This is a genomic window from uncultured Methanobrevibacter sp. (genome assembly GCF_947166415.1).
Lineage (GTDB): Archaea > Methanobacteriota > Methanobacteria > Methanobacteriales > Methanobacteriaceae > Methanocatella.
In genome coordinates, this window is the sequence record NZ_CAMVEE010000002.1 from 1 (window position 1) to 57,671 (window position 57,671).

General features: G+C 36.5%; 41 protein-coding genes and 1 tRNA gene (1 of these 42 running past the window's edge). 8 read left to right on the top strand and 34 right to left on the bottom strand.

What is annotated here, in order from left to right; translation table 11 throughout:
- Nucleotides 1-378: orotidine 5'-phosphate decarboxylase / HUMPS family protein (locus Q0W25_RS00405; RefSeq protein ID WP_298517487.1), on the top strand; the 378-nt coding region annotated here is incomplete at its 5' end.
- An 85-nt stretch (nucleotides 379-463) separates the two neighbouring features.
- Nucleotides 464-706 (top strand): DUF5654 family protein, encoded by a 243-nt coding sequence (locus Q0W25_RS00410; RefSeq protein ID WP_298517490.1) that lies wholly within the window; start codon nucleotides 464-466, stop codon nucleotides 704-706.
- A gap of 48 nt (nucleotides 707-754) precedes the next feature.
- Here Q0W25_RS00410 and Q0W25_RS00415 read toward each other — a convergent pair whose 3' ends face one another.
- From Q0W25_RS00415 to Q0W25_RS00495, 17 genes are all read right to left on the bottom strand, one after another.
- Nucleotides 755-1,282 carry a hypothetical protein gene (locus Q0W25_RS00415; protein ID WP_298517493.1) on the bottom strand — a complete coding sequence of 176 codons (528 nt, stop codon included), beginning with the start codon at nucleotides 1,280-1,282 and terminating at the stop codon, nucleotides 755-757.
- The gene (locus Q0W25_RS00420; protein ID WP_298517496.1) at nucleotides 1,283-2,206 is read right to left on the bottom strand and encodes a deoxyhypusine synthase; all 924 of its coding nucleotides are present in this window, start codon (nucleotides 2,204-2,206) and stop codon (nucleotides 1,283-1,285) included.
- Between the two features lie 20 nt (nucleotides 2,207-2,226).
- Nucleotides 2,227-3,129, bottom strand: a complete 903-nt coding sequence (locus tag Q0W25_RS00425; protein ID WP_298517499.1) for a CBS domain-containing protein — start codon at nucleotides 3,127-3,129, stop codon at nucleotides 2,227-2,229.
- A 105-nt stretch (nucleotides 3,130-3,234) separates the two neighbouring features.
- On the bottom strand, nucleotides 3,235-4,224 hold the full coding sequence (locus Q0W25_RS00430) for an ATP phosphoribosyltransferase (protein WP_297825565.1): 990 nt from the start codon (nucleotides 4,222-4,224) through the stop codon (nucleotides 3,235-3,237).
- Nucleotides 4,225-4,304: 80 nt separating this feature from the next.
- The gene (locus Q0W25_RS00435; protein ID WP_298517502.1) at nucleotides 4,305-6,353 is read right to left on the bottom strand and encodes a cation-translocating P-type ATPase; all 2,049 of its coding nucleotides are present in this window, start codon (nucleotides 6,351-6,353) and stop codon (nucleotides 4,305-4,307) included.
- A 389-nt stretch (nucleotides 6,354-6,742) separates the two neighbouring features.
- Nucleotides 6,743-6,868: a hypothetical protein gene (locus Q0W25_RS00440; protein ID WP_297825560.1), complete on the bottom strand. Its 126-nt coding sequence runs from the start codon at nucleotides 6,866-6,868 to the stop codon at nucleotides 6,743-6,745.
- 15 nt (nucleotides 6,869-6,883) lie between these two features.
- Nucleotides 6,884-8,011 (bottom strand): TIGR04083 family peptide-modifying radical SAM enzyme, encoded by a 1,128-nt coding sequence (locus tag Q0W25_RS00445; protein ID WP_298517506.1) that lies wholly within the window; start codon nucleotides 8,009-8,011, stop codon nucleotides 6,884-6,886.
- Nucleotide 8,012: 1 nt separating this feature from the next.
- The gene (locus tag Q0W25_RS00450) at nucleotides 8,013-8,222 is read right to left on the bottom strand and encodes a TIGR04165 family Cys-rich peptide (protein WP_297825554.1); all 210 of its coding nucleotides are present in this window, start codon (nucleotides 8,220-8,222) and stop codon (nucleotides 8,013-8,015) included.
- Between the two features lie 45 nt (nucleotides 8,223-8,267).
- A complete protein-coding gene (locus tag Q0W25_RS00455) occupies nucleotides 8,268-9,491 on the bottom strand; it encodes an aldo/keto reductase (protein ID WP_298517509.1) in 1,224 nt (407 codons plus the stop codon).
- 46 nt (nucleotides 9,492-9,537) lie between these two features.
- Nucleotides 9,538-10,392, bottom strand: coding sequence for a UTP--glucose-1-phosphate uridylyltransferase GalU (gene galU, locus Q0W25_RS00460; protein ID WP_298517512.1), 855 nt, complete (start codon nucleotides 10,390-10,392; stop codon nucleotides 9,538-9,540).
- Nucleotides 10,393-10,493: 101 nt separating this feature from the next.
- A complete protein-coding gene (locus tag Q0W25_RS00465; protein ID WP_298517515.1) occupies nucleotides 10,494-12,338 on the bottom strand; it encodes a hypothetical protein in 1,845 nt (614 codons plus the stop codon).
- 55 nt (nucleotides 12,339-12,393) lie between these two features.
- A tRNA-Leu gene (locus tag Q0W25_RS00470) sits at nucleotides 12,394-12,477 on the bottom strand.
- A gap of 54 nt (nucleotides 12,478-12,531) precedes the next feature.
- Entirely contained in the window at nucleotides 12,532-12,951 is a 420-nt protein-coding gene (locus tag Q0W25_RS00475) for a DUF371 domain-containing protein (protein WP_298517518.1), read from the bottom strand.
- Nucleotides 12,952-13,153: 202 nt separating this feature from the next.
- Nucleotides 13,154-18,364: an Ig-like domain repeat protein gene (locus Q0W25_RS00480; RefSeq protein ID WP_298517521.1), complete on the bottom strand. Its 5,211-nt coding sequence runs from the start codon at nucleotides 18,362-18,364 to the stop codon at nucleotides 13,154-13,156.
- 14 nt (nucleotides 18,365-18,378) lie between these two features.
- Nucleotides 18,379-20,604 (bottom strand): hypothetical protein, encoded by a 2,226-nt coding sequence (locus Q0W25_RS00485; protein ID WP_298517524.1) that lies wholly within the window; start codon nucleotides 20,602-20,604, stop codon nucleotides 18,379-18,381.
- 146 nt (nucleotides 20,605-20,750) lie between these two features.
- Nucleotides 20,751-25,007: an Ig-like domain-containing protein gene (locus Q0W25_RS00490; RefSeq protein ID WP_298517527.1), complete on the bottom strand. Its 4,257-nt coding sequence runs from the start codon at nucleotides 25,005-25,007 to the stop codon at nucleotides 20,751-20,753.
- Nucleotides 25,008-25,237: 230 nt separating this feature from the next.
- Nucleotides 25,238-29,491, bottom strand: coding sequence for an Ig-like domain-containing protein (locus Q0W25_RS00495; RefSeq protein WP_298517530.1), 4,254 nt, complete (start codon nucleotides 29,489-29,491; stop codon nucleotides 25,238-25,240).
- Between the two features lie 221 nt (nucleotides 29,492-29,712).
- Between Q0W25_RS00495 and Q0W25_RS00500 the strand changes: the two genes are divergently transcribed.
- Nucleotides 29,713-30,138, top strand: coding sequence for a DUF123 domain-containing protein (locus Q0W25_RS00500; RefSeq protein WP_298517533.1), 426 nt, complete (start codon nucleotides 29,713-29,715; stop codon nucleotides 30,136-30,138).
- Here the strand turns inward: Q0W25_RS00500 and Q0W25_RS00505 are convergent.
- From Q0W25_RS00505 to Q0W25_RS00550, 10 genes are all read right to left on the bottom strand, one after another.
- Nucleotides 30,128-30,619 carry a hypothetical protein gene (locus Q0W25_RS00505; protein WP_298517536.1) on the bottom strand — a complete coding sequence of 164 codons (492 nt, stop codon included), beginning with the start codon at nucleotides 30,617-30,619 and terminating at the stop codon, nucleotides 30,128-30,130. The two genes, Q0W25_RS00500 and Q0W25_RS00505, sit on opposite strands and share 11 nt — an antisense overlap.
- 9 nt (nucleotides 30,620-30,628) lie before the next feature.
- Nucleotides 30,629-32,224: a helicase HerA-like domain-containing protein gene (locus tag Q0W25_RS00510; RefSeq protein ID WP_298517539.1), complete on the bottom strand. Its 1,596-nt coding sequence runs from the start codon at nucleotides 32,222-32,224 to the stop codon at nucleotides 30,629-30,631.
- Nucleotides 32,225-32,228: 4 nt separating this feature from the next.
- Nucleotides 32,229-34,820, bottom strand: coding sequence for a DEAD/DEAH box helicase (locus Q0W25_RS00515; RefSeq protein WP_298517542.1), 2,592 nt, complete (start codon nucleotides 34,818-34,820; stop codon nucleotides 32,229-32,231).
- A gap of 56 nt (nucleotides 34,821-34,876) precedes the next feature.
- Complete coding sequence (locus tag Q0W25_RS00520) at nucleotides 34,877-35,695, bottom strand: DUF368 domain-containing protein (RefSeq protein WP_298517677.1); 819 nt, start codon at nucleotides 35,693-35,695, stop codon at nucleotides 34,877-34,879.
- A 136-nt stretch (nucleotides 35,696-35,831) separates the two neighbouring features.
- A complete protein-coding gene (locus Q0W25_RS00525) occupies nucleotides 35,832-36,605 on the bottom strand; it encodes an MIP/aquaporin family protein (protein WP_298517545.1) in 774 nt (257 codons plus the stop codon).
- A gap of 10 nt (nucleotides 36,606-36,615) precedes the next feature.
- Nucleotides 36,616-38,115, bottom strand: a complete 1,500-nt coding sequence (locus Q0W25_RS00530) for a DUF2193 domain-containing protein (RefSeq protein WP_298517548.1) — start codon at nucleotides 38,113-38,115, stop codon at nucleotides 36,616-36,618.
- Nucleotides 38,116-38,343: 228 nt separating this feature from the next.
- The gene (gene uvrA / locus Q0W25_RS00535; protein ID WP_298517550.1) at nucleotides 38,344-41,232 is read right to left on the bottom strand and encodes an excinuclease ABC subunit UvrA; all 2,889 of its coding nucleotides are present in this window, start codon (nucleotides 41,230-41,232) and stop codon (nucleotides 38,344-38,346) included.
- A 104-nt stretch (nucleotides 41,233-41,336) separates the two neighbouring features.
- Nucleotides 41,337-43,301 carry an excinuclease ABC subunit UvrB gene (uvrB, locus tag Q0W25_RS00540; protein ID WP_298517553.1) on the bottom strand — a complete coding sequence of 655 codons (1,965 nt, stop codon included), beginning with the start codon at nucleotides 43,299-43,301 and terminating at the stop codon, nucleotides 41,337-41,339.
- A 5-nt stretch (nucleotides 43,302-43,306) separates the two neighbouring features.
- Nucleotides 43,307-43,597, bottom strand: coding sequence for a hypothetical protein (locus Q0W25_RS00545; RefSeq protein ID WP_297827424.1), 291 nt, complete (start codon nucleotides 43,595-43,597; stop codon nucleotides 43,307-43,309).
- A 1-nt stretch (nucleotide 43,598) separates the two neighbouring features.
- The gene (locus Q0W25_RS00550) at nucleotides 43,599-44,513 is read right to left on the bottom strand and encodes a ribose-phosphate diphosphokinase (protein ID WP_297827427.1); all 915 of its coding nucleotides are present in this window, start codon (nucleotides 44,511-44,513) and stop codon (nucleotides 43,599-43,601) included.
- Nucleotides 44,514-44,607: 94 nt separating this feature from the next.
- Between Q0W25_RS00550 and Q0W25_RS00555 the strand changes: the two genes are divergently transcribed.
- Nucleotides 44,608-45,120 (top strand): hypothetical protein, encoded by a 513-nt coding sequence (locus Q0W25_RS00555; RefSeq protein WP_298517557.1) that lies wholly within the window; start codon nucleotides 44,608-44,610, stop codon nucleotides 45,118-45,120.
- A gap of 18 nt (nucleotides 45,121-45,138) precedes the next feature.
- On the opposite strand, the gene Q0W25_RS00560 is transcribed toward Q0W25_RS00555, so the two are convergent.
- The 5 genes from Q0W25_RS00560 to Q0W25_RS00580 form a co-directional block, all read right to left on the bottom strand.
- A complete protein-coding gene (locus Q0W25_RS00560; RefSeq protein ID WP_298517560.1) occupies nucleotides 45,139-45,507 on the bottom strand; it encodes a zinc ribbon domain-containing protein in 369 nt (122 codons plus the stop codon).
- Nucleotides 45,508-45,536: 29 nt separating this feature from the next.
- On the bottom strand, nucleotides 45,537-46,046 hold the full coding sequence (locus Q0W25_RS00565; protein ID WP_367270513.1) for a GNAT family N-acetyltransferase: 510 nt from the start codon (nucleotides 46,044-46,046) through the stop codon (nucleotides 45,537-45,539).
- Nucleotides 46,047-46,077: 31 nt separating this feature from the next.
- Nucleotides 46,078-47,076: a GGGtGRT protein gene (locus Q0W25_RS00570; RefSeq protein WP_297827438.1), complete on the bottom strand. Its 999-nt coding sequence runs from the start codon at nucleotides 47,074-47,076 to the stop codon at nucleotides 46,078-46,080.
- Between the two features lie 4 nt (nucleotides 47,077-47,080).
- Nucleotides 47,081-47,773 (bottom strand): iron-sulfur cluster assembly scaffold protein, encoded by a 693-nt coding sequence (locus Q0W25_RS00575; protein WP_298517566.1) that lies wholly within the window; start codon nucleotides 47,771-47,773, stop codon nucleotides 47,081-47,083.
- 98 nt (nucleotides 47,774-47,871) lie between these two features.
- A complete protein-coding gene (locus Q0W25_RS00580; protein WP_298517569.1) occupies nucleotides 47,872-49,344 on the bottom strand; it encodes a DUF6020 family protein in 1,473 nt (490 codons plus the stop codon).
- 100 nt (nucleotides 49,345-49,444) lie between these two features.
- Between Q0W25_RS00580 and Q0W25_RS00585 the strand changes: the two genes are divergently transcribed.
- Together Q0W25_RS00585 and Q0W25_RS00590 are read left to right on the top strand one after the other, a co-directional pair.
- Nucleotides 49,445-50,356: an ADP-ribosylglycohydrolase family protein gene (locus Q0W25_RS00585; protein ID WP_298517572.1), complete on the top strand. Its 912-nt coding sequence runs from the start codon at nucleotides 49,445-49,447 to the stop codon at nucleotides 50,354-50,356.
- Nucleotides 50,346-50,828 carry a hypothetical protein gene (locus Q0W25_RS00590; protein ID WP_298517575.1) on the top strand — a complete coding sequence of 161 codons (483 nt, stop codon included), beginning with the start codon at nucleotides 50,346-50,348 and terminating at the stop codon, nucleotides 50,826-50,828. The genes Q0W25_RS00585 and Q0W25_RS00590 overlap by 11 nt, the downstream gene beginning before the upstream one ends.
- On the opposite strand, the gene Q0W25_RS00595 is transcribed toward Q0W25_RS00590, so the two are convergent.
- Both Q0W25_RS00595 and lonB read right to left on the bottom strand, forming a co-directional pair.
- On the bottom strand, nucleotides 50,818-52,242 hold the full coding sequence (locus Q0W25_RS00595) for a Mur ligase family protein (protein ID WP_298517578.1): 1,425 nt from the start codon (nucleotides 52,240-52,242) through the stop codon (nucleotides 50,818-50,820). The two genes, Q0W25_RS00590 and Q0W25_RS00595, sit on opposite strands and share 11 nt — an antisense overlap.
- A gap of 95 nt (nucleotides 52,243-52,337) precedes the next feature.
- The gene (lonB, locus tag Q0W25_RS00600; RefSeq protein WP_297827452.1) at nucleotides 52,338-54,218 is read right to left on the bottom strand and encodes an ATP-dependent protease LonB; all 1,881 of its coding nucleotides are present in this window, start codon (nucleotides 54,216-54,218) and stop codon (nucleotides 52,338-52,340) included.
- A gap of 665 nt (nucleotides 54,219-54,883) precedes the next feature.
- Between lonB and cobQ the strand changes: the two genes are divergently transcribed.
- Together cobQ and Q0W25_RS00610 are read left to right on the top strand one after the other, a co-directional pair.
- Nucleotides 54,884-56,416 carry a cobyric acid synthase CobQ gene (gene cobQ, locus Q0W25_RS00605; RefSeq protein ID WP_298517581.1) on the top strand — a complete coding sequence of 511 codons (1,533 nt, stop codon included), beginning with the start codon at nucleotides 54,884-54,886 and terminating at the stop codon, nucleotides 56,414-56,416.
- A 49-nt stretch (nucleotides 56,417-56,465) separates the two neighbouring features.
- Nucleotides 56,466-57,671 carry the 5' portion of a carbon starvation protein A gene (locus Q0W25_RS00610; protein WP_298517584.1) on the top strand. Its footprint extends 207 nt past the window's final position, so the window shows 1,206 of its 1,413 coding nt (coding positions 1-1,206); it begins with the start codon at nucleotides 56,466-56,468; its stop codon lies off the right edge, out of view.

A 57,671-nucleotide genomic window follows, 5' to 3' on the forward strand; every position in this document is an offset into this window, starting at 1 on the left:
GGATTTGTCGGATCAGACAGCGTCCAGGCATGTTTAGACATGGCAAACAAACATGGAAAAGAATTGTTTTTACTTACAGAAATGTCACATCCTGGAGCTAAAATGTTCCTGCAAAAGAATGCAGATGAAATAGCCCAAATGGGTGTTGATATGGGAATAACAAACTATGTTGCACCAGCCACCAGACTTGACAGGCTATCCGATATAAGAAATATTGTCGGAAAAGAGGCTTATATCATATCCCCTGGCGTTGGAAAGCAAGGTGGAGACGGCAAAAAAACTCTTGAATACTCCAATGCGATTATTGTCGGAAGAAGTATTTATGAATCAGAAAATCCTAAAATCGCTTGTCAGAATTTGATTGAATCATTGAAATAAACCTAAACTATTTTAATTAAAAGAAATAAATATATTATTGTTCTTATTATTTTGAACAGAACAATAAAAAATAGGGTGAAAAAATATGGCAAACGAAGTAACAAAAATGATTATGGAAACTATTTTAGCATTAATTACAACTGCATTCGCATTTGTAGCAGGTGAAGCATGGAACAGCGCGATTCAAAAATTAATTGAATCCTTCGTAGGTACTGGAGACGCTATTCCTAGTTTATTAACTTACGCTATAATTGTTACTGTAATTGCAGTAATCGTTACCGTACTCATTGCTAGAATCGCGGGTAAAATGGGTGTAGAAACCGAATAAACAGACAAATAAAAAAGGAATTACAATTCCTTTTTAACTTCTTTTTTTTTAATTTAACTTTTCAAAAACAATTCCCGCAGTTTCATAAGCTATTTCAAATGAAATGAAACATACAAAAATCCAAATACTGAAAACACCACAAACGGCCAATAACAATATAACTATTTTCATTACAAACCTATACTCAAAAAACAGGTTTAAAAATTGATTGTCAGTGATTTTGGATATCAATTCATGACCTATCTCATCGGCAAGTGCTGATATGATACAAATCAGCAGAACAACAAAACTCAAGTGTGGAATTCCACAGACTAAACAGATTAATACAAATATGACCAATGTAACAACATGATGAATTCCATCTACTTTTAAAGCCAACAGATTGCCTATTAAGATAGCTATAAAAATATAAGCTGCGCCAACATCATAAATGGTTGCTAAAGCTGATGCTACAGCGCACAAAACACCGAAGACACTGGCTGTTTTCACATCATTTTTGACATCAAACAAATCATCTGAAAATTTCATGAAAAATCCAGACAATATGAATAATGTTGCTAAAAGAATAAATTTCATTTAATCACTTTTGATTTTATCCAATGCCCCTACATAAATCAACGGCATGATTACAGTTACATCACCAACGACACTTACCAGATTAGATCCACATCTTGCTTTTGCCCAAGATTTTGCTTCTTCAAGCGGTGCGCCGCCTAAACTACCCGCTTCAGGTCTGTCCATAGTAACTTGAATGGCTGCATCAAGCCCCCCTTTAATTACGTTGGAAGCTAAAGTGTAATGCTTTGTAAGCCCCCCACCTAAAAGAATTGCACCTACCTTTTCTGATTCGAATACAATATCTGACAATAACGGCATGTCCCCCACGGCGCTTATTGTAAAATCATGGTCCTGGGTAAAAATCCACAACTGCAATCCCATCATTGAATCAATAAGGCCCGGAGCGAAAATAGGCACGTCATTTCTTGCAGCGGTTGCCACGAATGAATTCTCATCTTCCACCAATAAGCCTATTTCAAAAAGAAGTTCCTGAATTGAAACAACCTTTTTCTCTTTTGAGATTTTCTCAAATATATTTATTATTTCAGTTTCAAATATGGTGAAATCGTCAGATCCTACATTGATATCTGCGATTCTGCCAATTCCTTCCTCATTCAGTTCCTCATCATCTTTTCCTTCATGGCGATAATGAGCCCCTCCAAAGGCTTCAACCAAATCATGAGTGATATTGGCCCCACTGGCTACAATCAAATCGACATGACCCTCTTTTATCATTTTGGACACTATATTTCTCATCCCCCCTGGGATTAAAGGACCTCCCAGACTCATGAACACACTCATGTCCTCATCCTGAATCATATCCGCCAAAAGGTTGCAGGCCCTTCCAACTCTACCCGCACCCAAAACGCCTGAGTCATCAAACTGTTCGATTAAATCGGATACCTTCATATCACTAAATACATCAATCTGGTTTACTTTCATAAAAATCACTTAAATTAAAATTAGTTTGTAATGATTGGGAACTGGTCTAGATTAGTTATAATATTCAGCAAATCAGTCCTTGTTACAATTCCAAGCAGATTATGGTCGTTGTCTGCAATGATTAATCTGGAAATTGACTTTTTGAGCATTACTTCAATAGCATTCGCTATCTTTAAATCCTCATTAACAATGACAACGTTTGTAGACATCAATTCTCCAACAGTCAATCCCTCTTTACCGTCTGCAATAGCCTGAACCAAGTCAGTTACAGTAAATACTCCGATTATTTTTCCATTTTTCATTACAGGAGCACCATCAATCACATTTGAAGCCAATTGCTTTGCTGCCTCCTTGACAGAGCAATCCTCTTTAAATGAAATAACGTCACGACTTGCAATCTCTCCGACAGTCTGTTTTGGAATGCTTCTAATGGTCTTTGTATCAACCAGGAGAATGTTGTCCATGTCATCCCTGCCTACAATTGTACCTAGAATTCCCAAATTGTTTACAGGTGTAGGTCCTATGCTTACTGTGTCTCCTAAATTCAAGTCTTTAATGCTTCCCAAAACTTTAATTGCAGCTTCACATTCACTAGGTTGAGGCACACTGGTAAATTCAATTCTTGCAACTGAAATATCCTCAATCCTATTGCCGTTCTTATAAATTGGAACTTTAGAATCCTTATCTGAAACTGATATGTTTAATGAATGGTAAGCCTCAATGGTTGGTTTATATCCTCCTCTAGGGCCCGGTACCCCTTTCACTAAACCTAAACTTCTTAAAGATTGCATCTGGTTACGTATTGTACCTGGATTTCTTCCCATAACCTCAGCAATGTCTTCCCCTTTAATAGATTTACCGTTGGAAGATTGGTATAAATTAATTAAAGTTTGTAAAATTTCCTTCTGAACAGATGTTAACATGTTTAATCCCCATCTAATAAACTAATATAATTATTTATGTCCAGTATACTTTATAAATATTAATGATTTATCATGATATTTAAAAAAAAAGAGAAATTGAAATGATTATTCAACTAACTGTTTCAAATCATTTCTAATGATGGAAGTTGCATCAAATCCTTTAATTGCATCAACCATTTCAGGGAATTTGGATTTAGGAATTAAAACATTGATTTGTGAAAAATCAGAACCCTGAGTGATGGTAGGTTCATCAGCACAAAGCTTATTGTCAATTAAATAATTGGAAACCTCTTCAATTTTGGAATTTGCAATGTTGAATTTAACATCAAAATATTTTTTAGCTGTGATCGCTCCCAATAGCTGCTCATAAATCATTTTCGCCTTATCGAGCTTTTCGCCTGTGCAGCTTACTCCCGCATAAAGTCCTGCTGAGGAATGCAAAATTGTTTCAATCTCTTTTAAGCCCGCTTTTCTTAAGCTGCTTCCTGTTTGAGTATTGTCAACGATTAGATCTGCACCCTTTGCAATGTAAACTTCAGTAGCACCGTCGGAGTTGATGACTTGTACCATTTCATTGTCCCCGTCAGTCAAACCTCTAACCTGTACAAACGGTACCGCATCACCGTAAATTTCCTGATATGCATCATTTTCCATGATGAATTTTCTGGTTAAATTAGGATACTCAGTGAAACATAAAATTGGAGTTTTCCTGTCCTTATTTGCCCTGAACAAATCAGAAAGATTATCATATGGAGAATCTTTAGGAACTGCAACTATCAATCTTGTTTTTCCGTAATCCAAATCTCCAATCTTGACTGTGTTATTTTCTCTTAAAACAGACTCTTCCTTAATCCAATCTTCACCAACAATGGCAATGTCGATTATTCCCCTGTTCAATTCTACAGGAGTAGATTGTGGGCGAGTGAGAAAAGCAATAATGTCATCATCGTTTAAAATTTCAATTTCGTAAGCTTCATCACCAGGCTCATACCCTTTGACTTCATAACCTGCATCAACAAACAACTGGTGAGTATTTCCTCTTTTCACATTATTTAAACTTCCCTTAGGAAGTCCTAAAATTATTTTTTCATTCATATTAATACCTAAAATAACTATTATTTTTTAAATTATATAATGGTTTAGATTAAAATCATTAAAAAAAAAGAAAAAAAAAGTTAGCTGTGATAAGCTTCACAGCTTTGCCTATCCAATGCATGCTTGTGAACATGCATGTGCTTAATTCCATTATCTGTTTGGATTTCATCAACAATTTCAACACCTTCATGAGAATGTGTGTGTTCGCTATCATTGTGGAAATGATAATGGGAATGCTCTACATTTTCAGTGTCTATCTTTTTAATAGAATCATCAAATTTTCTGTCATAGAGCAATGCAGCATTTAAAACAACCAGGCATGATCCTGCATTGTGAACAATCGCTCCTGTAACAGGGTTTAACAAACCTAAAACAGAACAGATTATAGCTACTGCATTTATTGTCATTGAAATCGCAATATTTGCTTTGATTGTAAATAAAGTGGAATTTGAAAGCTTTTTAAGATATGGAATCTTACCGATATCATCACCTAAAAGCGCAATGTCAGCCGCTTCAATAGCTACGTCACTTCCAACGGAACCCATTGCTACGCTTACATCAGCTGTTTTAAGTGCTGGAGCGTCATTAACACCATCACCAATCATACATACCTTTTTGCCTTCATTTTTGAGTTTTTCAATCCATGAAAGCTTTTCTTCAGGAAGCAGATTGCCATAAACTTTACCAATTCCAACTTTAGATGCAAAATAATTAGCAGTTTCTGTGTTATCTCCTGTAAGCAGTATAGTCTCGGTGCCCAAATCATGCAGACTGTCAATCATCTTTTTAGAATCTTCACGAATCACGTCAGATAAACCAATCAGTCCAATGACTTCATCGTTTAATGCTACAATGATTGAAGCTTTCCCCTCATGTTTCAATTTGTCCAAGTAATCATCAATATTAACATCAATATTGTTTTCTGATAGAAATTTGGAGTTTCCTGCATATACTTTACCATAAGAATTTATACATGTAACCCCTTTTCCAGGATACATCTTAAAGTCTTGCGGTTCTTCAATGTCAATTTCTGCTTCACGAGCATTGTTGACAATGGCTTTTGCCAATGGATGTTCACTCAGTTTTTCACATGAGGCTACAATCTTGAGCAAATCAAGATTATTCATATCCTCTTTCAAGGAAATAACGTCAGAAACTTCTAAATTACCATAAGTTAATGTACCAGTTTTATCGAATACTAAAGTATTTAAAGCGCCCAAAGTCTCTAAGGCCTCACCAGATTTAATTAACACACCATACTTTGTGGCCTGACCAATAGCTGCCATGATGGCAGTCGGTGTTGCTAAAATTAATGCGCAAGGACAGAATACTACCAAAACTGTAACACCCCTTTCAATGTTACCTGTAATCAGCCATGCTGCAATTGCAATTATCAGTGCAACAGGAACAAGCCATGTAGCCCACTTATCAGCGATTCTTTGTGTAGGCGCTTGTTTTTCATCGGCAGCCTTTACAAGATCAATCAGTTTTTGAAGTGATGAATTATCACCTAAGCTTGTGGCTTTAATGTCAATTGCACCATACATATTCATTGTTCCGCAGAATACCTCATCACCCACTTCCTTATCAATAGGCAAGGACTCTCCAGTCATGATTGATTGGTCAAGAGATGAAGTACCGTTAATAATTTCACCATCTACAGGTACGCTTTCACCTGGAAGAATTCTTAAAGTGTCACCTATCTTAATTTCATCAACGGAAATCATCTCTTCTTTTCCGTCAACAATTCTCCTTCCGGTTTGCGGTGTTAAATTGATTAAATTTCTTAAACCTTTTTTAGCCCTTTCAACAGTCCAGTCTTCAAGAAGGGCACCTAATGCCATAATCCATGCAACTTCACCTGCAGCGAATATTTCACCAATCAGAAGTGATGCTACCATAGCGATTGCGATTAACAGTGCAGATGAAATCCATTTTTCACGAATTAACCTGGTCAAAGCAAGGAGCAACATAGGAATACCGCTGATTATTACTGCTCCCCAAGCAGGGTTTAAGTAAATTGGTGTATCAATTCCTAAAATCATGAAAATGATTGCAATGACTAAAAATATTGCTGAGACAATTGTCATTTTCAATCCAAATAGGAAATCTATTATTTCATCGATCATAAATATTACCTCAAAGTATTACTTTTTTCAATTTTATTTAAATACCCAGTATTACTCAAAAATTTTTTAATGGTTATGCCTTGAGTTTGAGGCAACATTAAAAAAATTAAATTTCGTAAGTACCAAACAGCCAAAAAGTATTACTTTTTTTGAGTTCTTTTAAATACTCAGTATTACTGATAGTAATTATGTCATAAGAAATATATAAAAGTATTACATTTTTTGACTTCATTTAAATACTCAGTATTACATGAAGTAAATTGCTGTAAAAAAATAGTAAGAACATTAATAAATCAAAATCACAACAGGAAAATCCCATGTCGATTTATTTTAAAAAAAATATAATTAAGGGAATTGAATTAATCCCTCTTTTTTTAAAAATGTTAAACCTATTCCTCTTCTTTAGGTTTAAAATTTTGGCATTCTTTAACATCCAACAATTGATGTTCAGTGATTTTACAAATAATCTTATACTTATTTCTAAATTCCAAATGTTCACAGTCATCGCAAATCATATTATCAACACCAAATCAAGGTTTCATTGCCAAATCCATTATGCTGAATGCTTCACCCTCTTTTCTAGGAGCCGGTGCCCCCATTCCAAAGGCGGATTTTGCAAATTCCTTATTCATCCTTTTTGAAACTTCCCCGAATATAATCTTATATGCTGTGCATTGAGGGTCAACAGCCTGTGGAGTTTGATATGCAACAATCGCATTGTAAGGACATCCCCCCTCACAATACTTGATGTATCTGCATTTTTTGCAGTTCTCATCAACATAATCCCTGAATTCCATTAGCTTTGCCCATGCATCAGATTCTTTCAAGTCATCAAAGCTAGGATTTGTAGCTACATTTCCCAGAACATACTCAGGCATGCCGACAAATCTGTAGCATGGATAAATTGAGCCTTCAGATCCTACAGCCAAGGTTGTGCCGATACAGTCGGCAAAGGTACAGAGGGTCCCCCTTCTTCTTAGTGCGCTTTTGCAGATATGGTCAAGGTCCATTACTGTAAACTTATCCAAATCATAAAGGTACTTGTCCAACCAATCGACCAAAAGATTTCCATGTGCTTCCTGGTCAAGCGCCCAAGGGTCTGCATTGTCCCCCCTTAAGGAAGGCAAAGCCGCGTGAATCTTCAAGTTCATCCTTTCGCTTTTGAAGAATTCATACAATTCATCTGAGAAGTCCTTGGAGTAATCAGTTACTGTTAAAACGAAGTTAATGATTAATCCTTTTTCCTTGGCCAACCTGAATTTGGACATTGTTTTGTCAAAGTATCCTTCTCCCCTTTGATAATCATTGATTTCCTTCGGACCGTCAATGCTTGTGCTTACTACAACATTATACTTGATGAACAAATCAATGAGTTCCTCTGTCAAAAGCCAGATATTGCTTTGAAGGGAAAAACCTTCCAAATTAGGCAATTCTGATAATTTTTCCAATGCATATTCATAAAAGTCGTAACCTGCAAGAAGAGGTTCTCCGCCGTGGAAAGTGAAGTGAACCTTGTCATCCCTGAAATCGCCTAGCCAATTGATAATCTGGTCAATGATTTCAGTGCCCATCATTTCCTTTTTATTTTCAGAACCCCAACAGTATTTGCAGTTTGATGGACAATTAAGGGTAGGAATAATCATTACATGAAATGTCATTTTAACCGTAGACCTTATTTAATTCATTCAATAGCTGTTTTTTCTCATCAGGATCCATATTTTCATTTACGAAAAATATGTAACCGCAATCCTCACATTTTACAGTGCTCATTTCTGCATGTGCATGGTGGTTATCAAGCATTTTTCTATGAGCTATTTTATCTTTTGAACCACACTTTGGACATGGTGCTAACAATTCTTCAAGCTTCATTTTTTCACCTAAATTAATATTTGTTTTTGAGATATATAATTTATATTAATGATTGATCAGTTTAACCAAATACCTGTAAATCGGAAATCCGACATGCTCCACAAAAAATAAGGCGTATTTGGAACCCGGAATTTCAAATTCCTTTTTAACTTTTTTTAATTCTTCAATGATATTCAATTTCTGCGGACATTTCCTTAAACACTTGCCGCAAGCGTTGCATTTACCTGCATTTCCTGAATTGCCCATAATCCCTCCAACATATTGATAATAATTCATGAAAGACTGGTTAATGAAACCCTTATGGTTAAACAGATACTTTTCATTGTAGATTTTCAGGCACTCGGGAATATTGACTCCCTGAGGGCACGGCATGCAATAGCCGCAAGTGGAGCAGTTGATTTTCAGGGAGTTTCTCATGACCCTTTTGACAAGCTCAACTGTTTCCATGTCCTCAAAGCTCATGGATAAAGGGGTTATCCTGTCAGCTACAGCCAGATTTTCATTTAATTGTTCCAAGCTGTTCATTCCAGAAAAGACACATGTGACATTTCTATTATTCAAGACCCATTCCAAAGCCCATTCAGCAGTGTTCTTATTGGGATTTGCCTTTTTGAATATCTCTTCCGCATCTTTAGGCATTTTGCCTGCAAGAATACCTCCCTTCAACGGCTCCATCACAAAAATGCCCATTCCTTTTGATGCGGCATATTCAATGCCTTCCATACTGGCCTGGACATTCTCATCGAAGTAATTGTACTGTACCATCACCACATCCCAGTCAAATGCATCTACCAATAATGGAAAATCTTCCTTAGGGCCGTGATATGAAAAGCCAACATGCTTTATTTTGCCTTCGCTTTTGGCTTTGGCGATGAATTTAAGCAAATCCTTTTTGAATAGTCTGTTCAGTGATTTCAAGTCAACAGCATGCATAAGATAATAATCTATGCAATCCCTTTGAAGCCTATTGAGCTGCTCATCCAAAATCTCCTCCATATCCTCATACTTTCTTATATTTATTGTTGGAAGTTTGGTGGAGATTCTTACCTTGTCCTTATATTCGCCCTGAAGAACTTCGCCTAAGAATTTCTCGCTGTCCCCATAAAGATAAGCAGTATCAATCAAATTGACACCATTGTCAATAGCATAATAAATCAGTTTGGAGGCCTCTTGCCTATCGATTTTGCCATTTTTCAACGGCAATCTCATAGCTCCAAATCCCAATGGAGAAATCTCATCACCGGTCTTTTTAATTAACCGATATTGCATAGTATCACTTAAAAAAAAAGTTAAAAAAAATAAGCTAGTAAATAGCCTATTCGTTTTCATTGATTATTTCCTTCATGTAATCTATCAATGGCTGTTTGGATTCATCATCATCCATTGCAAATTCTATTGAAGTTTTAAGCCATTCGAAACGGTTCCCGATATCATAGGTTTTTCCTTCGAATGTAACCCCATATATTGCGTCCAATTTTGACAATGCGTCAGTCAATTGGATTTCGCCACCGACACCAGGTTCTGTCTCATCGATTTTGTCAAATATGTCCGGTGTCAATACATAACGTCCCATGATAGCCAAATTGGAAGGTGCCTGATGAGCCAATGGCTTTTCAACAAGCTTTTCAATGTTGTAAACATTAGTTTCAACTTCTGTTCCTTTGATTATACCATACCTTTCAACTTTTTCTTTTGGAACTGCTTCAAGGGAAATTGCAGAAGCGCCATACTTTTCATAAACATCAATCAACTGTTTGGTGCATGGAACTGGACCTTTGGTGATGGAATCACCTAAAAGCACAGCAAACGGTTCGCCTCCAACATGCTTTTTAGCGCAGTATATTGCATCTCCAAGGCCTTTCTGTTCTTTTTGCCTTACATAGCAGATGTCTGCCAAATCAGTGATTGCACGAACTTGCCTTAAACGGTCATCCTTGCCTGCACTTTGCAAAGTCTGTTCAAGTTCGAATGACTTGTCGAAATGGTCTTCGATTGACCTTTTATTCCTACCTGTAACGATTAGGATATCATCAATACCGGAAGCGACAGCTTCCTCAATAACATATTGGATTGTAGGTTTATCATAAACTGGCAACATTTCCTTAGGTTGCGCTTTAGTAGCAGGTAAAAATCTTGTTCCAAAACCTGCTGCCGGAATAACAGCTTTCATATTTATCACCCTTATTAAATATTTAATATAATCTTTAGTTCAATTATTATAAATAGATATATTATTTAAATTAAAATTAAAATAAAAAAAGAAAATTATAGCTATTTTTTAACTATAATCTTATTTGTATTTGACAAATCATCGCAAGTGGTTCTGATGGAATATTTACCCACTTTCAAAGTTTTCGGTATTGCAAAAGCGGCAATGCCTTTAGAATTGGTCTTGACATTATAAATCTTTCCTAAAAACTTAATCTGGACTGTTTTTTTAGGATAAACCTTGCCTGTGTTTTTTAAGACCTTCACATAGAATCTGGCTGAAGACTTGATTTTTTTGGAAATGTCTTTAGTAATCAAAGTTGATTTTACAACAATGTTGTTTTTAACTTTAACCTTGCCATATTGGGTAGTGATTGAATATTTTCCAGGCTTGAGGTTGATATTTAAAGTTGCATATCCATTTTTATCTGTTCTTGCATGGTAAGTCTTTTTGTTTATTGTGAGATTGACTATTTTGCCGACAACAACATTTCCATCATCTGCGAAAACGCGGACCTTGAATTGCTTGGAAGATCTGTAAAGTTTTGTCAAATCATTGCTTTTGATTTTAGATAATGACTTGATATTGATTTTGGCCTTGCCGTTGCTAATGGAAATTCCATTTATAAGTCCTGTTGAATCTGCCCTGAATTTATATTGGCCAGTACCATTCACCAACTTGATGACGTCACCATTAGCTAAATACAAATTGAAATCAAGCATGTCCGATGCGTATTCTGTAGATATTCCTGATGAATCAACAAGATATTTCAAACTGAAGTTTGCGGTTACTTCATCGCCTTCATATACAATGCTTTTATCGGCAGTGACATTCAATACAAGCCATCTTTTGATTTGATTTGGCTTTGAAGTCCCATTATAATTATCTATTGTGTCTCCCCACCAATTATTCTCTGCAGTCACGCTGCCGTTGTAAATGTGAAGAGCGCTTCTAAATGAATCAAGCAAAATTGAGTCGGATATGTTTCCTGTATTGGCAAACCACATGATTGCTGAGCTCATTCCATTATCCAAGAAGTTTGATGAAATGATTGAACCGTTTTCACCGACCCAACTTATTGCAGAGCCTGCCCATGCATCATTGGAGATGAATTCTGATGCAATGACCTTTCCCAAATCACCTCTCCAAGAGATAGCTCCACCAGAATTCGGATAGCCTACACCGTTGCTTTTGAATGAACAGCCATTTACAGTACCGTTGCTGCCCAACCAGAGAATAGCTCCACCTTCATTAGTCTTGGCACCCATTGGTCTTACTCTTACTCTACTCCAAATTCTGCCTTGGTCGTCCACGTAGGTTTCAACCTCATCAAATGGGTCATCTTCGATTCCGCTTCCTGTATTGTTTTCAAAAGAACAGTTTAACAGATACCCGTTGTTTCCACTCCAGTGGATTGCTCCTCCTCCGACATTATTGGAGAAATATCTTCCATATGCATTCCCATTTATGAAATTCACGTTTTTGATTGTTACGTTGTCTGCAGTGATATTGAATATTCTTGAGATTTTGTTCCCATTTAAAGTGTGGCCATCCCCGTCGATAGTAATGGATTTTGAAATAAGAATTCCATAGTATGATCCGTTGACAAATTCATAATCCTTATCCAAAACCAATATAGCCCCTTCGGGTGTATTATTGATTTCATAAGACAAATTGTCAAAACTTCCAATGGAATCCGTGTTTACACCTTCATCATCACTGCTTAGATTAACATCGTTTGTTATATCCTTAACAGCTATCGCGACATCATCAATGCCTGTTTCAAGAGTTGCGTTATCCGCATCGCCAGCGCTTATGCTGGAAACCGATAAAGTAATTGTAAGTAATATAAATAAAAACAATAGATATCTCTTTAACAACAAATCATCTCCAAGTTTAATAAACATAAAATATATTTGACATGATATTTAATAAAATTTTTGAAAAAAAGTAATTGGATAGTGCGGGAGACGGGACTTGAACCCGCGAAGGGACTGACCCACTAGGCCCTCAACCTAGCGCCTTTGACCGCTCGACCACCCCCGCATAAAAACAAAAGTAGTTATAAAAAAATCTATTTTTCAAGTTATATATAGTTAACTATTTTTGGCTTAATTTTATGGTAACTTCCATAATTTTTTCATTTTTTAAATCTTCAATTAGGTTAGAATCAAGATTCCTCGCTGCCTTGTCCGCCCTAATCATCAATGTCCTTGGACAGGTATAGTCACTTGTTCTGCAAACGATATCAGTAGGATGTGTCAATGTCAAATCCTCATGGCCAAATCCGGTGATTTCATCATGCCCGTTTTCAGTGTCAAGGACGACCTTTATTACAGTATTAGAATTAGCTATTTTCTCCTTAAACTCCTCTGGAAAGTTCAGCATGGAATTGTCCATATCAACACCGATGATGCAGTCTGCAGTTGGCCCGATTTCAACATCCTTAGTAATTTCAAAAGTTGATTTGTGAAGTGATGATACGTTTTTGTGACCTTTGGTCAAAATTCTGAAAATCATACATAATAATTAGTTTGAAAAATTAATAAAACTTTTCCTATAAAATAATTAAAAGAATGATTAAATAAAATAATTTTATCAAACCACATAATCGGATAACAATAGCTGAAGTCCATAATATTAAAAAGAAATTATGAAAAATATAAAATGATTTCATACAGATAGGATTACCGAATAAAAATCACCAATTTTTATTAAAATCCTATTTGACATTGATGTAATTCATCAGTTTGGACTGTCCATAAGTGGTCTGAATGCTGTATTTGCCCTGTTTTAACAAAGTTTTCACTGAAAGTATGGCAAATCCCTTGTTGTCTGTTTTTACGGAATAGGTTTTTGCTCTAAATTTGAATTTGACAACTTTATTTTTTTGTATCTTTCCGTTGGAATCGACAAGTTTTACTGCAAACTTGAATACTGAATTCTTGTATGAAACGCTTTTATATAACAATAATGGCTTTATGACAACCTTATTTGTGACTTTAGTCTTGTTGTAGATTGCAGTTATAGTGTATGTTTTTGGACTCAAATTCAATTTGCAGGTTGCATAACCGTTCTTATCAGTCCTTACGCTGTATGTTTTGCCGTTGATTCTGAATTTCACAACTTTTCCTGCACCTACAGGATTACTATCATTGCCATAAATGCGGACCTTATAGTCTTTGTTTGCTCCGAAATATTTTACGACATCCTTATTTCCCATGATATAGGCAAACACCCTTATGGTATTCTTTGCCACTTCACCTGTTACAGGATTGGTAGCTGTGATTGTATATGTTCCGATATTCAGATTTATATCTATTCTTGCAATACCGTTAGGGGCTGTATTGAATGTATATGATTTTGAACCTATCTTAAAGGTTACGGATGTGTTTCCTAATGCCTTTCCATTGCAATCCTTGAAAATCGCAAAGTATTGTGTTCCGGACCCATACAATTTAACGACATCAATTGATTCGATTGTAGGCAATACATCAATGGTTACATTAGCAGATGATGCGAAAAACCTGTTTGTTTCATCAAAAGTAATAGTTGCATTATAAGAGCCTTTCTTAAGGTTCAAATCAAGAGTGGCTTTTCCTTGACCGTCTGTTGTAATGGTATAATTCTTATTGTTGAGAGTGATGTGAATGACTCCATTTGAAATGGCTCTTCCGTTAAATTGGGATAGGATTACTATTAGCTTATCATCTCCTCCCACATATTTGGTAACATTATTAGCATTCAATTGTGTAGCAATCAAGGTTTCAAATACTCTGAATACACCTTCATCGCTGCTTTGTGAATAATCATCATTTCCTTCATAATTAGCGAAATAAACATAGCTGCCAACATTTAATTTTCCTAAAACCAAAGATCCTTTTCCTTTGCTAACGATGACATCATAAGAGTTTCCATTGATTTTCAATGTGACTGTTCCGCTGATTGCATCACCGTTGTCTGTTGTCAGCCTAACGATTGCAGTCACTCTTTCATCCTTGGTTACATCATCAATTTGGACATTCAAAATGGATTTGCGTTGGTTTACATTCAGTATGAATGTGGTGTTGGATGCATAATAGTTTTTATCCCCATTATAACTTGCCAGTACAGTGTAGTTACCTGAAGTTAACGGAGAAATGTACCAGTTGCTTGTGGAGTCTATTATGTCTTTTGTTCTTGGAGAATAATAACCTGGCATGCTGTAAGTCACAGTTCCTGTTGCGTTTGGACTTAATCTTGCATAGATTCTGATATTCTCATCCAGATAGACATTGATTGTGTAAAGTTCTATTGTGGAATTTGCCTTCAAGATACTGATTGAAGTTTCATTGTTCTGATTAATGTATAAACCGTCACTAACATATCTGGCAGTTATCATATAATTACCAACATCAATTCCTGATGTTTTCCAGATAGCGACTCCGTCATTGATTTCGCAAGTTTTTGAGATGTTTGCAATATTGAAAGTGATGTAACCTGTTGCATTTTGGTTGACTCTGGCGATTATTTCAAGTTCCTCGCCGTAATATGCATCACCGCCAGTTATAATCAGCAAATCTGTTTTTAGGCTTTTGACTATGAATTGTGTTTTATAGCTGGCATTGTTGTAATTACCATCACCGGAATAGATGACTTCCAAATCATGGCTTCCCTGAGACAATCCATAAAGGTATAAAACAGCTGCTGAATCAGTCACTTCCTTTTGATAGGAAGTTCCATCGACGATGAATTCAACGTTTCCGGTTGCATTTTCTAAAAGGGTAACTGTAATGTTTCCGCTTTTGTCAACTTCAATATCCGTAATTGTAACATCCATCTCAGGGTCTGCCTTTTCAACATTGAATGCATCGTTAATTTTTGTTGAATTGAAAAATTCATTTGAATAGTAGACACTGAACGGATAGTTTCCCGCGTTTAAACCTGTCAAGTTAAATATGGCTTTTCCGTTTATGATGTCTTGAACAAGCATTTTATTTGAAATCTCTAAACAAATCTTTCCTGCAATGTCTCCATCAAATTCTACAGTGATATGCTCTGTTTCGCCGTAACTGATGTTATTTGAAGTCACATTGAACTCTATAGGTTTTATTAAAATAGTATTAGATATTGTGACATTTTTGTATGTGGCATTGATCAAGTATTGGCCTTCATTCAAATTCAAAGCGAAGTTTGCAATGCCCTGATTGTTTGTTGTGACGTTGTAAGTTGCATCTTCAAATGATATTGTAATGGTTTGGTAAGGCATGGCAATTCCATTTTCTTCATATAGTCCTATGGTATAATTAAACTCGTTGTGCTCAAAACTGGTAATATTGTTTCCTATGAGGAAATAGTTCTCAGCACTGCCTATTGTTGTATTCCAGGTTGACCCTTCATATGTAAAGTCTCCATTGTAAAATACATAAATATAGTTAGTACCTTTGTCAAATTCAACATCGAAAATTGCCATGCCTTTTGTAAGACCTTTTGTATAGTATCTCTGATTAACATAAAGCCCGATTATGCCTGTTGCTTTTGTTGAGTTGGTTCTGACGGTTATTGTTCCGGTCAGGTTATTCTTTTCAACAGTCACATTCAAGCTTGATAATTTTTTATAAACATTGAATGATGTTGACGCATTTGCCTCGGTGAATCTGTCGTTTCCTTCAAAAATCACCAAAACGTCATATGTGCCATTGGATAAGCTTGAAATTGAAATCTCATTAACTTTGCCGTTCAGGGTTACTGTGCTGTTAACACCATTAATTGAGATAATAGCTTCACCGTTGAAATTCTCATATGGAGTTTCTACAACAACCACCGCTGGTTCTCCGGCATAAATGTCTTTAGCTGAAACGTTTAGCACAACTGATGCAATCTCCACATTGAAAAGCACAGTGTCCTTTGCTGAAGTGTAATATGTGCTTTCAGGAAGAACAACAGTAATATTATACTGTCCTTTAGCAAAATAATCCATATTGAATGTTGTGATTCCACTGTTCAGATAAATCGGTTGTTTATAAACGCCATTGACATATAAATCAGCCATCACTTGGCCTTTATATCCAGTAAGGTTTATTGTTAAATTTACATTGTCGCCGGAACTGATGTCTTCAATCGGTGAAATGGTTAATGTGACGGGAATCCTTTCTACACTAAATGCTGTTTCGTTAGATGATTTTGAAAACAGCTGATTTCCATCATAAATTGCTTTTAATGAATAATTATTAGGAATTAAATCTGAAAATTCGATAAATCCATGGCCTTGTGAAATATCGACTGTATAATACCTATTGTTCATATAAACAGTGACAGTGTCTGTTAAGTTTTCTGAATTTTCATCATATAGGTAAATATCTGCACGGATGGATTCGTAAGAATGAATTTCGGTGGCATTTAATGAAATAGTAATAAATGTATTTGTTTTTCCAACATCCACAGTAGCTTTAGTTGAAAATGAATTTACGATAGCTTCAACGATATAAGAACCAATATTTAATGTATTGTTGAAATTGAAATCGACATACCCCTTATCCAATCTTGAAACTATTTCATGACCGCCAATTAGGGTAATATTGAACACAGGGAATTTGGAAACATCAAATGGATTGCCATTGCTTAGCATCCATGATGCTCTGATATTGATTGATTCGTTGATTCTGATGGATGAATATTCTGGGCTTAAATCCAAGACTATCCATGAGTTTGCAATATCCTGACTGATTTTATCCACTTCAGAAGGATTGCTGTTTGTATCCCACCAGTTATTGTCGATGTTTATTACATTTCCTCCGGTAGTGTAGATGTCATTAAAAACGCCTTTGAATCCGACATTGTCAATGAAAGCGTTATAGGACAATTCCAAATCGCCAACGTTGTAAATTGTTGGAGTGCCCATGTATTGGGAATTTGGCTGCTTGTAATAGGCAGTGTTGTTTCTAAAGATATTTCCAATAGCCACCAATCTACCTGAATTGAAAATGTTTCCATAGATAAAATTAAAATCTGTCCTTTCGATTGTGTTATTTTCTATTATTGAATTCAATAAGGTTAAATTTCCATTGTTAAAGATTGCTGAACCTTTTGATTCTTCCCAGCAATATGAATTTGTAATGACCGTATTGTTGACTGTCATGATTCCGTCATTATAGATTGCTCCGCCGTAACTGTATGTGTTTCCTCTTGAATCATTGAAATAGGAGCTGTTGATAATCATTCTTCCCTTGTTGTAGATTGTACCCCCATATCCATAGACATCATATCCTGCACCTATGGCATTACCGTCAAAGACAGTGTTTGAAATGGTCAACTCACCGAAATTACTGATTGCACCCCCATATGCTGATTCTGTAGAGCCATACTGATAGTTAGCCATATTATATTTGAAATAGCAATTGTCGATTGTGACTTTTGCATCCTTAATGTCCAATGCTCCACCATAGACTCCTTCAAGCTCATAATTATCAATCAAATCGCTGTCCAAATCTGTTTTATATCCATTGAGGAATTTGATGTTCTTAAAGGTCACTTCCACATTGTCCGGTATCAAAAAAAGATAGTTATTGTATGCCGCATCAAAAGCAGTATTATCAGAACCTACAATATTTACAGACTTATCGATTGTGATTTTGGTGTTTTCCAAACCTGAATAAACCCCGTTGGATAAATAAATTGTATCGTTTTCACCCACGATATCCAATGCCTTATTAAATGTTTTAACAGAAGTACCCCATGATTTTCCATCATTTCCATCATCCCCCTGAACATTATCCACATAATATGAATTGTGATTATCAGGACTTGAAATCACTTCATCAGAAATAGGTTGGCCTGATGAAATGTCGCCGAGCACATAATCCTGTGTGCCGTTTAAATCGGCTGCACAGGCTATGCCTACTGATAACATGAATACGATAAATAAAAATAAAAAGAATACTCTATCAAACTTCAATTTTATCCCCAAAACTAATCAATTTTATCAAAATTTCTATCCTTATGCTTGAAACCAATAATCAATAAGATCAACACAACAATTACAAAGAATACTGATGGAACAAACTCCTCTTTTTCAATTATCTTTTTAATCTCATAGGATTTACTTACACTTTCTGATGCACCAGTGGATTCGCCTGAAGATTGAGATTTACTTAATGGAGAAGCGCTGCTACCAATAGCTGGTGTTGATTCACTGGTATTTACCACGCCATTGGAAGAAACACCATTTATATCGACAAAATTGATGTTTTTACTGTCTACACTGAACCTGAGGTTATCGGAATTTTTGCTATCAACATCTAATTCCACCACATTAATTCCAATTGCATTGCCATTATAGCTGTTTTGGTTATCATTTGAATTGGATGAACCGTCTATTAGTCCTTGAGCAGCACCGTCATCATGATATTCTTCACTACTTGACCCCTGATTATCATCAGTATTATGATTTTGCTGGCTAGGATTGATATAACTAGGAATCAATGGATTTACATTTATAGGACTATTGCCAGGGTTATGCCAACTGATTATTCTTCCGTCAATATCAAGATTGCTGTTGACAGGCCTTATAATGATGATTGGATTGTTATGGCCGAAATAATCCCTTGCATTTATAACGTTATTATTTGAATGTTCATCTCCGTTATGCTCCCTTGGACCTTCATTATAAGAATTGGAACCTGTTTGAGCATTTTCATTAAAGGATATTAACGTATTGTTTATTATTGTTGAATCATCTGAGCTTAATAAATAGACTGCATAATATCCGTCGGTAAATGCAGTATTGCCTTGAATATCAAATGTGTGGGTTCCTGCAGTGCTTTGACGATAGCTTATTGCATAAAGATTGTCGCCTATTGCTACAGTATCTATGCTGTGAACTTCGATTATATTATCTTTAATTTCTGAGTTTGAATCCTGAGACTCGATTCCGGTAACCAATGCCCACTCATGAGTTCCGGCAAGTCCTGTAACATTAATCTTGTTGTGGGTAATAGAAACATCAGTATCTCCATAGTAATTAACTGAATAGATTCCTATATTTGGACCATTTGAAAATGAATATAAGTCATTTAGAGTTATGTTAATTCCCCTTGCAGGACCTGATAACTGTATTGGATAAGCAGTACCTAAAGCTAATTTCCCTCCTGTTGTTACAATAGAAATCTTATTGTTTATGATAAGAAGGTCATTAGGCCTATGAAGATCCACTCCGTAAATATAGTTTTCAACTCCAGGATAAGTCACAAAATCTGTCACATAAATTGAATTATCGGCAAATAAACCATTGTCGCATGAACTTATCATGATGGAATTTAAGGTAGGATATTCAACAGCTGTTCTTTTGTTAACATCGGTTATTACAGTATTGTTCCTGAAAATAAAGTCATGACATTCCTCAATACCAACAGCGTACACATAATCGGAGTCAAGTGTTGCACCCTCCGTACCATATCTGACCTTTTTAAGAGGAAGAGAAGATACAATGGTGTTGTTTTCTATTACTGCCTGATTTGCATAAGTCAATTTGATAGCGCAATTGTATTTGAAAACATTATCATTATGACCTTCAAAATTGATGTTTGAATTTATAATCTTAAGACTATCTGATGAATATCCAGTATATCCATTAGAATAAATTGCATAAGCTTCAACATCGCTTGGAACAATATAATTAATATTCAAATCACTTAAAGTAACATCATAACCGTTAACACGAATTGCAGCACCATCATTATCCTTAACTGCTTTATTCAAATCAAAAGTCAAATTTTTTAATAAAACACCATTTCCTTCAACACTGAAAACAGTGTTTTTAAAAATTGCATCTTTTCCCTGAATTACAACATCATTGGATTTGACTGTCAATTGACCTAAATCTGTGAAGTTTCCTTTAAATGTCAATGTTTGACCTTTGTATTTGCTGTTTAAAACTCCATATTTAAAATAAGCTTTAATATTATCTGGCGTTACAATGTTATTTTCATCTTCAATTAAATCAGGAACATCCGGTTGCTCATTTGAATCAGGAGTGTCCGGTTCTTCCATCAATTTATCATTCAAATTACCAACTGAAGAAATAACATCAGAATCAGCTATTTCAACAGTAGCATTGTCAATATCAACTGCATGGCTAGCTGAAACGGTAAAACAAACAAACAAAATTAATAAAATACTGAATTTACTACATTTCATATTCTTAAAACCTCACAATTGATACTATTAAATATATTTTAAATTATATAAAATGTAATTTATAAAGTTTTCTTTAAAAATAAATCAATTAATAAAAAACAAAATGATTTAAAAAAAAAGAAGTTAGAAGGAAATAATTAATCCTTCTATTGAATTACGATTTTAATGAATTTACTGTAAACCGGTTTGTATGTGGAATCGCCTGCAAATCTGATTTTTGCACTGTATTTTCCTTTTTTGTTTAAGCCTTTGATGTTAAGCTTGATTACACCTTTGTTGAGTGTTTTTGCGGTGTAAGTTTTACCGTTGATGGTAATTGTTACTTTTTTACCGGCTTTTAAGTATTTGTTTGTGGTTCTTAAGGTTGCAGTAACCAGTTTGGATTTTGCGGCTGCTTTAAATACAAATGTGGTCTTTTTAGGCATAATAGTGGTCTTTTTCTTAGCCACGTTGATTTTTGCAAGAGCAGTTGCTCCTTTGTAGTCATCGTCACCCATGAAGAATACATTCAAGTTGTAGGTTTTTGCAGCAGCTGCGGAAATTCTGATTCCTGCTTGGCCTGCTTCGTTTGTAGTTACAGTGTAGACTTTACCGTTGAAGCTAACTTTAACAGTTTTATTGGTTAAGTTGTTTCCGTCAGTGTCTTTTAAGGTAAAGTAGTACATTTTACCTTTTTCTTTTGCACCGGTATCTACAGCAACATAGTTAGCATTTTTAACCTCAATAACAACATCTTTTGCAACAGGTGCAATATTGTTTAAAGTTATGGTTTTGTTAGCTGGAGTGGAAATTGCATCTCCTTTAAAGAACATTGAAACGTTGCAGTTGTTTTTGGCTTGAACTTGGAAAATACCGTTAGCGTCGGTTGTAGTGTTTGTTTCAACAGCGTCAATCACATATGAAACAACAGCATTAGCAATAGGAGCTCCAAGAATATCTTTTAAAGATCCAGTAATTACACAATCACCTGAAATAGAAACAATATCGATTACGGTTCCATCAATAACAGTAATAGTTGCTTCAGAAGTGTTTGCATCATATTCATCTTCAATAGCTTTAAACTCGATGGATACTGGGTAAATTCCTCTGGTTAATGCTAAATCAATATTTGCAATACCATTTTCGTCAGTGGTTGCGTTGTATGTTTGACCGTCAATAATGAAAGTCACATTAGCACCTGAAATAGCTTCACCTATGTAGTTGGTGAATTGAGCAGAGAAACCGGTAGCCAATTTATCAAATGAAACGTCAGAAGCTATGATTTTAACTTCTTTGTTTTTGTTAACTTTTAATGTTCCATTGGTTTGGTTACCTAAGTATTTGTAATCGCCCACATAAGCAATAGTGAAGTTGTATTCGCCAGCTGCCAAATCAGGAACAGCTAAAACAGCAACACCGTCAACAAGGTCTGCGGATACATCAGTGCCGTTAATGGATAATGTGACAGTGCCGGTAGCATCAGCAATGGTTACGGTAATGTCAGAATCAATCCATTGGGTTTTTTCAGGTGCTTCGACAACGATTTCAGGACAGTCGTTTTTGCTTACGGTAAATGTAGTGCTGTTCTGTGCACCGTATGTTTCATCAAGAGAGGATACTCTTACGGTGTAGGTATTGGCCAATAAGTCTTCCACTTCAAGAGATCCTTTACCGTCAACAAGTTTTACTGTGTATTGCTTGTTATTGACAAGAACAGACACTTCAGAAATTGAAGTTACATTACATGTTATGTTGAATACAGCAGTTTCACCTACTTTGATATCACTGACTTCAACAATGATGCTAGCTGTTTCGTTTTGGAAGTTGTCAATTACTAAAGTTTCATCATCAACATGGTTAATAGCATCATTACCAAATCCATTGTTACTGTTTAAAATGTTGTCAGTAATAACAGTTTCAGTACCAGCATAGGTTTTTAAATCGATTGCATAATCTTTAGAAGTTGCAATGTTATTGCCTGTGATTATGTTTCCTTTTGCATTGGCATTACCAAATTCAATGTAACCCACTACATCATTGTCAGCAAAGGTAACATTCTTAGCGTTAGCATTGCTGAATTTGATGGAATTGTCACCTAAGAAAGTGTTGTTTGCTATTACAGTGTTTGCTTGAGAAATAGTTGTTGCACCGTTTACTGTGTTATCGTGTACGTATGCACCTGCACCGCTTAAGGTAAATCCTCCAACGGTATTTTCAAATGCTTCACTTCCAGCACCTACTGTCATTACTTTACCGACAGTGTTGTTGTATGCAATTGAATTTGCGCCAGTGCTCATAGTACCCGGTACAATGTTATTGTATATAATTGAATTTGCTTGTGCGGTCAAACTGGAACCTTCCATAAGAACGTTTCCAATATAACTGTTGTTTGCAGGACCTACACCACCAAATGAAGTACTGATTGAACATTTGAACATGGTGTTATTTTCAATTATGTTGCCTATGCCCTCTACCATGATACCTACAGATATTGCAGAACCTTCTTTACCATATACCTTGTTGTTGGAGAAGGTGTTGTATGTGTTTAATGGTACTCCGGTAGGAGCTCCTACAATATTATAAACGTTCAAGTAAAGCAAGTTTCCGACATTTCCTTCAGCTTTTACTGTGTTGTTATCAAAAATACAATGGTGGGCCCAGGAGAATGTGAAAGTGGTTGATCCACCGTTGTTTCTGGTATAGAAATAACTGTTTTTAAGTGTTACGTAACTTGAGTTATCCCTTACTGATGTTGCACCGACACCGGAACCTACCCTTTGGTCTTCAACAACAACACTTATGTTATCGAATACGACATGACTGGTGTTTGAAATCCAAAGTTCAGTGTTGTGTAAGTATATGCCACTAATGTTAGATCCTGAACCACCGCGGTTTACGACAAAGCTGCTTCCAGGGTGTTCACCAAGCAAACTACCTGCAGTAGTGTTCAAATCAATGTAAGCATCATTAGTGGATGAAATGACATTCATAGGTTTATTGATTACAATGTTCATTTCGTTTGTTGTATCAGGATTGATGATTGCGCCTTGGAAATCTAAAGTGGAACCCGCTTCAATGAAATCAAACAAGTTACCTCCATCAGCCTGATTGAAGTAGTACATATAAGTATCGCCAGTTACAACATAATCCATAATGATAAATTTGGATGACTCTCCAGGATTTAATCTGGTATTTCCTGCATAAGAAACATTAACTTCATTAATTTCATCAGTTGCTGAAATGTTGTAGTAAGCAATACCGTCAACTAACTCTAAAACTTCTTTTTTACCGTTGATTGTTACATTTACGTTTCCAGTAGCATAAGGAATGCAAATGATTACCATGTTTTTATTAGCTGTTCTGTAAACTGAAGAGTAGATACTTGGATCCTCTTTGTCTAAAACAGTGAACTTTTGAGTTGTTGTGAATGGGTTGAATGTGTCATCCCCGGAATATGCAATGGATACTGTGTTTTCACCAATTGCATAACCTGCAGCTTCAAAAGTAGCGACACCATTTACAATTTCAACACTTTGAGTAGCATCTCCAAAAGTAAAGTTTACGTTACCGGTAGCATCACCTAAATAAGCAGTGATTATTGCAGGTTGGTAATTGTAGATTGTTGGAGCATCGACATTTGCAGTAGTTTTGAATGAAAGGGATCTTGAAAGAGCATTAAATTCATCGTCACCTTCATATGCAAATGAGACAGAATTAGTTCCTAAAACATAATCAGTGAATTCCTGAATAGCGGTTCCGTTAACCAATTCTATTTTATATGTTTTGCCGTTAACAGTAAATGTTACATTACCTGTCGCATCATATAGGTTTACATTAACAAAAGCTATTTGACCATAGTCTGCACCATTTGCCACAATATCATTTGCTTGAATATGAATGTTTTTGGACCATGTTGCCCCTTTGTAATAATCGTCACCACTATAGGTTACTTGGATTTGGTAATTGTTCCTTACAGTATATTTGGTTAAGTCCTGTGAAAATTTCCCATCCACTAAAGGAACTGTGAAATACTGGTAATTACCTGAATATCCAAATCTGACATCTACAGTACCAGTAGCATTTTCAAATGTACCGTTTACTACAATCCTTTGACCGTATTGCGCTACATAAGTAGACCCAGACATTGTATTTGGTGTGACTTCAATTGTATATGTGGGTGTTACAGTCCCAACAGACAATTCATCATCTTCACTTACGCCTAATTTTTCATCATCACTGACAGCAACATCCGTTAAATTATCACCATCAGCGGTTATTTCTTCATTTACAGGGGCTTCCAATTCTATGTCTCCCCCATCAACTGCAATTTCATCTGCAGTTACGTTTTCCGCTGCATTAGCAGCCCCGAATGAAATGACAGCCAACAGAATAATACTGACTATCATAAACTTATTTAATTGCAAAATTAAATCACCTTATAAAAGTTATATTCAATTAAATTTGAATACGAATTATATTTATTTAATAAAATTATATTTAATATTTTTCATAATTATTTGATAAAAACTTTTTATTGAGCAAATATTGCATTTGATGTGAAATATACATTACTCCCATTTCAAAGAGCAACTAAAGAAAAAATAGACAATATTTAAAAAAAAGAAAAAAAAGTAGAAGGAAATAATTAATCCTTCTATTGAATTACGATTTTAATGAATTTACTGTAAACCGGTTTGTATGTGGAATCGCCTGCAAATCTGATTTTTGCACTGTATTTTCCTTTTTTGTTTAAGCCTTTGATGTTAAGCTTGATTACACCTTTGTTGAGTGTTTTTGCGGTGTAAGTTTTACCGTTGATGGTAATTGTTACTTTTTTACCGGCTTTTAAGTATTTGTTTGTGGTTCTTAAGGTTGCAGTAACCAGTTTGGATTTTGCGGCTGCTTTAAATACAAATGTGGTCTTTTTAGGCATAATAGTGGTCTTTTTCTTAGCCACGTTGATTTTTGCAAGAGCAGTTGCTCCTTTGTAGTCATCGTCACCCATGAAGAATACATTCAAGTTGTAGGTTTTTGCAGCAGCTGCGGAAATTCTGATTCCTGCTTGGCCTGCTTCGTTTGTAGTTACAGTGTAGACTTTACCGTTGAAGCTAACTTTAACAGTTTTATTGGTTAAGTTGTTTCCGTCAGTGTCTTTTAAGGTAAAGTAGTACATTTTACCTTTTTCTTTTGCACCGGTATCTACAGCAACATAGTTAGCATTTTTAACCTCAATAACAACATCTTTTGCAACAGGTGCAATATTGTTTAAAGTTATGGTTTTGTTAGCTGGAGTGGAAATTGCATCTCCTTTAAAGAACATTGAAACGTTGCAGTTGTTTTTGGCTTGAACTTGGAAAATACCGTTAGCGTCGGTTGTAGTGTTTGTTTCAACAGCGTCAATCACATATGAAACAACAGCATTAGCAATAGGAGCTCCAAGAATATCTTTTAAAGATCCAGTAATTACACAATCACCTGAAATAGAAACAATATCGATTACGGTTCCATCAATAACAGTAATAGTTGCTTCAGAAGTGTTTGCATCATATTCATCTTCAATAGCTTTAAACTCGATGGATACTGGGTAAATTCCTCTGGTTAATGCTAAATCAATATTTGCAATACCATTTTCGTCAGTGGTTGCGTTGTATGTTTGACCGTCAATAATGAAAGTCACATTAGCACCTGAAATAGCTTCACCTATGTAGTTGGTGAATTGAGCAGAGAAACCGGTAGCCAATTTATCAAATGAAACGTCAGAAGCTATGATTTTAACTTCTTTGTTTTTGTTAACTTTTAATGTTCCATTGGTTTGGTTACCTAAGTATTTGTAATCGCCCACATAAGCAATAGTGAAGTTGTATTCGCCAGCTGCCAAATCAGGAACAGCTAAAACAGCAACACCGTCAACAAGGTCTGCGGATACATCAGTGCCGTTAATGGATAATGTGACAGTGCCGGTAGCATCAGCAATGGTTACGGTAATGTCAGAATCAATCCATTGGGTTTTTTCAGGTGCTTCGACAACGATTTCAGGACAGTCGTTTTTGCTTACGGTAAATGTAGTGCTGTTCTGTGCACCGTATGTTTCATCAAGAGAGGATACTCTTACGGTGTAGGTATTGGCCAATAAGTCTTCCACTTCAAGAGATCCTTTACCGTCAACAAGTTTTACTGTGTATTGCTTGTTATTGACAAGAACAGACACTTCAGAAATTGAAGTTACATTACATGTTATGTTGAATACAGCAGTTTGACCTACATAAATATCATCAGCAGTGATGTTGATTCCGGCAGTTTCGCTTTGATAGTTGTCGATTACTAAAGTGTCATCATCCTGGTGGTTAATTGCCGCATTACCGAAACCGTTATTACTGTTCAGAATGTTGTCAGTGATTACAGTTTCAGTGCCTGTGTATGTTTTCAAGTCAATGGCATAGTTTTTGGAAGTTGTAATGTTGTTTCCAGTGATTATATTTCCTTTAGCGTTTTTGTTTCCGAATTCAATATAACCAACTACATCATTGTTTGCGAAAGTTACGTTTTTAGCGTTGGCATTGCTGAATTTGATTGCGTTGTCGCCAAGGAATGTGTTGTTTTCCACAACGATGTTTGCTTGAGAAATAGTGGTTGGGCCGTTAATGACGTTATCATGGACATGAGATCCTGCGCCGCTTAAGGTCAGTCCTCCAGCAGTGTTGTCGTATGCTTCAGCACCTGCACCAACAGTCAAAGCTTTACCTACAGTGTTGTTGAAAAATACGGTATTTGCACCGGTACTTGCTGTACCTTCAATAGTGTTGTTGTATACGACTGAAGTTGGCAAGAAATTAGCGGAAGCTCCGCCGACTAGAACATTTCCTGTGTATGTGTTGTTGATGAAGGAACCTTGACCCCATTGCTGGTTGATACCTACACCTCCGTAGTCAATGTAGTTATCAGCGACATAGTTGTTTGCACCGGAAATTACTAATCCCCAGCAGATAGCTGCAGGAGATTTGTCATGAGCTAAAATTCTGTTGTTTGTAATGTTGTTGTAAACGTTAGCTAATACACCGGAAGGAACATTTACGTTATAAGTGGTTAGATAAATCATGTTTCCGACGTTTCCTTCAACAACGATAGTGTTGTTGTCGAAAGTGCAGTAATCAGCCCAAGCGATTACAAGTGAACTGGATCCACCATTGTTTCTGGTGTAGAAGTAACTGTTTTTAACGGTTACCCAAGTTGAGTTTGCCCTAATGGAAGTAGCACCTACTCCGGAACCTACCCTTTGGTCTTCAATTACATTGCTTACTCTGTCTAAAACGACATGGTGGGTGTTGAATACCCATAATTGAGTGTTGTGGAAATTGATTCCAGTAATATTGGACCAGGATCCTCCATAGCTGACTGTGAATCTGTTACCAGGGTTTTCACCCAGTAAACTGCCTGCAGTAGTGTTCAAATCGATGTATGCATCGCCGGTAGTGGAAATGATGTTGACCGGTTTGCTTACATCAAAGTAGACATTATTCTCTTGGTCAGGATTGATGATTGAACCTTGGAAGTCCAAGGTTGTTCCGTCTTCAATGAATCCGAAAATTTTACCTCCATCAATCTGATTGAAGTAGTACATGTAGTTATCATTGTTTACAACATTATCTTTAATTGTAACGAAACCAGTGGAATTATTTGGATTTAACCTATGTGAACCTGCATAAGTTACATTAATTTCATTGATTTCATCATCAGGATTGATAGCATATTCTGCCACGCCATCAACTAATTCCAATACTTCTTTTTTACCGTTAATTGTGACATTTACAGTGCCATTACCATGAGGAATACAAATAGCAATGACATTTTTTTGAGGGGTTTTATAAACAATAGAATATATGGTTGCATTTTCTTTATCTAAAACAGTGAAGGTAGCCTGATAATTTTGATAATCGAATGCATTGAATGTATCGTCACCACTGTAAGAATAAGTAAATTTATTTGTACCTATTGCATAATCAGTAGTTTCAAATGTTGCAATACCATTTACCAAAGGACATTGTGTAACTTCACCGTTGAAAGTAACATTTACGATACCTGTAGCTTCACCTAAGTTAATAGTAATTATTTCAGGTTGACCACTGTAAACTGTCTGTGTAGTAATTATAGGTCTAGCTTGGAAAGAATTACTGGTTACCTGATTCGCATTGAACCTTTCATCCCCATTATAAGTAATTACAATGGTATTTTTAAATACTTTATAATTTTTATACTCCTTAATAATGGATCCGTTTACCAAATCAACATCAACAACATCTGCACCGCTATTAAGATTAAAAGTAACTGTACCTGTTGCATCATATAAATTTAGTTCAATGAAAGCTATTTGACCGAAGTTTGCATCATGAATAGCATAATCGAATGAAGTTCTGAAATTTTTAGTACCAGTAAATGGATTATAATTATCATCCCCGAAATACTGAACAGTCAGTTTATTAGAACCCACAACATAATTTGTAATCTGTTGTGTAATCTTACCATCTATCAATGTGCCTGAATAAACTTGATTGTTACATGTCATATTTACAACACCAGTTGCACCCGGAATTGAAACTGTAACATTTTCAACTTGACCATATTTGATATCAGTTACATCAATTGTATATGTTGGATTAACTGGTTCTTTTAAAACTTCATCTTGAGAAGCTCCAAGTTTTGAATCTTCTACATCTTTTACATTATCACTGATAGCAACATCACTATCGACACCACCAGCAGCCTCTATTTCATCTACCTCTTGAATTGCTAAATCCAAGTCATTTACATCCGTTAGTGCTGAAGTCGTATTGTCTTCTGCTGCACTAACGGCACCGAATGTGAGAATAGCCAGTAAAAAAATACTAACTAATAAAAATCTATTTAATTTCAAAATTAAATCTCCATCTTAATTAAATTATATTCAAAAAAGATTGAATACAAATAATATATTTATGATAAAGTTATATTTAAAATTATTCAAAGTAATTTGATAAAATTTTTATTAAACAAACTAATTAATGAAAATTAGATAATGAATGGTCAGAATCTTTATTAATTTAATTAAAGAAAAAAAATAAAATTTTATTAATTTTTGACATAAATATTCAATTAATGAAAGGCTGCTACTGCTTAATAATTCATGTGAAAAGAAAATCGAAAATAATGGTTGGTTCAAAGTTAGGGGATGTAGAATTCAAAAAGGGAATATATGTCTATATAGGATCAGCAATGAATTCACTAGAATCGCGACTAAACAGACATTTGAGTGACAGTAAAAAACTGCATTGGCATGTGGACTACCTTTTGAAGGACGATAACTCTAAAATATTAGATATTATATATAATATTGATAAAAAAGTGGAATGTGATATATCTCAATACATTGAAACAAAGGCAATTGGTGTCGAAAATTTCGGATGCTCCGACTGCAATTGCAAAAGCCACCTGTATTATTTCAAAAATAGAAGTGAAGCTATTGAACAGGTGAAGAATGCCTATGATTCAATAGCCACAGAATTCATGTTCTTTAAAATATGAAACCTTTCTTTTTCTTGTGCCTGTAAGAAATCTCAAATGAATTTAGGGCCAAATTTTTTAAAGTTTCGTGGTCATCTTCGGTTATGCCAACAACCCCTTCCCATTCACCTTCTAGATTGGAGATTTCATCCAAAATCTCAATGCCCTTGGAAGTCAACTTGCAGTCATATTCCAGGCCATTATCAGGAGCCAAGTCAATCTCAATCAAGCCAATCTTTTCGAGCTTCTGATATTTCTTCAAATATAATCCTAAATGAAGATTAAATAAGTCATCATGATTGGCCTTTTGAAACTGTTTTATCCTGATTCTTTTGTGGTGGGGCTTTTCATGCTTCTTGACCTGTTTCAAGAGCTTAACCTGACTTTCATGTAGGAAAATCGACAGATTTTCCCTTACATAAGTCATCTTAGACTCTTCGATTATACCTATTAGTGAGGAATCTGACATTTTGGCTATTGCTTCTTTATGGGGATGAACCATCAAACCGCCTCATTTCATATTTCCAAATAGTCCTCTCATGATTCCTTTTGTAACCTCACGGGTTACGGTTGTGGCGGCCTGGGTCGCTGCCTTTTCGACAACCTTTTCTGTAGTTGTCTTTCTGGTTTTTCTGCGTTTGGTCTGTTGCTGGCCTGCAAGGACAGTTCCCAAAATGCCTCCAATAACATCTACAGCTCCAGGCTGTTGAGGCTGTTGAGGAGCTTCCTCTTGAGGTTCCGGTGTTTGCTGTTGGGTTTGGGCCTTAACTTCCTCAAGGACTTCCGGTGCCACTTCACTTTCAATGTTCGGATTCTCATCTATCTTAGTCAATAACCTCTCATATGCTGATTCAGCATCGAACGCTTCGCCATACTTTGATTTCAAGGTTGAAATATTGATTAACTGATTTCTCAAATCGTCCTCAATAGCTCCAATGTGGCTTTGCGGAGGAACGATGTCAACCTGTTCGACAACTGTAGGAACGCCCTTTTCATCGAGAACTGACACCAATGCCTGACCTGTTCCCAAATTGGAAATGACCTCCGCAGTATCGAAGTCAGGATTAGCCCTGAATGTTTCCGCCGCTACTTTTACAGCCTTCTGATCCTTAGGAGTGTATGCACGAAGGGCATGCTGAATCCTGTTACCCAATTGAGCAAGGATATCGTCAGGAATATCAGCAGGGGATTGTGATATGAAATATACTCCAACACCTTTTGACCTGATCAGACGTACAATCTGTTCGATTTTCTTGCCGAATTCAGGGGACATATCATCAAATAATAAATGTGCTTCATCAAAGAAAAATACAAGTTTAGGCTTGTCCATGTCTCCAACTTCAGGCATCTTTTCGAAGAGTTCTGAAAGCATCCAAAGCAGGAATGTTGAGTAGATTTCAGGGGACAATGAAAGCTTTTGAGCATCTAGAATATTGATTATTCCACATCCGTTGTCATCCACCTGCATGAAATCACTGAGCTCAAGTGCAGGTTCACCAAAGAAATCGTTTCCCCCTTGATCTTCAAGAGTTATAAGACTTCTTAAAATTGTATTTGCAGATTTTTCAGCAATTGCGCCGTATTGGCTTTCAAATTGGTCCTTGTTTTCCACAACATAATTTATCATTGATTTCAAATCCTTCAAATCAATGATTGGGAGGGAATGTTCATCAGCTACTCTGAAAACAATGTTCAAAACACCGGCTTGAGCTTCAGACAGGTTCAGGATTTTGGAAAGCAATACAGGACCCATTTCGGATAGTGTTACCCTTACAGGAAGACCTTTTTCTCCAAACAAATCCCAAAATTCGACAGGATATTCTTTGAACTTGAATCCTTTTGCGTCAAGGCCGTACTTTTCCCTGTTATTGGTTATGAAATCATTTCCAGAACCTACCTTTGCAAGTCCAGACACATCTCCCTTCATATCCGCCAAGAATACTGGAACGCCCAAATCAGAAAAAGATTCTGCTAATACCTTTAAGGTAACAGTCTTACCGGTACCAGTTGCTCCGGCGATTAAACCGTGACGGTTAGCTAACTTAGGCAATAAAAACACATCAGTATTTTCATTGCAACCAATTAATATTTTTTCTTCAGCAAACATTTATTCACCCGTTTTCTATTTTTTTGATTAAGTAATTAGTCTTTTTAACAAAATTCTGTCTGTTGTACGCTTTTGCTATTCTTCTAATAGCATCTAAGTTTTTAACAAAATTATCAAGCCAGGAGAAAATGTCTCCAGGATAGACTTGAATTTGATATTTTCTAAATAGCTTATTTGATATATCTTGTGGGTCCTTACCCTTTAATCTTTCGTGAACAATGACCTCGGATATGCCCCTCTGCATGCATGAACAGAATGGCCTGTCCTGGCATCTGCACTGCATGAAATCACTTTGAAGAGCTATCAATGCATCTTGGAATTTTTTGTCAACCTTTTCAATGGCCTCTCCAGAAGATATTATATCCAAAGTGGATTCAGCGAATAATCTAGTTGAAAATTTGATTTTCAGAGCATTTGAAATCTGATTGTGAATGACGCTTGATAGATAAGCATTTTCAAACATCTCCAAATCCAAAGCCATTGCCAAAATCAATACCTTCAGCTTGTCATATTTGTCCTTTTTCTTATACATCGGGGACAAACCCACATATCTCTTTAAATAATTATAGTCATTCAATGTATTTTTAATGAATTCTGCCTCTTCGATTGATAAAAATGAAACAGAAGTGGCCCTTCCATATTTTGTTACTTCCAGTTTATTGTTTGCAGTGATGTTTATTAATCCCAAATCTTCCATTTCATCAATGGCTATTTTTATGCTAATTGGAACATCAATATCATTATAGAAACGATTCAGTTCATCCTTGGATTTGATTGAAGTTGATGAAATATCTGCCAGTATCTGCTCATAGGCTGACTCTTCATCATATTCAATGTAGACGTCTTCGCTGTTGCTTTCCAATAGCTCCAATGCCATTGCCTCTTCCGATTCTCCTGCAAAATCATTTCCAACTTCAGGAAGCAAGTAGACTATACCTCGGTCATGATAGGATGGTCTTCCTGCACGTCCAAGCATCTGCGAAAACTCATTGGGATTAATCCATTTGTTTCCCATGACCAATGAATCGAATATTACCTGTGAAGCCGGAAAGTCAACCCCTGCCGCAAGAGCCGCAGTTGTGACAACACATGATATCTTTCCCTTGTCAAAGTCCTTTTCTATCTTTTCTTTTTTATAATAGGAAAGTCCTGCATGGTAAGCTTGGGCGTTGACCCTTTTATTGGTTAGGTAATTTGCAATCTGATGGGTCTTGCGCCTGGAATTTGTAAAAATGATAGTCTGTCCCCTAAAGCCCTTTTTGGATTTGGTGTTGTATTCCCTTTGAACCAATTTAAGCATCAGGTAACGTTTTTGGGATTCGTTTCTTGTATAGACCAAATGCCTTTCAAGAGGAACAGGCCGTTCGTCGTATTTAACCAGCTTCATGTTGAATTCAGAAGCTAAAAATTCAGGATTTTTAACGGTTGCAGACAATCCGATAATCTGTGTTTTAGGATAGAGATTCTTTAGCCTTTTAATCAAACCGTTCAAGCGTGTTCCACGGTCTTCATCATCAATCATGTGGATTTCATCTATCAGGACAACCCCTAAATTGGACAGTGATGATGAATTGCCGTTTCTTAAAAGATAATCGATTCCTTCATAAGTTGCAACCACAATGTCTGATGCGGAAATATCGGAATCAGGAAAATTAAGCTCTCCTTTTGCCTTTACACGATTCCTTCCAACCTTAATGGCCACCTTCAATCCGAGTTTGGAATATTTCTTTTTAAAATCCCTGTATTTTTGGTTTGCAAGAGCGACAAGAGGAGTCAGAAAAATGAATTTCTTGCCTTTTAACGCTTCAGTTATACCGGCAAGTTCCCCAACCAATGTCTTTCCGGAACCGGTTGCACTTACTACAAGCAGGTCTTCCCCCTTAAGGAGCCCTTCCTTGATTGCAAGGTATTGAACTGGCAACAATTTTGTGTTTCCTGAATCCAAAAGCACCTGCTTGAACTCATATGGAATCTTGAGCCTTTTCATGTCAATTGGTGGAATTATGTGTCTAGGTTTTCTTGTCTTATCAAACAATGTCAATTTCCTGTTCTTTAAAGGATCAAAATGAGGGTCCAAAACTGATAAAGTCTTTTCCAGATCTTCAGTCTTTTCCAAAGTCTTTTTAAGGTTCCTGAAAATCTTTTTATCGAATCCCTGAAGCTTGATTTCCTGTTTTATGGTGTCCAGCGCACAATCCTTGCAGATTAATTGATTATGGTATTTATAGGAATATGAAGAGTTTACGATGGTGATGTTTCCTTCATATGCACAGTAATCGCAGACCTGAGTGCGCCTTACCTTAATGTTAAGGGATTTCAGGAAGTTTTCTACCTTCTGGTCTTTAGTGGCTAAAAAAACAGCCTGTGAACGCAAGAGTTTAATGACCTCTCCGGGAGGCACCAGCTTTTCATTCAAAGTGGAGTTGTCCTTGAAATTATAATCTGCAACAAATCTTGAAATGGATAATGAGTCACCATCCTCCGTGAATTTGATGTTTCCTACAAATTCCGGTTCCCTTTTATGATTCAGAGCACCTTTTGGAGAACCTATTGGATATAATCTCCACTGTTTTTTTATCTTTTTTAAAACCAGCATTAATAATATTATATCTTTGATTGTTAATAAATTTTAAAAAAAATAGATAAATTTGATTATTCGATATAATCAAATCTGGTTTCCAAAACAATAATCAATGCAAAAGCGATTATTGCAACAATAACGCAAGGCAGTAACGCTGCAACATTTAAGCTAACTGAATTAATAATCTCAACACCCGGAACTTTTAAAGACCCGAGCATTACACCAATGAGAAATGCCATTGTCACTTCTTCATGGTTTTTAAGCAGATAATTGAGTATTTTGGAAAATCCAAGTATTCCTATGAGTGCACCAACAACAAACACTATTATTTCTGTGAAATGAAACTGGTGAAGTGCATTCAACATGTATTTGTACTGTCCTAATAACAGCAATAAGAATGAGCCTGAAATTCCCGGCAAGATCATTGCACAGATGGCTATCATACCAGAAATAAATATTACCAATAATGAGTGATTTGCGGCTATTGGGTTTAAGCTTACAAATATGAAAGTAAGAACAGCACCTATCAAAGCAAATACTATGTTTTTCAAGTTGATTTCATTGAGTTTTTTGAATAATATCACTGCAGAAGCTATAATCAATCCCAAAAAGAATGAATATGTCAAAGCTGTGTGAACATCCATACAGTAAGTAACGACTTTTGCCAAAGTCAGGAATGCGACACCGATACCTAGTATAAGAGGTATGAAAAATTTAAAATCGATTTCATCGAATAATTGTGTTACAAAGCCGTTGAAATCCCCTTTCAAAAGAGGTTTTACAAATCCAAAGCGGATTTTACTGATTGCTTCAACCAAATGAGCATAAATTCCTGTAATCAATGCAATTGTTCCACCAGAAACACCTGGAACAATATCAGCAGAACCCATAAGGACTCCACGAATAAATATTAAAAAAGCTTCCTTGATATCAAAACTCAAAATCATCACCTATAAAGATAATTAGTTTAACCTACATTAAATAAGTTTTTAAAAAAAAGAAAAAAAGTAGAATAATTCAAAGGAATTATTCTTTGTTGAATGGTTGTGGGAGTTCACAAACTCCACTGTCTTTTGCAAGATATGCGTAAGCGAATGCCGCACAGATTGCACCGAGAATCGGTCCGACCAGATAAATTGGGAAGAATCCCCAGAGGTTTTGACCTCCTAGAATCATATCCATCAAGTATGGTCCGAATGTACGTGCAGGGTTGATTGAAGCACCTGTGAATGCACCCAATACCACAATTACTGCTGTTACGGTCATACCAATTGATATTCCTGCAAAGCCCGGTTCCGCTTTCTTGTCAACAGCAACACCCATAATGACCATCATAAGGAAGAATGTGCCTAAAAATTCAGCAAACATTGCCTGCATGTATCCGACACCCAAACCGGGAGCGGTAGCACCTAGTCCGCCGACAGTTACTGCCGGAGCGCCAAGGCACAGGAACAGACAAAGGCTTGCCAAACATGCGCCGACCACTTGTGCAACTATATAATAAAGACTGTCAACCAAATCAATGTTTTTGGTTACAAGTAGCCCTATGGTTACAGCTGGATTCAAGTGTGCGCCAGATATCCTACCAAATGCATAAATACATATCATTACAGTTAGACCAAATGCCAAAGCAATGGCAATCCAGTCGCCCAAACCTCCCAAAATACCGATTCCGACATTTGCCGAATCAATGCTTTGGGATACCAAAAGTGTTACAACTGCAGACCCTGTACCGAAAAATACAAGGAAAAATGTTCCCAGAAGTTCTGCAAAGAATTTTTTTCTAATGTTACAGGTCATATTAACTCACCTATACAGCTTCTCTCCATTGACAGTATTCATGTTTATTGTCCACAAGTGAAGCAGCAGCACAGTTTTTACAACCTCTTACAGGAGATCCTGGTGCTTCCTTATTAAGTGCAATAATATTTGTCATCATTGTTGCTGTAATTGGTTCTGAAGTTAATAGACATGGGTAGTCTGCTAATCTCATAAGTGATGAGAATCTTACTGTAATTGCGCATGCAGGATAAGTGTATCTTTGTGGATTCATTACTGTTTCGTTTTCTAAAATTGGACTTAAGTCAACTGCAAATCCACTGATTTTTGGCACTAATTCTCCACCAGTGCCTGCTCTGAATTTACGAGCTCCGCTGATTGCATTAAATCCTCTGTAAATCATATCCATGAAGTCACAGTTGTGTAATTCAGCAGCTGCACCTCTAGTAGGATATTGTTGCACAAAGTTGTGGAATCTTTTAGAGAATAAATCTACAACCATCGGTGCATTGAATCCGTCAAGTTCTAAAATAAATTCAGTAGCACATGCAGATGAACCAGTAGCTAATTTGAGCACATCAAATTCAGATTTATAATTGTCTAAATTGGATTTTAAAGTTGAACCAATTACTTCAGCGGTCGCTTGTACAATAGCTAAAGTCACATCATCCTTACACATGTTGTAGGTGGATTGACCAATGTGGTGTCCGATATCACCAACACAGTATGCAGGAACTGTTACAATGTTACCGTAATGCACTCCATCATCCATTGCAGCTTTTACAACAGATGTCATTGCCTTTTTATATTTGTTCATATAGTCTCTTACATCAAATGAGGAATGATTAGCATCATCCATCAATGTACCTTGTCCTTCAATAGGAGTCTTGTAAATCATTTGCAAAGCTGCGATTTCCTTTTCAGTTGCTTCAGCAGCAGTTGCACCAGCTTCAATAGCGTTAGCAAATGCATCTCCAACACCATATGAAGTGTTCATACCCCATGATTTTGCAGATAAAATAGCTTGTTTGTGAGCTACTGGAATGTCAGTTTTTTGTAAGATTTGATTTACCACATTACTGGTACTTCCAGGCATTAATGCAAAGTCAACAACACAGGTAGGACCATAAAATCCACCATATCGCCTAATGGATTCTTTAGCGATTAATGCTTCATTATCTGCAATTGCTTCAATGAATTTATCTAAACTGTCTGCAAATTCACCATCTTCTTCACATAAGATTTCTAAAACAGGAGGAGTTTGGAAGTGTTCAATGAATGGGTCATCTTCACATTTTAAAGTGTCTGTAATGGAAGATAGAATTTCATAGTGGTTTTTTACAGATTCTTTGTGTAGATTAATTACTGATTCTGCTTGGCCATCTGCAGCTTTCATGCCGGCTACTGCATCAGCATAAGGCTTAGCGTCAGTAATTTTAAAGTCATTATACCTATTTTCTGATATAACTGCAACGTCAGCTTTTTGAGCCGCCATTGCCTCGTTAATCATTTTTTCATATAACTCTCTCATTTTAATCACCTAGGCAACAAAGGGCAAATTAATAAATATCCGCCCTCAGCTAATAATAAATTCTTCACCATATTATTTATATTTACTTAAAAAATTCCTTTAATTGGAAAAAATAAATGATAATGTTTAATTATATAAAAAATTAGTGAATGAAATAGTAAAATAAAAAATCAATAATAAAAGACTGGAATCATAAAAAAAATAAAAATTAAATAGTGTAGAAGAAATTTACTTTCCAATATCTTCTACCAACTCTTTTGCATAAGGAGTTATATTCTCATTGAGCATGCGCTCCAAGAACTGGCCTGTATAAGTTCCTGCTTCAGCAATCTCTTCAGGTGTTCCTGTAGCTATCACTTCACCTCCTCCATCACCGCCTTCAGGACCAAGGTCAATGATATGGTCTGCGGTTTTGATAACATCCAGGTTATGCTCAATAACAACAACGGAATTTCCTGCATCAGTCAATCTGGCTAAAACTTCTAAAAGCCTTTTGATGTCTGCAAAATGAAGACCAGTTGTTGGTTCATCCAAAATGTATAATGTTTTGCCTGTGCTTGTTCTTGAAAGTTCTTTTGCAAGCTTGATTCTTTGAGCTTCCCCACCGGAAAGTGTTGTTGCAGGTTGACCTATTTTCATATAGCCCAATCCGACATCATACAAAGTCTGAAGTTTTTTAGTGATTTTAGGAATGTTTTCAAAGAATTCCAAAGCTTCCTCAACGGTCATTTCGAGGACTTCATAGATATTTTTACCTTTATATCTTATATCCAAAGTCTCTTCATTGTATCTTTTACCGCCACAGACTTCACATGGAACATAAACATCCGCTAAAAAGTGCATCTCGATTTGGACAATTCCATCACCTGTACATGCTTCACATCTTCCTCCTTTTACATTGAAAGAGAATCTTCCAGGTTTATATCCTCTTGCTTTAGATTCAGGAGTGTTTGCAAAAAGATCACGGATATCAGTAAATACTCCTGTGTAAGTTGCAGGATTAGATCTAGGAGTTCTTCCAATAGGCTTTTGGTCGATTGCAATTACCTTGTCAATGTTTTGCAATCCTTCAATTTCCTTGTATTTGCCCGCAAATGTGAATTTATGAGCCAATTTTCCTTTAGCGCCCTTGTATAATATTTCATTAATCAGACTGCTTTTACCTGAACCGCTTACACCGGTAACGCAAGTGAACTTGCCTAACGGAATTTCAACATCGATATCCTTCAGGTTATTCTGTTCAGCACCGATAATTTTAATAAATTTGCCGTTGCCTTCACGCCTTTTTTCAGGAATGTCAATCTTTTTGACTCTTGAAATATACTGGCCTGTTATTGAATCAGGATTATTCATTATGTCAAGAGGAGTTCCCTGAGCAACGATTTTACCACCATGCTCACCGGCTCCAGGACCAATATCAACTACATGGTCCGCTGACAGGATGGTTTCCTCATCGTGTTCAACGACAACTAAAGTATTTCCCAAATCCTTAAGCCTTTTTAATGCTTCAATCAGCTTTATATTGTCTCTTTGATGGAGTCCTATACTAGGTTCGTCAAGAATGTACAATACTCCAACCAAACCGGAACCTATTTGTGTTGCCAAACGGATTCTCTGCGCTTCTCCACCGGATAATGTACCTGAAGACCTTGACATTGACAAATAATCAAGTCCAACTTCAACTAAAAAGCTTAAACGCTCCTTAATTTCCTTTAAAACTTCTTTTGCAATGAAATTTTCCCTTTCCGTAAGTTCCAAATCCTGGAAGAACTGATAAGAATCCTTAATAGGTAAGTCACAAACGTCAATAATTGATTTTCCACCGACGGTAACTGCCAAAACTTCAGGCCTTAGACGCTTTCCACCACAAACATGGCATTTTCTGTCGCTCATGAACTTTGAAAGGTATTTTCTGGAATAGTTAGACTTAGTTTCAATGTATAATCTTTCCATTCTTGGAATGACACCTTCAAATTTACGGTTGACCATATAAGACTTGTTTCTTCTTTTGAATGTGAAAGCTATCTTATCTTTGCAGCCGTACAGTATGGTGTTTTGATATTCACCATCCAATTCCTCAAACGGCACATCCATGCTGAAATTGAAGTGCTTGGATACTGCTTCAAGCATTTGATAATAATAATTCTCTCTTTTAGATGATTTGGACCATGGCGCAATAGCTCCTTCATTTAAAGTCAAAGTTTTATCCGGAACAATCAAATCAGGATCAATTTCCATTTTTGAACCTATACCATTACATTCAGGACATGCACCTTGAGGAGCGTTGAATGAAAACATCCTTGGGGTCAATTCCTCGAAATTGATGCCACAGTCAACACATGCAAAGTGTTCGGAATATTTCTTTTCATATTCCTCTTCGCCGTTGTCAAATAATACTGTAATCAAACCGTCTGCAAATTCAGCGGCTGTTTCCAGGGAGTCAACAAGCCTTCTTTTGAAGTCGACATCCTTTCTGATTTTCAATCTGTCAACAACAACATCAATACTGTGCCTGTAAGTCTTTGGAAGGTCTATGTCCTCTTCCAAATCCCTTATTTCATCATCAACCCTGACTCTCACAAACCCTTTGTTTCTCAAATCCTCCAAAACATCCTTGTGCTGGCCTTTCTTATCCCTTACAACTGGAGACAATATTTGGATTTTAACTCCTTCGCCCTCTTCAATGATGCTTTCTCCAATCTGACCAATGGTTTGTTGAGAGATTTCCTTTCCACAATTCGGACAGTGAGGAATTCCTATTCTTGCATACAATAATCTTAAGTAATCATAAATTTCAGTAATTGTACCTACAGTGGACCTTGGGTTTTCCCTTGTGGTTTTCTGGTCAATTGAAATTGCTGGAGACAATCCTTCAATTGATTCCATTTCCGGTTTTTTCATTTGCCCTAAAAATTGCCTTGCATAAGCCGACAATGACTCCACATATCTTCGCTGTCCTTCAGCGTAGATTGTATCAAAAGCCAGTGATGACTTACCAGACCCACTAAGCCCTGTAATTACAATGAATTCATCGCGGGGAACACTTACATCAATATCCTGCAGATTGTGCTCACGTGCACCCTTGATGACAATTTGTTTTTTAGATTCATCAGCCATAATTATCGCCTAAAAAAATTAGTTATATTAATATAGAACAAACTCCTTTATAAAATATTTCAGAGAGCACATGAAAACTAAAAATGTCATGTGAAATCCGGAAATTATTTGTCCATTCCTTTTAATGCATAAAGCTTGTTTCTCAAATCTGCTGCCCTTTCAAAGTCAAGTCTTGAAGCCGCATCCTTCATGTCCTTTTCCAAATCACGAATCAGCAGGCGAAGTTCATCCTTAGGCATTTTTTCAATGTCTGCACCGCGGACCTTGTATTTTTTATCTTCTTCAGCAAGCTTTTCTTTTAAAGTCCTTTGGGTTGATTTTGGAGTTATTCCATGGACTTCATTGTATTTCATTTGCAGTTTGCGCCTTTTAAGTGTAGTGTCATAAGCCTTTTGAACGGAATCTGTCATCTCATCCACATACATGATTACGCGTCCGTTGACGTTTCTTGCAGCCCTTCCAATTGTCTGAATCAGTGAGGTTTCATTCCTTAGGAATCCCTCTTTATCAGCATCCAAAATAGCTACAAGAGACACTTCAGGCAAATCCAACCCTTCCCTCAACAGGTTAACTCCAACCAAAACATCGAATTTTCCACGTCTTAAATCATCTACAATATCTATCCTTTCCAATGTATCGATTTCAGAGTGCATATACCTTACTTTAACTCCGATTCTTGCATAATAATCAGTTAAATCCTCTGCCATCCTCTTAGTCAATGTAGTGACCAATACCCTTTCATCCTTTTCGGCGGTCAATTTGACTTCCTTAAGCAGGTCTTCAACCTGACCTGTCACAGGCCTTATCAGCACTTCCGGATCCACCAGTCCTGTCGGCCTGATAATCTGTTCGACGACATTCCTTGATTTTGCAAGCTCATATGGGCCAGGTGTTGCAGATACGTAAATGACCTGATTTACAGATGATTCGAATTCGTCGAACCTTAATGGTCTGTTTTCTTTTGCTGAAGGCAACCTGAATCCATGCTCGACCAAGGTCTCCTTACGTGCACGGTCCCCATTATACATTCCTCTGATTTGAGGAACTGTTACATGGGACTCGTCGATTATTGTTAAAAAGTCATCCGGAAAGTACTTTAACAATGAGTATGGCTTTTCACCCCAGGTACGGCCGGACAGGTGCATTGAATAGTTTTCTACGCCAGGACAGTATCCCATTTCCTGAAGCATTTCTATATCGAATCTGGTCCTTTGCTCCAGCCTTTGGGCTTCCAATAGCTTACCCATCGCATTCAGTTCATTCAATCTTTCTTCAAGCTCTTCGGATATCTTTGAAATTGCAGTATCCATCTTGTCCTGACCTACTACAAAGTGCTTTGCAGGGAAAATCATATACCTTTGAAGGGATTCCTTTTTCCTGCCTGTCACATTATCAATCAGGCTGATTGCATCAATCTCATCACCAAAGAGTTCAATCCTGATAGGTGGTGTTCCATGAACCGGATTGATTTCAATGACATCTCCCCTGACCCTGAATTGTCCTCTGTCAAATTCAATGTCATTGCGTTCATATTGCATAAAAATAAGTCGGGATACGATTTCAGACCTGTCATAAATATCCCCAACAGATATTCCAAAAGCAAATTCACCATAATCCTCAGGCGAACCGATACCGTAAATGCAGCTTACGCTGCTTACTACAATTACATCATCCCTTGACAGGAGAGACTGTGTAGCGGAGTGCCTCATTATATCTATGTCATCGTTTATTGAAGCCTCCTTATCAATGAATGTGTCTGTTCTTGGCACATAAGCTTCCGGCTGATAGTAGTCATAATAGCTGACAAAATATTCTACCGCATTGTCCGGGAAGAATTCCTTAAACTCTTCATATAGCTGTGCTGCTAATGTCTTGTTATGTGAAATAACCAGAGTGGGCTTTTGAACATTTTCAATGACATTTGCCATTGTAAACGTTTTTCCAGAACCTGTCACTCCTAAAAGAGTCTGATTCTTTAAGCCGTCATTGATTCCATCAGATAGAGATTTGATTGCTTTTGGCTGATCGCCTAGTGGTTTATATGGAGATTTTAATTTGAATTCCTTCATACTATCTACTTGTCAATAGAAACATTAAAGCTGATGTGAATGTAGCTTGGCGCACAGCAAGGCACTACCCTGTCATCCCTTAGGGTCAACTTTCCATAACTCTTCAATTCCTTTTCCAGATCCTTTATTATATTTGGAACAACAGCAGTATTATACACCTTAAGTGAACCTAAAAATACAGTTTTTGCAGCCATATTCATGACAGAAACACTGTCTAAAATTTCATTTTCCCCATGCTTTGCTAAAATAGCATTGGATTTATCAACAAGTTCCTTTTTGATTGTTTCCTTATCCATTTTATTCCCTCAATGCATCTGCAATACTTTTTGCAAGAGATACACGTGAAGTGTCTGAAGAAAGACTGTTGGTACCGATTATTTTTCCGGCTCCGGCAGCATAAATTCTAGTGGCGCCGTTATTGGTTAGAATCGGATGCACACAGCAAACGTCCACTGCGGAAGCTCCATATTGTTTTAAAATATTGATTGCATTAACAATGGTTCCTCCAGTAGCTATGATATCATCAATGATAATGGCATGCATGCCTTTTACTGAATCTATGTTAACAGTGTTTTCGCTTTCACTGTCACATCTTACGTCCACAATCCTTGTTTCCACTTTATCTGGACCTAAACGTACTTTAGTCAAATAGGTGCAGTCACATCCTATGATTTCGGAAATCTCCTGTGCAAATCCATATGCTCCTTTATCCGGAGCAATAATCAATGGTTTTTCGTTTGATTTTTTGAAAATCTTCTTGTTGAGATATTCAGCTATTGCAGGCATCGCTGAAAGGTTTCTTGCAGGAATATCAAAGAAGTTCAATACGCATTCCTCATGGATATTGAATGTTATGAATTCATCAGCACCTGCAGCTTCTATCAAGTTACAAATGATTTTGGCAGAGACTGATTCCCCATCCTTGAAACGTTTCTCCTGTCTGGCGTAACCTAGATATGGAACTACAACTTTAACCTTCTTGGCTCCCAAGTCCTTGAGAGTAGACACGATAAACATCAGTTCCATCAAGTTTTCATCCTGAGGATAGCCTGTTGACTGAATAACGGTTACTTCATCCTCGATTTGACCATCGATTCTCAAATATCTTTCTCCATCTGGAAACTTCTTAGTTTCAACATAACATATCTCTTCACCTAGTTCTTTAGCAACATGTGAAGCTAAATCCTGTGAAGCTGAACCACCAATAATCATGATATCACCAAAATAATTTATATGTAATTATATGTGTTTTTAATAGAATAAAAAAGTTAAGTATTAATATTAGAAAATGCACTAATAGATAATTATGAAAAAATTAACCGCAATTGTAATAGCAATCCTACTGCTGTTTGGTGTTTTTTTAGCATCAACAATAGTCAGCCCAGTATTAATTGTTGCTGAAGATGCAGAAGAAGATGCAAGTATAGATATGGCTGCTCGCTTTGGATTAACTGGATTTGAATGGGTTTATCCTGGAAGTTCCGTTAATGCCGCAGGTCAAACCTTACACAATGTCCATATAGACCATCCTGAAAATCCTTATGGAGCCGCCCGTGAAATAATGGAATATTCATATCACGTATCTCCTCATGTAATCGTTAGTGTGAACAATGATGCTGCCCAAGCCATATTCGGCATGTCTATCGTGGATGATATCCGTGCAAACGATGCGTACAATGGTTATGCCGGTAACGAAAACGTTCCTGGAACTATGGACAGAGGAGATGCTATGGAAACTGCAATGACAAATAACGGAATGAACGTGCTTCAAGTTCCTTTACAGATTTTACTTGGAAACATCACATTCCACTTTGCATGATTTCCTTTTTTTCTTTTTTTAATGAGTATAAATATAAAATGACAGGGAAATTCCTATCAATGAAATAATCAACTGTATTATTCCGTGCTTTTTAATTTTGCCGACTGGAGACTGTATCAAGTAAAACGGCAGGAAAAACCCGAAGAAAGTAAAAGCACTAATGGCCGCATACTTAAAAAACAGATTTAACATTATTCCTCCCCATGATAAAAAAATAGTAATTATATAAGTGATTAGAATTGCTGTCTTATTGATTTTGATGTCCTCTTGCCTGTAAACAAAAACCTGCTTAGGCTTTAATCCTTCAACTAGAGGTGTGCCGCATTTGGCGCAATAATCGTAATCATCTTGATTTTGAAATCCACAGTTTTTACAAATTCTAGTCATTAGTTAAAGTTAATATTTTTTAATATAAATTATTTTTCTAAAACCATTGCAATTTCTTTAAACTGTTCGCCGAGATAGTTCGTATTCTCCAAGTCTGTGTAATATCTGAAACCCAATTTTTCCAGAACCCTCTTTGACTGTGAATTCTCAATCCTATAAGTTGCATAAATCTGCTTTATATCCAACTCATCGAAGGCATGGCGGATTATTTCCCGGGATGCCTCAACGACCAATCCACGACCCCAGTACTCTTCGCCAATCCAATAGCCAAGCTCGGCTGATCCGTCTCCCCAATAATGATTTCCATCAGGATGAATCAAAAGCCCTACACATCCAATAGTTCTTTCATCTAAAGTGATTGCATAAGTTTCCTTTTTAGCAAAAACAGTTTTTATAATAGTCAGACTATCCTCAACACTTTCATGAGGTGGCCAACCTGCAATGGGACCTATCTTTGGGTTTTTGGCAAAATGATACAGTGATTCCGCATCGCCTTCCTCCCAGGGCCTCAAAATTAAATTTTCAGTTTTAAAAATCATAAAAAAAATAAGTTAAAAGGGAACTATCCCTTTATTTCATTGCTTTTTCTACTGCAACAGCTACTGCTACGCTTGCACCAACCATTGGGTTGTTTCCCATACCGATAAGACCCATCATTTCTACGTGAGCCGGTACGGAAGATGAACCTGCAAATTGAGCGTCAGAGTGCATTCTTCCAAGAGTATCTGTCATACCGTAAGAAGCAGGACCCGCCGCCATGTTATCAGGGTGCAAGGTTCTTCCGGTTCCTCCACCGGATGCAACTGAGAAGTATTTTTTACCTTGTGCTATGCATTCTTTTTTATATGTTCCAGCTACAGGATGCTGGAAACGTGTTGGATTGGTTGAGTTACCTGTAATTGATACGTCAACACCTTCCAAATGCATGATAGCAACGCCTTCCCTTACATCGTCAGCACCATAGCATCTTACTTTTGCCCTTTCACCGTCTGAATATGCCTTTTCGCGAACCACTTTTACTTCACCGGTAAAGTAATCGAATTCAGTCTGGACATAAGTGAAACCGTTTATTCTAGAAATTATTAATGCAGCATCTTTTCCAAGACCGTTTAAGATGACTCTTAAAGGCTTTTCCCTTACTTCATTAGCGGAATTTGCTATTCCTATTGCTCCTTCTGCAGCTGCAAAACTTTCGTGACCTGCAAGGAATGCGAAACATTCACTTTCATCGCTTAAAAGCATTGAAGCAAGGTTTCCATGACCTAAACCTACTTTTCTATCATCAGCTACACTTCCAGGAATGCAAAATGCCTGAAGTCCTTCACCGATTGCTTTAGCGGCGTCTGATGCTTTCACACATCCTTGTTTTATTGCAATTGCGGCACCGAGAGTGTATGCCCAGCATGCGTTTTCAAAACAAATTGGCTGAACGCCCTTTACGATTTCATAAGGGTCAAATCCTTTGTCAAGACAAATCTGTTTTGCCTCTTCAAGGTCTTTGATATCATACTTTTCTAAAACAGGAATGATTTGATCGATTCTTCTTTCATAACTTTCAAATAAACTCATAATATCACTCCTTTCTCGGATCTATTTTTTTAACTGCATCATCAAATCTTCCATATTGACCTGTAGCCTTTTCAATCGCTTCTAGAGGGTCAACACCATCTTTGATTGCATCCAACATCACACCTAGGTTAATGTATTTGTATCCGATTATCTCATTATCATCATCAAGCCCTATTTCAGTAATGTAACCTTCGGTCAATTCCAGATATCTTGGGCCTTTTTCTTTTGTAGAATAAATTGTTCCGACCTGGCTTCTGTGGCCTTTTCCCAAATCTTCAAGTCCGGCACCTATCTGAAGGCCGCCTTCTGAAAATGCTGATTGGGTTCTTCCGTAAACAATTTGTAAGAATAATTCACGCATTGCTGTATTGATTGCATCGCAGACCAAATCTGTATTCAAGGCTTCAAGGATTGTTTTTCCAACAAGTATCTCTCCAGCCATTGCAGCTGAATGTGTCATGCCTGAACATCCTAAAGTTTCAACCAATGCCTCTTCAATGATTCCGTCCTTAACGTTTAATGTTAACTTGCAGCATCCTTGTTGCGGCGCACACCAACCGATACCATGAGTAAATCCTGAAATATCGGAGATTTCCTTTGATTTAACCCATTTCCCCTCTTCAGGAATTGGAGCAGGACCGTGATTTGCCCCTTTGCGAACAGGACACATGTTCTCTACTTCAGTTGAATATATCATCTTTTACATCCTCAAAAATTTTTAAAGTTTAACCATGTAAATATTTAGAATTAATATTAATTAAAATTATTTATAGTTAAAAAATTAGAAAAAAGGAATTAATTCCTATTAAATTCAATGATTTTTTCATTATTCAACTTTTTCTTTGCGATTATGCCTATTAACATTATTATTAGGAAATAAGCCACCAATAGGTTTGGATACAGATATCTGTTATCCTGAATAGGTGTTGAAAAGAAAATAATTGCTATATTGATTAAGTTCGGCAAGTAAATCATGAATATCTCCTTGGATCTTGTTATAAGATATATAGCCCCTACAAGAATGAATGACAGGTACATATAGAATGCGGGACTATTGAACAGGGAATCCAATATGAGATTATGCTTAAACATCTCAATATAATTATTGAGCGAATCGAATTGGCTTGTTCCTATGTTTTTCGAGGATACATTTTCAAAGTCAGTCATGTTGAAAGTTGGATGGTTTGAGAAGTATCTGTTTTTGTCAAGCTCCAAATTAACATAATACTGTTCTCCAACCCATGAATCATCTCTTGTAACATCCCATACAATCGGAGAAGCGCCGAAAAGATATTTTATGAAATGATCAGGATTCTGAATGGAATACTTGATTGCCATGTCCCTATAGGTTGACTTGTCATGATCAAAAACCGACTTATTCGACATGAAGTAGATATGGTCTGAAAAAGTAATCTGATAATTGTCCTTGATTGTTCTTTCATTCATTAATTTATGAAGAGCTGTGCTGTCCTGCGGGGTTAATGTAAGATTCAAGTCATAATCCGCCAGCATATGTGATGCCTTAGCATAAATTGGAGCCTTTTGATTGTTTGTAACATCAAAAGCAACATTCAATGAAGCAATCAATAATATAAATACTACAGTCAATGAAACGATAATGACTATTGTTTTTAGGTTATACTTCTTCCTGAAGAAATATGCTGTCAGAATAATTAATGAAATTACAATAATATGAAAACCATTCGGCCTTAATCCGACTATGAATGCCATTACCAAAGGCATAATTATTAGAAATTCCGTCCTTACCTCTCCTTTTTTATCCAATAATACTGCGATTAAAAAAGTAAACAGCAGGAAATAATAACCGAAGAGGATATCCTTCAGGAGAGTTATTGAAAATACGGCATTGATTGGAATCAGGCAAATGATTAAAGTAAACAATACCTGCACAATGAATAACCTTGAAATTCCATTGGCATTTTCGCCTTCATAACGAAAATGGTTACAAATCATCATCCAAATCACTGAAAAGGTCAAAATCTGGAATATGCAAACAGATACTGGACTTGGATAAATCTTTAGAAGAACCATTTCAATGAATGTATGGAAAAAGGGATGCCAATTAGTGAAATGATGGCTTGCTATTTGATGAAATTGATTAAATGAGTCATATCTCAAGATACCTGGGTCAAATACCCATAAATAGTATGAGAATATAATTACAGGGATTAAAAAGATTATCAAATCCTTGTAATTCAATTTCGAGTAGTAGTGTTTTAAACTCACTTTATTCAAATTCAATTCCATGAAAACACTTTGGCATCTATTCAATATAATCCTATCTAATTTGAAAAAAATTTATGACATATGAAAAAAAATAATAATTTCAAAATAATTATATTTAACCATGAAGGTTAAGGATGGAATTATCGGTTTAGTAGTCGGCGATGCATTAGGCGTTCCTGTTGAATTCCAATCAAGATACAGCTTAAAAATGAATCCCGTTGAGGGCATGATTGGGCATGGAACACACAATCAGCCTGAAGGAAGCTGGTCTGACGATACATCAATGACATTGGCCACAATGGCAAGCATTGTAAATAAAAATGCTATTGACTATGAAGACATCATGAAAGAGTTCTGCAATTGGTTTTTGAATGACAAATATTGTCAAAAAGAACAATTTGACATAGGCATTGCAACCCAGGCAGCATTGATTAAATATCAAAATGGCGCTCCTGCATTGGAATGCGGAGGTACTGGAGATCGAGACAATGGAAACGGTTCCCTTATGAGGATTTTGCCGTTGGCCTACATTCCGGATATAGATTATGAAACAATTGAAAACATCTCCGCAGTGACACATGCACACAAAAGGTCAAGAATAGCTTGCGTGTTATATGTTGAAATTGCCAAATCCATGCTTGAAAATGAAGGTTTTTCTATTGCGGAGCATATTGAAATCGCAAATGAGAAAATTCAGGGTTACTACAAGGATGAACCGGAATTGAAACATTTCAAAAGAATATTTGAAGATGATTTGGATAATGAGGACGAAATCAGCAGCAAAGGATACGTAATATACACTTTCGAAAGCGTCATATACTGTCTAAAGAACACCTCCAACTATAAGGATGCGGTTTTAAAAGCTGTCAATTTAGGTGAGGATACCGATACCGTTGCCGCCATCTGTGGAGGGCTTGCGGGAATTTATTATGGATTTGATGATATCCCTATAGATTGGATTGATGCGATTCCTCAAATTGATAAGGTGCTTTCATTATGTGAAAAATACGAGGCATTTTGTAATGAATATTAAAGAAACTATTAAAAATATTAGGGCTTCCTGCGATAATTATGTAGACCCTGAGCTGGTAGCCACAGTCATCCATGAAAATTACTACATGGGTTCGAACAACATTGATGAGTTCGAAAGCTATGACGTCAAAAGCGAAGACAGCTATGAAGAAAAAATCCTAAAAATTCTAGAACATGAACATGTCTTTCTAGCCATCGGAATGTATGCATTCATACCTGTAATAAACGAATGTGACATCTATTCCAAAAAGGACTACAATATCAAATTGATACAGGAAGAATTCGACAGATATGCAAATGAAAAAGAAAGGATCTTTGGAATTTTAATTAAAAAGGATTCCGATGAATTCATTATAGGAAGCACTGATTTATGCAGATGCAACATTGATGCAGCCTTCAAGCCTATTGAAAAAAGCGATTTTGACTTTTATAAAAAATTAGAAGAGATTATAGATGAATTCATCATCTATTAATCATTTTTTTCTTTATTTCTTCCCACATTGCCTGCTCTTCACCACAGCCAGTCATGATAACATAATCATAGTCAGAATCATGTGCCAATTCTGTTAATTTCTCAATTCTGACACCCATCTCATCATAGCTTAACGGGTAAAACTCGGCATCAGGATACTCTTTTTTAATTATTTCATAATACTCTTTGGCCTTTTCAATGGATTTTCTTCCAGGAACGACAATTACATGTGCAGGATTCATGCTTTTTACAACTTCAAAATGGTCATTGAAGATTTCCTCTTCATCCACATCAGGTGTTGTGTAAATGAATTCCAAAGGACCGTCAACGAACTGGTTCATGAACATAGCATTGATTTTGATGGCATCACCGTTGTCTCCCTGTCCGAGACCGACATATTTGCCTCCGATGTCAACCACTTCGAATCTTCCAGGAGGAATGAATGACATGTCCAGGTTATTGAAAATCTCTTTTACTGTCGCTTCAATGTTTTCTACCTTCGGTGTGAAAGTCGCATAAGCAGTAATGGAAGCAAGAGTATTGTAGATATTGTGGAATCCGAACGGAGGTACACTAAGCACCACATTAAATTTGACATTCTGGGATGTTGTGTAATTGAACACGTCTCCTTCAATTGTTAATTTCCATGAATCTGTATTGAATTCTGCGTTTACCAATTTCACATCCGGTTCGGGTCGCTTGAATCCGCATTGGCATGTGTAGACGCCCCTGTGATTCAGGAAATGCTTTGAATAGCTTAAAGGTTGGCCGCATTTAGGGCATTCAATATTTTCCCCTCCAATGTCCTCAACGTTATCCACTTCAATACCATAATAGTTAATGTTTACGTCGCTGGCTTTGTTAAGTCCTATTAAAGCTGTCCTTGGGTCATCTGCATTGGTAACGATAGCTCCCCTTTGCATGCCCTCTGACAGTAATTTTTTGGCTTTGTAGTAATCTTCAAATGGGTTTTTAATTCCCGCAACCTGAGTGTGCTCTTGTGAAATGGTTGTATAGACTACTCCAATAGGATCAATCAATTTCTGAACTGTGTCTGGAATTCCGTAAGTCAAGTTTCTGATACCGTATTCAAATATTCCCATATCCCCTTTTTGAGTCAGAAGGGCTGTTGCAATTGAATTTAGAATATTATTCTCATAGCTTTTTCTTATTTGAATATCATTTGACATTAACTTGATTAAAAGGGTTGTAGTTGTTGTTTTACCGTTGGTTCCTGTAATCAACACGGAACCAATCTTCAAATCAGAAGCCAATTTGGAAATGGACTCCTGACCCCCGATTTTGGTAAATATATGTCCAGGATAGGTTCCACCGCTACCCGGTCCTCTTTTAGCCAGTACACTTACTACTTTTCCAGAAATTTTTGCCATATTATACTTAACAATTCCAACCATGATAAGTATATTATAAATAAATAGTATATATAGTTATATCAAAAAATAAGCTAAATAAATTAAAAAAAAGAAAAAATAAATAGAAATAATCCACTTTAGTTAGTAGTTGGATTATTCATGTTTGTTTGCGGTACTTTTTCAACTACTTTTGAACCGATGTTTTTCATCTTCTTGATTAAAGAGTCTTTTTTGGAACCGCTGATTAAGATATTTTCAAGAACATCACTTAATGTCTCGGTCGGAATGATTTCAATCATGTCTTCGTATTTTTTCTCAATCATGACATCTTTAAGGTTGGATTTAGGAATCAATACCTTTTTCATTCCAGCTTCGGCAGCAGCCTCGATTTTGGCTGTTGCTCCTCCGATAGGCATTACGTCTCCACGAACATTGAGTGATCCTGTTAATGCCACGGTTTGGTCAATAGGGATTTCCTCCACAGCGGAAATGACTGCTGTTGCAATACTTACACTAGCGGAGTCACCTTCCACACCATCGTAAGTTTGGATAAACTGAACGTGAATGTCATAGTCGGAAATGTCCTTATTTGTGTATTTTTTAATCAATGCACTTACATTTTGAACTGATTCCTGTGCAATTTCACCCAATTTACCTGTAGCGATGATTTGACCACCGTTTTTGGATTGTGTCGGTGCAGCTTCAGCAGCGATTGGTGAAACGATTCCGCTTCTGTCTCCAATTACCGCAAGTCCATTTACAAGACCTACCCTTCCACCTTCAGCTGAAACCATACTGTAATCTTTTCTTTGTAAGATTGACCTGTCAGCTATTTGCTGTTCGAGGGTTCTTGCGAATTTCTTAGCTTCAACTACATGAGCTGCAGTAACAAGGTTGTCTCCTTTTTCAATAGCTACATCTCCAGCGGACCTTACTAATCCACCTAAATCCCTGAGCCTTAAAGTCAATGCATTCTGCTTACCTGATCTTCTTTTGGCTTCCATGATGATCTCATCTAAAGCGTCAGGTGCAAAGTGAGGGATTCTTCCATCGTTTTTAACTTCCTGAGCTACGAATTGGACTAATTTTTCCCTGTTTTCTGTAGTGTCATCCATATAATCTTTCATGAATACTTCATAACCGTATCCTCTGATTCTTGACCTCATTGCTATGTGCATTCCTTCAAGAACCTGCAGGTTACCTGATGCGACAAGAACAAAATCACATGGCACAGCTTGGGACCTTACCATTGCCCCACTTGAATTTTCGCTTTGACCAGTGATTGCGTACTGTTTTTCCTGCATTGCGGATAAAAGCTCCTGTTGAGTTTTCATGGACATTGTACCTATTTCGTCAATGTATAAAACTCCTCTGTTAGCCTTATGAATCATACCTGCTTCCACACGTTCATGTGCTGGAGTTCCTAATCCTCCGGATTGGTATGGGTCATGACGTACATCACCTAACAAAGCTCCTGCATGAGCACCGGTTGCATCCATAAATGGTGCAAATCTGGATTCCTCATTGTTTACCAACAATTTAGGAGACATTGTATTGTTTTTAGGCTTGATTTGAATTGAAATAAGTAAAATTAATGCCGCTGCAATAATGGATTCCAACAATCTTCCATACATGAATCCTATTACCAATATTCCACCAATAGCAAACATTGTAATTATTGTCTTACGCTCTTCCTGTCCTTTAGCAGATCCCCTGGTTGCCTTTACGATTTTTTTACCTTCACCTGCAGGAACTGTCCTTACCAATGGATGATTATTGTCCTCCATATTAGGATACACCAAAACATCCTGCAATACTTCATGAGGTAAAATTTGAGCCATTCCTTTGGCCAGCATTGATTTTCCAACACCAGGATCTCCAATGAGCAAAACGTTCCTTCTTTGTTTTGCCGCTTTTTTAATTGTTTCAATGGACTCTTCATGTCCAATGACCTGATCAATTAATAAAGGTGGAACTTCAATATCTTGTGAGCTTTTAATATTATTGTAATCTAACATAGGTTTAGTTTCTTCGCTAGAAGTTACTTCTTCCGCTTCAACTATTTCTTCATTTAAAGAATCTTCCATAGACTCTTTTTCTTCAAATTTCATTAAAATAACCTCACTAATTAATAAATCTATCAATAGAAAATTAAGTTCGACATACTATATAAATATTATATTATAAGCAAAGTATATAAAAAGTTTTCTATTTTAGTTAATAAAAGTTAGAAAAATAATTGCCCCATTTAAACTGCGATATGAAGAGTAAGCTGGAAATCGAAGATAATATTATTTCATATTAATATAATTTAAAACCTATAAAAATATTTATTTTAGAATAAATCAAGTTTAACTAAATAAAATTAAAATATTAAGAAAAAATAATATTTAAAAATTAAATTTATATACAATAAGTAAATATATTAAATAATACAAGGTTAATTTTCAATAATTAATTTTTGTTAATCGAGTTTGTTTGATGATAAATGAGAATTTTTAGGTCTATTCACAAAAGAAATTTTTTTACAATCAGACGTATATAAACCCCCTGATAAATCAAAATTAACTTGTGAAACTGAAAAAAACCATGGACTCATCATTCAAATTAGATTATTTGTCATTTAAACTTACTTTTTTTTAAATTAAAAATTATTTATAATATTAGATAAATATATTCTACCATGACAAAATGTATAATGGTTCAAGGAACATCATCAAACGCTGGAAAAAGTATGCTTGTAGCGGCCTTATGTAGAATATACAAAAACAGGGGATATAATGTGGCCCCATTCAAGTCACAGAACATGTCTCTGAACTCATATACCACAAAGGAAAACGGCGAAATTGGAATAGCTCAAATGTTGCAAGCCGAAGCGGCGATGATTGAACCTAGCATACATATGAATCCTATTTTACTTAAGCCCAAAGGGGACTTTACCTCAAATGTAATTATCCAGGGAAAATCAATCGGAGATATGAACTTCTACGATTACCAGCACAAGTACCATGACACTGCCCTTGCTGCAATCAGGGAAAGCTTTGAGATATTGTCCAGCCAATATGACGTCATCATCATAGAGGGAGCCGGTTCTCCAGCTGAAATCAACATGAGAAAGCAGGACATCGCCAATATGGAAATTGCCCACATGGCTGATGCAAATGTCATTCTAATAGCTGACATTGAGATGGGAGGAGTATTTGCGGCAATAGCCGGAACATACGTTTTGCTTGATGACTATGACAGGTCCCGTCTCAAAGCAACAGTAATCAATAAGTTCAGAGGAAATTTAGATATTCTAAAGCCCGGCCTTGACAGAATTGAAGAGATAACCGGAGAGCCTGTTTTAGGAGTTCTGCCTTATGATGAAACCTTAAGATTGCCCGAAGAAGATTCAGCATCACTGACCACACATGAGTTTGCTCAGGACAAGGACATTACAATCGGCGTAATCAGACTTCCTAAAATCGCAAACTTTACTGACATCGATCCTTTCGAATATGAAGACGATGTAGGCTTGATAATGATTGGCGTAAACGATGATATTGGAGATGTTGATGCAATAATCATTCCAGGCACACGTAATTCGACAGAAGACATGTTTGCATTACGTGAAAGCGGCCTTGCCGACAAGATAATTGAAAAATCAGATGAAATACCTATCGTCGGAATTTGCGGAGGACTGCAAATCTTAGGAGACATCATCCATGATGAAGAAAAAAGAGAATCAAAGCAGGGTACAATCAACGGTTTAGGACTGTTGAATGTTGAATCCAGATTCAACCGTGCAGGAAAAATCGTTGCACAATCCGTTGCAACAATCCCTGAAGACATTGACGGACTGGCGGGCGAAATCTTTAAGGACATTGCCGGTGAAGAAGTCACAGGCTATGAAATCCATGAGGGAACAACAGAATTGAAATCCTCATCTGCCCTATTGAATGTCAAAAAAGGACAGGGAAACAATGATGACGGAATGCTTGATGGAGCATCTTGCGGAAATGCCTTTGGAACCTATTTCCATGGAATATTCCACAATTACAATTTCAGAAGAGAGTTTTTAAACTACATAAGAGCTAAAAAAGGTCTTGAAGCCAAATTTGGTGAAGATCCTTACGAAACCCAAAAGGATTACTCCCTGAATAAACTGGCTGAAATTGTTGAGCAGAACCTGGATATGGAAATCATTGATAAGCTTCTCTTCAAGCAGGACTGATTTTAAAAAAAATAAAATTTATATCAACAATTCAATAAAAATAATTGATATGTATAGTTTTGTTTTTTGTGCAATATTATTAGTTGCTTCTTATTTTATTTACGGTAAAACTATTGAAAAAATAGTGGGTGTGGACGAAAACAACACAACACCTGCATTTAGACTTGAAGATGGCGTTGATTATATGCCCTTGTCAAAATATAAGAACTTTTTAGTTCATTTCTTGAATATTGCGGGTTTAGGTCCGATATTCGGAGCCATTCAAGGGGCATTGTTTGGTCCTGCAGCATTTTTATGGATTGTTCTTGGAACCATTTTCATCGGTTCTGTTCATGACTTCTTTTCAGGATTCATGTCATTGAGAAACGACGGTTTGACAATGCCGAACATCATCTCAAAATATCTGGGAAGCACCGTTCAGAAGTTTATTGCAATAATAATTATCCTAACTGGTGTTTTGGTTGCATCTACCTTTGCAACAGGTGCAGCAGACTTGATAGCCAATTTGACAAACACTCCAGTATTGCCTTGGATTACAATAATATTCATTTACTTCCTAATAGCTACAATCTTTCCTGTAGATAAAATCATCGGGAAAATCTATCCTATCTTTGGAGCATTGTTCCTGATTATGGCAGTGCTGATGATAGGAGCGCTAATCTTAAATCCAGCATATACCATTCCGGAATTCACAACACAAGGACTATACTTGACAGACAAATCAATATTCCCATATCTGTTTGTAACAATTGCATGCGGAGCAATTTCAGGTTTTCATGCATCCCAATCCCCTATCGTAGCAAGATGTATGAAAAATGAAAAGGATGCAAGACCGGTATTTTTCGGTGCGATGGTTTTAGAGGGACTTGTTGCATTGATTTGGGCAGCCATTGCAATGGCCTTTTTCCACGGTCAACCACAGCTTGCAGTAATATACGGTGCAACACCGTCAATTGCAGTTAATGAAATGGCAGTGACCCTGCTAGGGCCAATCGGTTTGATCTTTGCAATAATAGGAGTTGTAATCTGTCCGATAACAACTGGAGATACCTCTCTTAGAAGCTCTAGAATTACAATTTCCGATGAATTGCAGCTCAACCAGGAAAAACTGTCTTCAAGATTGAAATTAGCTATTCCATTGTTTATAATTTCTTTTGCATTGACATTCCTGGATTTCAGTTTAATCTGGAGATATTTCGCATGGGCTCAGTTAATAACAGCAACCGCTGTTCTGTTCACTGCAACTGCCTATTTA

Bases quoted from the DNA above. Each gene is read 5' to 3' on its own strand.
- Q0W25_RS00565 (WP_367270513.1), bottom strand. From the start codon at position 46,046: ATGATTTTTAAAACTGAAAATTTAATTTTGAGGCCCTGGGAGGAAGGC.
- Q0W25_RS00415 (WP_298517493.1), bottom strand. From the start codon at position 1,282: ATGAAATTTATTCTTTTAGCAACATTATTCATATTGTCTGGATTTTTC.
- Q0W25_RS00580 (WP_298517569.1), bottom strand. From the start codon at position 49,344: ATGGAATTGAATTTGAATAAAGTGAGTTTAAAACACTACTACTCGAAA.
- Q0W25_RS00435 (WP_298517502.1), bottom strand. From the start codon at position 6,353: ATGATCGATGAAATAATAGATTTCCTATTTGGATTGAAAATGACAATT.
- Q0W25_RS00440 (WP_297825560.1), bottom strand. From the start codon at position 6,868: ATGATTTGCGATGACTGTGAACATTTGGAATTTAGAAATAAGTATAAG.
- Q0W25_RS00530 (WP_298517548.1), bottom strand. From the start codon at position 38,115: ATGAGAGAGTTATATGAAAAAATGATTAACGAGGCAATGGCGGCTCAA.
- Q0W25_RS00520 (WP_298517677.1), bottom strand. From the start codon at position 35,695: ATGGGTTCTGCTGATATTGTTCCAGGTGTTTCTGGTGGAACAATTGCA.
- Q0W25_RS00420 (WP_298517496.1), bottom strand. From the start codon at position 2,206: ATGAAAGTAAACCAGATTGATGTATTTAGTGATATGAAGGTATCCGAT.
- Q0W25_RS00465 (WP_298517515.1), bottom strand. From the start codon at position 12,338: ATGTTTATTAAACTTGGAGATGATTTGTTGTTAAAGAGATATCTATTG.
- Q0W25_RS00525 (WP_298517545.1), bottom strand. From the start codon at position 36,605: ATGACCTGTAACATTAGAAAAAAATTCTTTGCAGAACTTCTGGGAACA.
- lonB (WP_297827452.1), bottom strand. From the start codon at position 54,218: ATGTTAGATTACAATAATATTAAAAGCTCACAAGATATTGAAGTTCCA.
- uvrA (WP_298517550.1), bottom strand. From the start codon at position 41,232: ATGGCTGATGAATCTAAAAAACAAATTGTCATCAAGGGTGCACGTGAG.
- Q0W25_RS00515 (WP_298517542.1), bottom strand. From the start codon at position 34,820: ATGCTGGTTTTAAAAAAGATAAAAAAACAGTGGAGATTATATCCAATA.
- Q0W25_RS00590 (WP_298517575.1), top strand. From the start codon at position 50,346: ATGAATATTAAAGAAACTATTAAAAATATTAGGGCTTCCTGCGATAAT.
- Q0W25_RS00510 (WP_298517539.1), bottom strand. From the start codon at position 32,224: ATGTTTGCTGAAGAAAAAATATTAATTGGTTGCAATGAAAATACTGAT.
- Q0W25_RS00425 (WP_298517499.1), bottom strand. From the start codon at position 3,129: ATGTTAACATCTGTTCAGAAGGAAATTTTACAAACTTTAATTAATTTA.
- Q0W25_RS00585 (WP_298517572.1), top strand. From the start codon at position 49,445: ATGAAGGTTAAGGATGGAATTATCGGTTTAGTAGTCGGCGATGCATTA.
- Q0W25_RS00450 (WP_297825554.1), bottom strand. From the start codon at position 8,222: ATGAAGCTTGAAGAATTGTTAGCACCATGTCCAAAGTGTGGTTCAAAA.
- Q0W25_RS00595 (WP_298517578.1), bottom strand. From the start codon at position 52,242: ATGGTTGGAATTGTTAAGTATAATATGGCAAAAATTTCTGGAAAAGTA.
- Q0W25_RS00505 (WP_298517536.1), bottom strand. From the start codon at position 30,619: ATGGTTCATCCCCATAAAGAAGCAATAGCCAAAATGTCAGATTCCTCA.
- Q0W25_RS00485 (WP_298517524.1), bottom strand. From the start codon at position 20,604: ATGAAATGTAGTAAATTCAGTATTTTATTAATTTTGTTTGTTTGTTTT.
- Q0W25_RS00455 (WP_298517509.1), bottom strand. From the start codon at position 9,491: ATGCAATATCGGTTAATTAAAAAGACCGGTGATGAGATTTCTCCATTG.
- Q0W25_RS00560 (WP_298517560.1), bottom strand. From the start codon at position 45,507: ATGACTAGAATTTGTAAAAACTGTGGATTTCAAAATCAAGATGATTAC.
- galU (WP_298517512.1), bottom strand. From the start codon at position 10,392: ATGAAAGCTGTTATTCCGGCAGCAGGTTTTGGAACAAGATTTTTACCT.
- Q0W25_RS00570 (WP_297827438.1), bottom strand. From the start codon at position 47,076: ATGAGTTTATTTGAAAGTTATGAAAGAAGAATCGATCAAATCATTCCT.
- uvrB (WP_298517553.1), bottom strand. From the start codon at position 43,301: ATGAAGGAATTCAAATTAAAATCTCCATATAAACCACTAGGCGATCAG.
- Q0W25_RS00475 (WP_298517518.1), bottom strand. From the start codon at position 12,951: ATGATTTTCAGAATTTTGACCAAAGGTCACAAAAACGTATCATCACTT.
- Q0W25_RS00550 (WP_297827427.1), bottom strand. From the start codon at position 44,513: ATGATTATTGGTGGTTCAGCTTCACAGGATTTAGCTTCACATGTTGCT.
- Q0W25_RS00445 (WP_298517506.1), bottom strand. From the start codon at position 8,011: ATGACATTTCATGTAATGATTATTCCTACCCTTAATTGTCCATCAAAC.
- Q0W25_RS00575 (WP_298517566.1), bottom strand. From the start codon at position 47,773: ATGATATATTCAACTGAAGTAGAGAACATGTGTCCTGTTCGCAAAGGG.
- Q0W25_RS00430 (WP_297825565.1), bottom strand. From the start codon at position 4,224: ATGAATGAAAAAATAATTTTAGGACTTCCTAAGGGAAGTTTAAATAAT.
- cobQ (WP_298517581.1), top strand. From the start codon at position 54,884: ATGACAAAATGTATAATGGTTCAAGGAACATCATCAAACGCTGGAAAA.
- Q0W25_RS00545 (WP_297827424.1), bottom strand. From the start codon at position 43,597: ATGGATAAGGAAACAATCAAAAAGGAACTTGTTGATAAATCCAATGCT.
- Q0W25_RS00500 (WP_298517533.1), top strand. From the start codon at position 29,713: ATGAAAGGCTGCTACTGCTTAATAATTCATGTGAAAAGAAAATCGAAA.
- Q0W25_RS00555 (WP_298517557.1), top strand. From the start codon at position 44,608: ATGAAAAAATTAACCGCAATTGTAATAGCAATCCTACTGCTGTTTGGT.
- Q0W25_RS00410 (WP_298517490.1), top strand. From the start codon at position 464: ATGGCAAACGAAGTAACAAAAATGATTATGGAAACTATTTTAGCATTA.